Origin of the sequence: Micromonospora trifolii (assembly GCF_050516465.1) — a bacterium.
GTDB classification, from domain to species: Bacteria; Actinomycetota; Actinomycetes; order Mycobacteriales; family Micromonosporaceae; genus Micromonospora; species Micromonospora trifolii.
Genome location: NZ_CP191526.1, coordinates 4,259,719 through 4,316,820, shown reverse-complemented (window position 1 = coordinate 4,316,820; position 57,102 = coordinate 4,259,719). Strand labels below are relative to the sequence as shown.

Sequence of the window (57,102 nt, the reverse complement as noted above, 5' to 3'; positions counted from 1 at the left end):
TCGACGATCTCGCGGGAGGTGGGTCGGTTCGAGCGTTATGGGCAGCGGTATCAGCCGTTGATGGCGCAGTGGGCGTCGTTTCTGCGGCATAACCGGTCCGGGCGGGTGCCGCGGTTGGCTGACGGCGGGCCGTTGCGTCAGGTGGTGCTGGATATGCTGCGGCGACGCCGTTCGCCGCAGCAGGTCAGTGCTCGGCTGCGGGTGCAGTTCCCGGACACGCCGGAGATGTGGGTGTCGCACGAGACGATTTACCAGGCGATCTACCTGCAGGCGCGGGGCAACCTCCGCGCGGAGTTGACGCGGCAGGTGGCGTTGCGATCAGGGCGGGCCGCTCGTCGCCGTCGGGCCGCGCCGGGCGGGGCGGTGCGCTCGGCTCGGCCGTGGGTCGACCTGCGTATCGCTGACCGGCCGGCTGAGGTCGCTGACCGGGCGGTGCCCGGTCATTGGGAGGGTGATCTCCTCGAGGGCGTCCGTCGGGGTGGGCGCGGTGGTTCCGCGATCGCCACGCTGGTCGAACGCGCTACCCGGTTCGTGATCCTGGTCGGACTGCCCGAGGGCAAGGTCTCCGACCACGTCGTGTCCCAGTTGGCCGCGGCGATGAGCTGGCTCCCGCAGCGGTTACGAGCCTCGCTGACCTGGGACCAGGGCGTCGAGATGGCCCGGCACCGTGACTTCACCATCGCCACCGACTGCCCGGTCTACTTCTGCGACCCACACAGCCCCTGGCAGCGTGGCAGCAACGAGAACACCAACGGGCTGTACTTCCCCAAAGGCCAATTCGACTTCACCACCATCGACCAAACCGGCCTCGACCACGTCGCCGACGAACTCAACGACCGCCCCCGCATGACCCTGGGCTGGGCCACCCCAGGTGAGAAGATGACCCAACTTCTAGGTGTTGCAACCACCGGTTGAGCCCGCCGAGATAACGGAAACTGTCCAAGATCTGCGTGTGACCGTCGGCGCCAGGCCACGACACGACGACCGGTGCTTGCCCACCCGACCGATGCGGGCATCGGATGTCGGGTGGGCGACCGACCCCGCGACCTAGCGTCAGTGCTCGAAAGGGAAGGAGGCCCGGGTGCTGGATCGGCTCAACGAGGCCATGGCGTACATCGAGCGTCACCTCGACCAGAAGATCGAGGTCGCCGAGCTGGCGCGGATCGCGCTGACGTCGGAGTACCACTTCCGGCGGCTGTTCTCCGCACTGGCCGGGATGCCGCTGTCGGAGTACATCCGTCGGCGTCGGCTCACCGTCGCCGGTGCGGACGTGCTGGCGGGGGAGCGGACGTTGCTCGACGTCGCGGTGCACTACGGCTACGGCTCGGCGGAGGCGTTCGCCCGGGCGTTCCACGCCGTGCACGGCGTGGGCCCCGGAGAAGCCCGGCGTACGGGGGCAGCGTTGCGCGCCCAGCCCCGGATGTCCTTCCGACTCACCGTCGAAGGGAGCGGCAGCATGGAGTACCGAATCGTCGACAAGGACGCGTTCGCGCTGGTGGGGCGCAAGGCCCGGGTCCCGCTGGTGCACGAGGGGATGAACCCGGCGATCGTCGCGTTCATCCGGAGCATCGACAAGGAGACGACCGAGCGGATCGAGGCGCTCTCCGATCAGGAGCCGAAGGGGATCGTCAACGTCAGCGACAACCTCGCCGACAGCCGGCAGGAGGGCACCGAACTGGACTACTGGCACGGGGTGGTGACCAGCGCCGTGCCGCCGGAGGACCTGGACGCGCTGCCGGTGCAGGCGGGGTCGTGGGCGGTGTTCACCACGTCCGGTGCGTTCCCGCAGGCGGTGCAGTTCCTGTGGCGTGACGTGTTCACCCAGTGGTTTCCGTCCAACCCGTACCGCAGCCGACCCGGACCGGAGATCTCCCGGGTCCGGGTGTCGGCGGACGGCACCCAGGCGGACGCCGAGCTGTGGATTCCCGTCGAACGGGTACCCACCCCTATGTAGAGTTCCGATACAGTGGCCGGATGCGGATGACGATTCCGGTCGCGAAGGTGCTCGCAGCGCTGCTCGCCGAGCCCGACGAGCAGCGCTACGGGCTCGACCTGATGCGATTGACCGGCCTGCCCAGCGGCACCCTCTACCCGGTGCTGCACCGGTTGCAGGGGGCCGGCTGGCTGGCCGCCGACTGGGAGGCGATCGATCCCGTCACGGCCGGCCGGCCGGCCCGCCGCTACTACCGGCTCACCGCCGAGGGCGTGACGCAGGCCCGCCAGGCGCTCGCCGACCTGCGGGCCGCGATCCCCGACGGTCGTCGCTCGTGGGGCGGCACCGAGCCCACCGGAGCGCCGGCGTGGTGACCCGCCGGGCCGCCGAGCTGCTGTTGGGGTTGGCCGCGCGCCGCTGGCCGGCCGAGGTTCGCGACGACCTGCGCCGCGAATGGGCCGCCGAGCTGCACGTGCTCGCCGAGAGCGGCCGCCGGACGAAGATGGTCGGCTTCGCGGTGAGCCTGGCCGTCAGCCGCGCCGGCGCACCAATCGTCGACCGCACCCTGATGCGTGGTCGGGCCAGCCGGACCGCGGCGGCGTTGCTGCTGTCCCCGATCGCCTGCGTAGGGATCGTGGCCCTCGGTGGGTTCGCGATGTACCCCTTCTACGAATGGTTGATGTTCCGGGAGAGTTGGGGGGAGCGGGCGCAAAGGCCGATCTGGGCGGCGATCACCATCCTGCTGGCGGTCGTGCTGGCGGTGTTCGCTGCCCGCTGGGCCCGACACAACGCACTCGACGGCCCACTGCGCATCGCGCTCGGCGTGGTGCTCCCGGTCGGTGCGGCCGTCATCCTGTTCATGTACGTCACCGACGCCGAGGGCCTGGCCGGCGCCGTACCCGGTCTGCTGCTCTGGTTGGCCGGCCTGACCCTCGCGCTCTGGGCCGCGGCGCGCCTCGCCGCCCGGGGTCGCCTCCGCGCCGCCTGGTGGGTGGGCGTCCTCGGCGCACTCGTCGCCGCGGACCTCGCGGTGATCCTCGTCGTCGTCGACGCGTACCCCGCCGGATTCGGCGCTGGGCCGACGATCGACGCACGGGAGCGCGTCGACCCGATCTCCGCGCCGCTGTGGCTCCTCGCCTGTTGGACGGACTGGAACTTCGGCCTGCCCCGGCCGATCGGGTGGGAGATCTTCCTGATCACCAACCGGGTGTTCCTGGAGCCCATGCTCTACCTGGCGTGCATGCCGTACGCGCTCGCGTACACCATCCGGGCGGCCCGGTCGGCCCCCGTCGCGCCGGTCGCCCTCGCGCCGACCCCGGCGTGAACCTCAGTCGGGTACGTCGTCCCACGTCGTACCCGGCTCCAGGTACCCGGCCAGCTGGTTCTCGCGCAGCGCGTACGCGATGACCAGCAGGGCGTGCTTGTCCAGCTCGGGCAGCCGGTCCAGCGGGAACCACCGCACGGCCAGCGACTCGTCGTCGTTGACCCGGGCGGTGCCGGCCACCAGCCGGCACAGGAACCCCAGGTTCAGGTATTCGCAGCGGTCCCCATTCGGGTACGTGTGCGGGTGCGACACCGCGCTGGACATCCGCACCGGGGCAACGTCCAGGCCCGTCTCCTCGCGTACCTCGCGGACCAGCGCGGTGGCCGGCTGCTCGCCCGGCTCGACGAAACCGCTGATCACCGACCAGCGCCCGTCGTCGGCGCGCTGGCCGAGCAGCAGCTCACCGGCGTCGTTGCGGACCACCGCGCTGACGCTCGGCAGCCAGAGCAGGTCGTGGCCGACGTGCTTGCGCAACCCCACGATGTAGTCCGGTATCGCCATCCGGCGATCATAGATGTGCCCTACAGCGAGGCTCACCTGCGCATCTTCTGGTTTTCCCGTCCCACGCGTTTCGCCATTTCGGCCCGACGAACGCAATGCATATCTACTGTGGAGATCGTCGGCGACTTGTGCGATCCGGTGGCGGCCGGCCGGTTCGCGGTGCACAGTGATTCCCATGAGCGACAGCGAACGTGGTGGGCAGTTCTACTGGTGCACCCGGCATCACCGGGTCGAGACGGACTCCAACGTGTGTCCGGCGAAGCACGTTCTCGGCCCGTACGACTCGGCGGCCGACGCGGAGAACGCCCTGCAACGAGTGCAGGAGCGGAACGAGGCGTGGGATGCCGAGGACGCTCGTTGGGCCGGGGAGGACAGATAGGCGGCGCGGGACGGCTCGCGCCGAGGTATTTCGTGCTCCGCGAGGACGCACGCGAGAGCACGTCCCCCGAGGAGGGAACCACGATGGCCGAAGCACAGCAGGCCACCAAGCGCCCGGCCGCCCGACGCACCACCGCGAAGAAGACCGCTGCGGCGGAGCGGAACACGGCGGCGAGCCGGACCACCCCCGTGCGCAAGTCCACCACGGGTGCCGCGAAAGCACCGGCCCGCAAGGCCGCCGGCGGGGCGGGCCGCGCCCCGGCCAAGAAGACCACCACGGCGGCCACGAAGGCCCCCGCGAAGAAGGCCACGACCAAGACCACCGCCGCGGCCAAGAAGGCCCCCGCGAAGGCCTCGACCACCACCCGCAAGACGACCACCGCCGCGAAGCGGGCCCCGGCGTCCACCGCGCGCAAGACCACCACCGCCGCGAAGAAGACCACCGGTACGTCGAAGAAGACGGTGAGCGCGGCGAAGAAGACCACCGCCTCGGCGGCGAAGAAGACCACTACCGCGGCGAAGGCCCCGGCGCGCAAGACCACTACCGCCGCCAAGGCCTCGGCGCGCAAGACCACCACCGCGGCGAAGGCCCCGGCGCGGAAGGTGGCGACCAAGGCGTCCGCCGCCAAGAAGACAGCGACGAAGAAGACGGCCGCGGCGAAGAAAACCGCGTCAACCCGCCCCAGCGGCGGCGCGCGCAAGGCTCCGGCCAAGAAGGCTCCGGCCGCGAAGGTGACGGGTACCTCGTCGACCACCGCCCGCAAGGCAGCGGCGAAGAAGGCCCCGGCGAAGAAGACCGTCGCGGCCAAGGCGCCGGCCCGCAAGGTGACCGCCCGCAAGTCTCCGGCCCGCTCGGTCGCCGCCCGAGCCACCGCCCCCAGGGGGGCCCGCAGCGCCGCCCGCAAGGCGACCGGCTGAGCGCGGACCACCCCCTCACCGGGCGGATTTCCGGCCGGTCACCGGAAGCGGATCACCCGTGGCGCTGTCAGGATTGACCCGTGGTCATCCGACGCGTACTCGCGCCCCGCATCGACTTCGGCGCGTTGCGCCGCGAGCTCGGCCTGCCCGAGGAGTTTCCGGCCGACGCCCAGCGTGAAGCCGACGAGGCGGCTGCGGCACCGCCGCAGCCGCCCGTCGACCGCACCGACATACCGTTCGTCACGGTCGACCCCGCCAGCTCGCGGGACCTGGACCAGGCGATGCACCTCAGCCGCCGCCCGGGTGGGGGCTACCGGGTGCGGTACGCGATCGCCGATGTCGCCGCGCACGTCACCCCCGGTGGGGCGTTGGAGGCGGAGACGTGGCGGCGCGGGCAGACCATCTACCTGCCCGACGGGAACGTGCCACTGCACCCGCACACCCTCAGCGAGGGTGCCGCCAGCCTGCTGCCCGACGACGACCGGGCGGCGGTGGTCTGGACCATCGACCTGGACGCCGACGGCGGCACCGTGGCCGTCGAGCTGGAACGCGCCCTGGTCCGCAGCCGCGCCAAGCTCGACTACACCGGGGTGCAGGCGGCAGCCGGGGCCGGGCGGCTACCCGACCCGATCGCGCTGCTGCCGGAGATCGGCGACCGGTTGACCGCGCGTGGGTTGCGGCGCGGCGCCATCAACCTGCCGCTGCCCGAGCAGGATCTGGAGCCCGACGGTGAGGGCTGGAGGCTGGTGCTGCGCGCGCCGGTGCCGATGGAAGAGCACAACGCGCAGATCTCCCTGCTGACCGGGATGGCCGCCGCCGACATCATGCTGGCCGGCCGGGTGGGCCTGCTGCGGACGATGCCGGCGCCCAAGCCGGAGGCGGTGCAGCGACTGCGGGCCGCCGCCGCGCCGCTGGGGGTGCACTGGCCGGACGACGTGGGCCCGGGGCAGGTCATCGCCGGTCTGGACGCCGCCCAGCCGCGCGCCGCCGCGTTCATCGACCAGGCGGCCGAGCTGATGCGCGGTGCCGCGTACACCGCCTTCGACGGGGAGCTGCCGGAGCAGCCGGAACATGGTGGCGTGGCGGCCGCGTACGCCCACGTGACGGCGCCGTTGCGGCGGCTGGCCGACCGGTACGCCACCGAGGTCTGCCTGGCCCTGCACGCGGGCCAGCCGGTGCCCGACTGGGCCCGCGCCGCGTTGCCCCGGCTGCCCGAGGTGATGGCGAGCACCGACCGGGTCGCCTCGGCGGCCGCTCGTGGCGCCGTCGAGTTGGCCGAGGCGGCGGTCCTGGAGCACCGGGTGGGCGAGACCTTCGACGCGGCCGTCCTCGACGTCGACGCCCCGCCCAACGGCAAGGCCCGGCCCCGGCCGCCCGGTGGCACCGTCGCGCTGGACGCCCCACCGGTACGCGCCCGCTGCCTCGGCCAACTGCCGCTCGGCGAACGGGTCCGGGTCCGCCTGGTCACCGCCGACCCGGCGGCCCGTACCGTCCTGTTCGAGCTGGCCTGACCGGCCGCCAGCCCTGGCCCTGTTCTCGCCCGCCGGCGCTGTCGTCCACCGCAGCGGGGATTCTCACAGCGCTCGGCGCTGCTGACGGACCGAGCGGTTTGCGAGGATGAGGCCATGGCATACGACGCGAGCACGCTGCCCGACGTGTCCGGGCTGACGGTCGGCATCATCGGCGGCACCGGCGACCAGGGGCGGGGCCTCGCCTACCGATTCGCGCGGGCCGGTCAGACGGTGCTGATCGGATCCCGGTCGGCTGAGCGCGCCGCCGAGTCCGCGGCCGAGATCGCCGCCCTGCCCGGGGTGCCAACCGGCGGCAGCGTCACCGGCGCGGCCAACGACGAGGTGGCCCGACGCAGCGACGTGGTGATCATCGCGGTGCCGTGGGACGGGCACGCTGCCACCGTCGCCGCCCTCGCCGAGCCGCTCGCCGGCCGGATCGTCGTCGACTGCGTCAACCCGCTCGGCTTCGACAAGCAGGGCCCGTACGCGCTGACCGTCGCCGAGGGCAGCGCCGTGCAGCAGGCCGCCGCGCTGCTGCCCGACTCCCGGGTCTGCGCCGCGTTCAACCACGTCAGCGCTCCGCTGCTGGCCGACCCCGAGGTCGACCGGATCGACCTGGACGTGCTGATCTGCACCGAGGACCGCGAACTGGTCGACATCGTCGGCGCGCTCGCCGCCCGGATCCCCGGCATGCGGGGCATCTACGCCGGCCGGTTGCGCAACGCCCACCAGATCGAGGCGTTCACCGCCAACCTGATCGCCATCAACAAGCGCTACAAGGCGCACGCCGGCATCCGCGTCACCGACCTCTGACCCGAGCGGCGTGATCCACTCCGGTTTCGTGAAAACGCGGTGTCCCGGGCACCGGGACACCGCGATTTCGGCACAGCCGAGTGGATCAAGCCGTGCTCGGTACTAGAAGGTGTGTTCGGCGGCGGGGAACTCGCCGTCGCGGACCTCGTCGGCGAAACGGCGGGTGGCGTCGGTGAGAGCGCCGGCCAGATCGGCGTACCGCTTGACGAAACGGGGCGCCTTGCCGGTCCGCAGCCCGGCCATGTCCTGCCAGACCAGCACCTGTGCGTCGGTGTCCGGGCCCGCGCCGATGCCCACCGTGGGGATCGGCAGCTCGTGGGTGATCCGCTTGGCCACCTCGCCGGGCACCATCTCCAACACCACAGCGAACGCGCCCGCCTCCGCCACCGCCCGCGCGTCGGCCAGCACCTCGTCGGCGGCGTCGCCGCGACCCTGCACGCGGTAGCCGCCCAGGGTGTGCTCGCTCTGCGGGGTGAAGCCGATGTGCGCCATCACCGGAATGCCGGCGCCGACGATCGCGGCGATCTGCGCGGCGTTGCGGCGGCCACCCTCCAGCTTCACCGCGTGACAGCCACCCTCCTTCATGAACCGCACGGCGGTGCGCAGCGCCTGGGCCGGGCCCTCCTCGTACGAGCCGAACGGCAGGTCACCGACGATCAGCGCCTGCCGGGTCGCCCGCACCACGGCCCGGACCAGCGGAAGCAGCTCGTCGGCGGTGATCGGCAGGGTGGTCTCGTAGCCGAACACGTTGTTCGCGGCCGAGTCGCCGACCAGCAGCACCGGAACACCGGCCTGGTCGAAGATCGACGCCGTGTACTGGTCGTACGAGGTGAGCATCGGCCAGCGCTCGCCGCGCTCCTTGGCAGCCATCAGGTCGCGGGTGCGGACCCGTCGGGTGGCCGGGCCGCCGTACAACGCGGTCACCTCGTTCGGAGTGGACTCCACCATCTCTGTCTCCCTTCCTCGAGGCCGCCTGCGCGGTCCCCGGGTTCCGTCGCGATCGTCGCACCGCGAGACGGGCTGACGGCAGGGCCCAGTGCAAGATGTCACTCCACCAGCGCGGAGCCGCCCCGCGAGGCCACCCGGGACCGCGCCGCGAGGTCACCGCCCGGCGGCGCCGGGCCGCGCCACCGACCCGGCACCCCCAGGGGTACGGCTCAGCCGTGCTCGCGCCACCGGCTGGTGATCGGCAGACGGCGGTCCCGGCCGAACGCCTTCATGGAAATCTTCGTGCCCGGCGCCGACTGCCGTCGCTTGTACTCGGCGGTATCCACCAGCCGCAGCACCTTGTCCACGATCGCCGGGTCGTGACCCGACTCGACCAGCCCGTCGCGGCCGAGGTCGCCGTCGACGTAGCCGATCAGGATCGGGTCCAGGACGTCGTAGTCGGGCAGGCTGTCGCTGTCGAGCTGGCCCGGGCTCAGCTCGGCGCTCGGCGGCTTGCCGATCGAGTTCTCCGGGATCGGGGCGGTCTCGCCGCGCCGCGCCGCGTCCCTGTTGCGCCACTTCGCGAGCCGCCAGATCAGCGTCTTCCAGACGTCCTTGACCGGGTTGAAGCCCCCCACCGAGTCGCCGTACAGGGTGGAGTAGCCGACGGCCAGCTCGCTCTTGTTGCCGGTGGTCAGCACCAGGTGGCCCTCCTGGTTCGACAGCGCCATCAGGATCACGCCACGGACCCGGGCCTGTAGGTTCTCCACGGCCACCCCGGACAGCGACAGGTTGGCCAGGAAGCCGTCGACCATCGGCTGGATCGGCTCGACGCGGTAGTCCAGGCCGGTGCGCTTGGCCATGTCGGCGGCGTCCTCCCGGGAGTGCTCCGACGAGTGCTGGCTGGGCAGCGACACCCCGACCACCCGGTCCGGCCCGAGCGCGTCGACGGCGAGCGCGGCCACCACCGCCGAGTCGATGCCGCCGGAGAGACCGAGCACCACCGACGGGAACCGGTTCTTGTTGACGTAGTCGCGCAGACCCAGCACCAGCGCCTGCCACACCTCGGCCTCGTCGGCCACCGGCTCGATCAGCCCGCCGGTGGCGGCCGGTCCGGACGGCGTGGGCGGAATGCCGTCCAGCGTGCTGTGCACGATCCGCATCCCGTCGGCCAGCGTCTCGGTGGTCGGCGGGGTGGCGGCGGCCGGCAACTCGATGTCGTGCACGAGCAGGTGCTCGACGAACTGCGGGGCCCGGGTCAGCAGCTCACCGTCGGCGCTCACGATCATCGAGTCACCCTCGAAGACCAGCTCGTCCTGGCCGCCGGTCATGTTGACGTACGCGATGGCGGCGCCCGCCTCGGCGGCCCGGCGGCGGACCAGCGGCAGCCGGATGTCGTCCTTGTTCAGCTCGTACGGCGAGCCGTTGATGTTGACGACCAGGCCGACGCCGGCCCTCCGGGCGGCGGCGAACGGACCGCCGGCCTGCCACAGGTCCTCGCAGATCGTCAGCGCGACGTCCACGCCGCCGATCCGCACCACTGTCAGCGCGTCACCGGAGACGAAGTACCGGTCTTCGTCGAAGACCCCGTAGTTGGGCAGGTGGTGCTTGAAGTAGCGGGCGGCCACGACCCCCCGGTGCAGCAGCGCGGCGGCGTTGCGGGCACCTCGGCCCGGCTCGGCGTCCCCGCTGACCTGCGGTGGGCCGTCGGCGTCCAGGTAGCCGACCACGACCGGCAACTCGCCGAGACCGTCGGCGGCCAGGTCGGCGGCCAGCCGCTCCACGGCGGCCCGGGACGCGGCGACGAAGGAGCGCCGGAAGACCAGGTCCTCGACCGGGTACCCGGTCAGCATCATCTCCGGGAAGAGCACCAGCTGGGCACCGGCATCGGCGGCCTGGCGAGTCCAGCTGCGGACCAGGTCGGCGTTTCCGGCGAGGTCGCCGACGCTCGGGTTGACCTGGGAAAGGGCGAGACGCAGGGTGGGCATGCCATCATCTTGCCCCAGCCTCCGCGCGACAATCCGTACCCTCGGACGAGATTGCCGCCACCTGCCGCGACGGGCGCCCGCGACGCCGCGGCGGCGTGAGCTCGGCCGTCGTGGCGGCGGACGTGGCAGCGCGGCGGGGGCCCACGCTCGCCGGGCGGGACACGAGGGGACGGCCGGCGGCAGTTCGCGTAACGTCTGCGTAACCAGGCCCGGGAACACTGGGCGATCAGGTCGGGTACAGCCCGGCCAAGGCGGACAAAAGAGTGTCGCGAGGGGTTGGGGAAGTGGACCGTCAGCAGGAGTTCGTCCTCCGCACGCTGGAAGAGCGGGACATCCGGTTCGTCCGGCTGTGGTTCACCGACGTTCTGGGCACGCTCAAGAGCGTTTCGGTGGCACCCGCCGAGCTCGAGGCGGCCTTCGAGGAAGGCATCGGCTTCGACGGCTCGGCGATCGAGGGCTTCGCCCGGGTCTTCGAATCGGACATGGTGGCCATGCCCGACCCGACCACCTTCCAGGTCTTCCCCTTCGAGGGTGGGGTCAGCGGCGAGAGCGCCCGGATGTTCTGCGACATCCTGCTGCCCGACGGCGGCCCGTCCTGGGCCGACCCCCGGCACGTGCTGCGCCGCGCGCTGTCCAAGGCGGCCGAGAAGGGCTTTACCTTCTACACCCACCCCGAGATCGAGTTCTTCCTGCTGGAAAACGGTCCGCAGGACGGCTCGGTGCCCACCCCGGTCGACACCGGCGGCTACTTCGAGCACACCACCCACGCCGTCGCCCGGGACTTCCGCCGTCAGGGCGTACTGGCGCTGGAACGGATCGGCATCTCGGTGGAGTTCAGCCACCACGAGGTCGCGCCCGGTCAGCAGGAGATCGACCTGCGCTACGCCGACGCGCTGACCACCGCCGACAACATCATGACCTTCCGGCACGTGGTCAAGGAGGTCGCGCTCTCCACCGGTGTGCAGGCCAGCTTCATGCCGAAGCCGTTCACCGACCAGCCGGGCAGCGGGATGCACACCCACCTGTCGCTGTTCGAGGGGGAGCGCAACGCCTTCCACGACAGCGGCGACCCGATGAAGTTGTCCAAGGTGGCGAAGTCGTTCATCGCCGGTCTGCTGGTGCACGCCCGGGAGTACACGGCGGTCACCAACCAGTGGGTCAACTCGTACAAGCGGCTCTTCCCGCAGCACCTACCGGACCGGATCACCGAGAGCCCGGCGTACGTCTGCTGGGGTCACCTCAACCGGTCCGCGCTGGTCCGGGTTCCCGCGTACGGCAAGCCCAACTCGGCCCGGGTCGAGGTCCGCTCGCTGGACTCGGCGGCCAACCCGTACCTCGCCTTCGCGGTGCTGCTCGGCGCCGGCCTGAAGGGCATCGAGGAGGGGTACGAGCTGCCGCCGGGCGCCGAGGACGACGTCTGGTCGCTGACCAGCGCGGAGCGGCGCGCCATGGGCTACGAGGCGCTGCCGGAGAACCTCGCCGAGGCGATCGATGTGATGGCCGGCTCCGAACTGGTCGCCGAGGTGCTCGGTGAGCACGTCTTCGACTTCTTCCTGCGCAACAAGCGGGCCGAGTGGGAGCAGTACCGCCGCGAGGTCACCCCGTACGAGCGGCAGCGCTACCTGGCGCTGTAGACGCAGGGGCTGACGCCGTTGCGCGCTGCCGCTATCGTCTCGATCACCGCGCCGGTACCCCTCCGGGCGGAGAGTCGGGAGGCAAGTCGGTGCTGGAGGATCTGTTCAGCGGTGCCTGGCAGAGCGTCGTGTTCGGAATCGTCGGCGTCGGCCTCATGGCCGCCGGCTTCGGGCTCGTCGACCTGCTCACCCCGGGCCGGCTGCGAGACCTGATCTGGGTCGAGCGCAACGCCAACGCGGGGTTGCTGCTCGCCGCCAACCAGCTCGGCATCGCCGGGATCGTCTTCACCGCGATCCTGACCAGCTACAGCGACTTCGGGAAGGGGATCGCCTCCACCGTGGTCTTCGGACTGGTCGGGTTGGCGATCATGGCGTTGGCCTTCGTGGTGCTGGACCTGCTCACCCCCGGCAAGCTCGGCGAGGTCATCTGCTCGCCCGAGCCGCACCCGGCGGCCCGGGTCAGCGCCGCCACCCACTTCGGAGCCGCGCTGATCGTCTGCGCCTGCATCGCCTGAGGCGGCTGCCCGCGTCGCCGTGCGGAGCGGCTGCCGCGTCGGCTGTGGTTGGTTGCCGCGTTGCCGTGCGGGGCGGTTGCCGCGTCGGCTGTGGTGGTTGGCCGCGTTGCCGTGCGGGCGGTCGTCTGCGTCTCTGTGGCGGTGGTCCGCGTCGTCGTGCGGGCGGTCGGCGGAGGGCGTCGTACCCCGGCCGTAGCGTGCCGGGCATGAACCGCACGGATCGCCTCTACGCGCTGGTCGAGGAGCTGCGGGCGGTGTCACCACGGCCGCGCAGCGCCCGCTGGTTGGCCGCGCGCTTCGAGGTGAGCAGCCGGACCATCGAACGGGACCTCGGCGCGTTGCAGGAGGCCGGGGTGCCGATCTGGGCCGAGCCCGGGCGCACCGGCGGCTACGTCCTGGACCGCGCCCGCACCCTGCCGCCGGTCAACCTGACGCCCGCCGAGGCGGTGGCGATGGCCGTGGCGCTGCACCGGCTCGCCGGCTCGCCGTTCGCCGGGCCGGCCACCACCGCGCTGCGCAAGCTGGTGGCGGTGCTGCCGGCCGCCGACGCCGCCGAGGCGCACCGCCTCGCCGGCCGGGTGCACCTGATCGGCGACGGGCCGGCCACGCCCGTCCCGGCCACCGTCGCCGACGCGGTCGCCGCGCGGCGCGTGCTGCGCATCCGGTACGCCGACCGCGCCGGCGCCGACTCGACCCGTGACGTCGAACCGCTCGGATACCTCGGCAACGCCCGACACTGGTACCTGGTCGCCTGGTGCCGTCTGCGCGACGAGTTGCGGTGCTTCCGCACCGACCGGATCCGGAGCGTCTGGGCGCTGCCCGATGTGGTGCTCCGGGAGCTACGCCTGACGGACCTCGACATCCCGCACGAGCGGGTCCGCCCGCTGAGCCTGGTCTGAAACGCGTCCGCAGCGCGGCCGTCCTGGTCTGAGACCCGTCGGCGGCGCGGCCGGCCCGGGTGGGTCTCGTCGTGCGAAACCCCGCCGGGTGATCCGGAAACACCGACAGGACGCTGTCGCCAACGGCCCCGAGACTGCTTCAGACGACGGCCGAACGGCCGGCACGGAAATTCTGGAGGCAGTAGATGTCCAGGTCCACGACGCCCATCACCTGGTTCGAGATCGGCACCGACCGGCCCGAGGACGCGGAGCGGTTCTACGGAGAGCTGTTCGGCTGGACCTTCGAGGAGCAGGGCTCGACCAACGGCGGGTCCTACCGCGTGACCGGGGCCGGTGGCGACACCGGGATCGGCGGAGCCATCCGGGCGACCGACGGGACGTCGCCGAACTACGCGGTGTTCTACGCCGAAGTCGCCGACGTGGCAGAGACCTGCCGACGGGCCGAAGCGGCCGGCGGCCGGGTGCTGGTGCCAGTGCGTACGGCACCGAGCGGTCTCACGCTGGCCCACCTACTCGACCCGGCCGGCAACCACCTGGGCGTGTTCACGCCCCCGCCCCCGCAGCCCTGACCCTCGCCAGCGCTGATGGCCCGGGCAGGAGTTCTGCCCGGGCCGACGCGCCCCCAAGCCGATGATCGACTCGGTTTTCATGATGTCGGGGTGTCCGAGTGCGTCGGATACCGCGACATCACGGAAACCGAGTGGATCAAACCGCGACCGCGGCACCGGCCCGACAGGACGGCCCGGGCCGGCCGGTCCTATCAAGGCGGCCCGGGCCGGCCGGGGCGTACCGAGACCGGCCCCGGCCGGCCAGTGCCTGCCGGGCCCGGACCTCGTCGGACTACTTGCCGGGCGTCCCTGCGCCGTGGTGGCCGCTCGGGCCGCGGTGGCCGCCGGGGCCGGGGAAGACGCCGGCCTCGACGGCCTTGGTGATGGCGTCGGCCTGCTCCTGGGTGAGCTTGCCGTCCTTGACCGCCTGGTCCAGGCGCTGCTTGAGCGCGGCCTGCCGATCCTCGGCGGACGGGCGCTGCGGTCGGTCGGCCGGTCGGTGCTGCTCGCGGACCTTCTCCAGTGCGGCGGTCACCCTGTCGGTGGGCACGCCCAGCTCCTTGGCGAGCGCCTCGGCGAACTCGCCCTGCCGGTCGGCCTTCGCGCCCGGAGCCGCGTCGGGAGCCGGGGCGGTGCTGGCGCTCGGTGTCGGCGTGGGAGTGTCGGCGGCGAACGCGATCGTCGGGGCCGCGATCCCGACGCCGAGGACGCCGGCGGTGGCCAGGCCGGCCAGCAGATGCTTCCTGCGGATGGTGCGGGACATGCTGTCCTCCAGAGGTTCGGTCATCCTGCGCTGTCGTCACCGACAGTGACCGGGCAGTCTGGGCGGAAGCCGTGGCGACCCTGTCAGCGAGCTGACAATCAAGGCCGGCGCTGGGCGAAATCGGGTTGTGTCGGCGCTGGCCGAGCGGTCAGGGTGGACGATCCACCGACGGAAGGACACCGCGGAATGACCGTCGAGATTCGGGAGATTCCACTCGTCGAGCCGGACGCGGGGCCGTACGGCATCACGCCTGGCCCGGACGGCGCGCTCTGGCTGACGTTGGCCCATGCCGGCGGCATCGCCCGGCTGTCGCCCGACGGCGAGGTCCGGACCTACCCGCTGGATCCGGCCGGTGGTCGCCCGTTGATCATCACGGCCGGGCCGGACGGGGCGCTCTGGTTCACCCGCTCCGGGGACGACCGGATCGGTCGGATCACCGTCGAGGGCGAGCAGCGCGCCATCGCCCTGCCGGCCGGCACCGGGCCGGGCGGCATCGCGGCTGGACCTGATGGCGCGCTCTGGTACGCCGGGATGACCTCCGACACGATCGGCCGGGTGGAGACCGACGGCACCCACAGCGCATTCCCGCTGCCGGTGAGCGGCGGATTCGCCTCGATGATCACTGCTGGCGCGGATCAGGCTCTCTGGTTCACCCTCAACCAGGCGAACGCGATCGGCCGGATCGACCTCGACGGCCGGGTGACGCTCCATCCGTTACCCACCGTGCAGGCAGGTCCGGTCGGCATCACCCTGGGCGTCGACGGCGTCATCTGGTTCGTGGAGATCGCCGCCGGTCAGCTCGGTCGGATCGACCCGGATGGCGAGATCGTCGAGTTCCCGCTGCCGGACCGGGCGGCCCGCCCGCACGCGATCGTGGCCGACCCGGACGGCGGCGTGTGGTTCACCGAGTGGGGTGCCAACCGGATCGGTCACCTCGACTCCACCGGACGGATCGAGGGCTACGCCCTGTCCACCCCCAACGCCGAACCGCACGGCATCACCCGCACGCCCACCGGCATCTGGGCCGCCCTGGAAATCGGCGCGGTCGCCCACCTAACCCCAAGCACCATCCCGCCCGCCCCCTGAACCGCCCTGGTTGATCAAGAGATTTCCGTCAGGATCCGCCCCGAAGATGACGCAAACCTCTTGATCACCGGACCGGGGCGGGGGGCGGGGTGGGGGGAGAGATGGGAGCGGGGGCTAGTGGACCGCGGGGGTTGCGGTGAGGGTGGCGGTGGTGGTGTCGAGGGTGGCGGTTGTGCCCACCGGGACCGTGAGCTGGTTGGGGCCGTGGCCGATGGGGAGGCCGCCGAGGACCGGTACGCCCAGGTCGCCCAGGCGTTCGGTGAGCACGTCGACGATGGCGGTGTCCCAGCCGTCGCCGCAGTCGGTGAACTGCCCGACCGCCACCCCGGCCAGTCCGTCCAGCACGCCGGCCCGGCGCAGGTGGGTGAGCATCCGATCGACCTTGTACGGGGGCTCCTGCACGTCCTCGATCAACAGCACCGCGCCGGTCAGGTCGGGTAGGTCCGGGGTGCCGATCGACGCCGCGATCATGCACAGGTTGCCGCCGAGCAGGGTGCCGGTGGCGCGACCCGGGACGCGTACGCCGAAGGTCTCCTCGGTGGGGACCGCGGTGATCGACACCGGTTCGGTCGTCATCAGCGCCGCGTGCAGGGACTCGGCGGAGCGCAGCGGCGTCCGTTCGTCGCGCCAGGCCGCCCCGGGGCCGTGCACCCCGGCCAGGCGGGCGCCCCGCCACAGCGCGAACTGCAACGCGGTGATGTCCGAGAAGCCGGCCACCACCTTCGGGTCACGGCGGACGGCGGCCATGTCGATGGCGTCCACGATCCGTTGGGCGCCGTAGCCGCCCCGGGTGCAGATCACCCCGCGCACCTCAGGGTCGGCGAAGGCGGCGTTCAGGTCGGCGGCGCGCAGGTCGTCGGTGCCGGCGAGGTAGCCGTGGCGGGCGTATGCGTTCGGCGCCGGCACCGGGCGCAGGCCCCAGCCGGTGAGCAGCTCCATGCCCCGGGCCACCCGCTCCGGCGAGGTCGGCCCGGACGGCGACACCAGCAGCACCGTGTCGCCCGGGCGCAGCGCGGGCGGGCGTACGGCGGTGGTGTCCTCGCTGATCACAACCGCAGAGCCTAACGACCCCGACCATGGCCAGGCCGCCACCCAGCGGGCGGACCTGTGCCGGGGCGTGGTGCCGTGCGGCGTACCGGCTAGCCTCGACGGGTGGCAACCGCGCTGGTGATCGAGAACGACCCGACGGACGACGCGCGCCGGCTGGGTGAGTGGCTGACCGAGGCTGGGCTGGAGCTGTGGGTGGTGCGCCCGCACGCCGGCGACGAACTCCCCGCCGACCTGGAGGGGTACGCGGCGCTGGTGGTGCTCGGCGGCGACCAACAGGCGTACCCGTTGCCGGACGGTTCGCCCGGCGCACAGTGGTTTCCCGCCGTGGAGGGCCTGCTGCGCAAGGCGGTCCGGTACCGGGTGCCGACCCTGGCGGTCTGCCTGGGCGCGCAGCTGCTCGCCACCGCGCACGCCGGGTTGGTGGAGCGCAGCCCGTCCGGGCCGGAGATCGGCCCCGGCGTGGTCGGCCGGCGTGACGCCGCCGAGAACGACCCGTTGTTCCGTTACGTGCCGTTGATCCCGGACGTGCTCCAGTGGCACTCCGACGAGATCACCGAGCTGCCTCGGGGCGCGACCCTGCTGGCCGCCTCCACCCGCTATCCGCATCAGGCGTTCCGCCTCGGTGACCGGGCATGGGGTTTGCAGTTCCACATCGAGTGCGACGCCGCGATGATCGCCGACTGGGCCACCGACTCGACCCAACTCGCCGAGCTGGGCTACGACCCGGAGCTGGTGGTCGCGGCCTGCGCCTCGGTGCTGCCCGACGTCGAGGAGGTCTGGCAACCGTTCGCCGCCCGGTTCGCCGCGCTGGCCCTCGGCGAGTTGGACGACAGCACGACGCGGCGCGGCCTGCCGCTGCTCGGGCACTGATGAGCCGGCCGACCAGGGCACCGGGCCGGCTCGCCCGGTACGGCTTCGGCACCGCCGAAGGCGACGGCGGCGCGCGCGCCGCGGACCTGCTCGGCCCGGAGGGGCTACGGCTGTGGCAGCCGGCCGAGCAGGAGCCGGTCGACGAGGCCGCCGCGGAGTTGCTCGCCGCGCTGTCCCGGGCCGCCGACCCGGACCTGGCGCTGCGCCAACTGCACCGCATCGTGGAGGCCGAGGGCCGGACCACCGAAGGCAACGCTGAGGGCCGCGTGGCGTCGCCGCTGCTCGCGGACGTGCGCGACGACCCCGGGCTGCGGCGGCGACTGATCGCGGTGCTCGGCGCGTCGGCGGCGCTGGGCGATCACCTGGTGGCCCACCCCGAGCACTACCAGGCGCTGCGGACCGCCCCGGACGGGCTCGCCCCGATCGCCGAGGGGCGGCTGGAGCCGGCCGACGGCGGCAACGCGGTGGCGGCGCTGCGGACCGCGTACCGCCTGGCGTTGCTGCGGATCGCGGCGGCCGACCTGACCGGCGGTCGCGGCCTGGAGCAGACGATGGCCGCGCTCTCCGCGCTGGCCGACGCGACGCTCTCCGCGGCGTACGAGATCGCGGTCGCGGAGCTGGCGGAGGGGACCGAGCGGCCCCGGCTCGCGGTCGTGGCGATGGGCAAGTGCGGCGGCGGCGAGCTGAACTACGTCTCCGACGTGGACGTCATCTTCGTCGCGGCCGAGGACGCCGACCTGTCCGCCGCGACCCTGGTGGCGACCCGGTTGATCTACATCTGCGGGCTGGTCGCCTGGCCGGTGGATGCCGCGCTGCGCCCCGAGGGCAGCCGGGGCCCGCTGGTGCGGACCCTCGCCAGCCACCTCGCCTACTACCGGCGGTGGGCGCGCACCTGGGAGTTTCAGGCGCTGCTCAAGGCCCGCCCGGCCGCCGGGGACCTGCCGCTGGCCCAGGAGTGGATCGACCAGCTCGCGCCGCTGGTCTGGCGGGCGGCCGAGCGGCCCGAGGCGGTCGAGGACGTTCGCGCCATGCGCCGCCGGATCATCGATCACATTCCGCCGAAGGAGCTGGAACGCGAGATCAAGCGCGGTCCGGGCGGGCTGCGCGACATCGAGTTCGCCGTCCAGTTGCTGCAACTCGTGCACGGTCGCGGCGACGAGACGCTGCGCCCGCCCGGCACCATCCCGGCGTTGCGCGCGCTCGTCGCCGGCGGCTACGTCGGTCGGGCCGACGGCGAGGCCCTGTTGCGCGGCTACCGCTTCCTGCGCAGCGTCGAGCACCGGCTGCAACTCCAGGGCCTGCGTCGTACGCACACAGTGCCCGCCGAGCCGGGCGCGCTGCGCTGGCTCGCCGCCGCGCTGGGTTTCACGGCCGCGCCGGGGCGCAGCGCCGTGGAGAGCTTCCGGGCCGAGTGGGTCACCCACGCCACCGAGGTACGCCGACTGCACGCCAAACTGCTCTACCGGCCGCTGTTGGAGTCGGTGGCCCGGGTGCCGGCCGACGGGTTGCGGCTCACCCCGGAGGCGGCCAGGAACCGCCTGGAGATTCTCGGCTTCGCCGACCCGGCCGGGGCATTGCGCCACCTCCAGGCGCTCACCGGCGGGGTGAGCCGCACGGCGGCCATCCAGCGCACCTTGCTGCCGGTGCTGCTCAGCGAGTTCGCCGACGCGCCGGAGCCGGACCGGGGGCTGCTCAACTACCGCAAGGTCTCCGACAAGCTGGGCAGCACGCCCTGGTATCTGCGGCTGCTGCGCGACGGCGGCCCGGTGGCCCGTCGGCTGGCCCGGGTCCTCGCGCTGTCCCGGTACGTCGCCGACCTGCTCGCCCGCGACCCGGAGGCGCTGCGGCTGCTGGCCGAGGAGAACGAGCTGGCGCCACGCGCGCCCGAGGTGCTGCGGGAGGGGTTCCTGGCGGCGGCGGCCCGGCACACCGAGCCGGTCGAGGCCACCAGCGCGGTGCGCGCGCTGCGACGTCGGGAACTGGTCCGGGTGGCCTGCGCCGACGTGCTCTGCCGGGCGGGCGCGCTCGCGCCCAGCCCCACCCGGGCGGACGGCGCGAACCGGCCGGCCCGCGGGCTGTCCGACATCACCGAGGTCGGTACGGCGCTCGCCGACGTCACCGACGCCACCCTGGCCGCCGCGCTGCGGGCCGCTCAGGCCAGTCAGCCGGCACCAGCAGGGCTGCGGTTCGCGGTGATCGGCATGGGCCGGCTCGGCGGGTACGAGTCGAACTACCTCTCCGACGCCGACGTGCTCTTCGTCTACGACCCGCCGCCGGGCACCAGCGAGAGCGCCGCCAGCGCCGCCGCGCACGCCGTCGCCGAGGAGCTGCGCCGACTGCTCGGTGTGCCCGCCCCCGACCCGCCGCTGGGCGTCGACGCCGACCTGCGACCGGAGGGCCGCCAGGGTCCGCTGGTACGCAGCCTCGCCGCGTACGCGCAGTACTACGCCCGCTGGTCGAAGGTGTGGGAGGCACAGGCACTGCTGCGCGCCCGGTTCGTCTGCGGCGACGCCGAGCTGGGCGCCGAGTTCGAGGCGATGATCGAGCCGGTGCGCTACCCGGCCGACGGGCTGACCCGCGAGCAGGTCGTCGAGATCCGGCGGATCAAGGCCCGGGTGGAGACCGAGCGGCTGCCCCGTGGCGCCGACCCGGCCACCCACACCAAGCTGGGTCGCGGTGGGCTCGCCGACGTGGAGTGGGCGGTGCAACTCGTCCAGCTCCGGCACGCCGGCGCGAATCCGGCGCTGCGCGGCACGCGTACCCTCGACGCCCTCGCGGCGGCCGAGCGGGCCGGCCTGATCGACCCCACGGACGCCGCGGAGATGGCCGCCGGTTGGGCCCTGGCCGCGCAGGTCCGCAACGCGTTGATGCTGGTCCGGGGCCGGGCCGGCGACCAGTTGCCTCGGCACGGGGTGGAGTTGGCCGGGGTGGCCCGGCTGCTCGGCCGCGACGACCCGGGGGAGTTCCTCGACGAGTACCTGCGCACCGGCCGCCGCTCCCGCGCCGCGGCCGAACGGGTCCTCGATGCCTGACGCGTCGCCGCGCCCAACCGGGTTGCGCATCCCGGGCACCGGCTGGGCGGCGGCGACCGGGGCCGCGGTGGTGCTCGCCGTCGTGTTCCTTCTCGCGCCGCCGATGGGCACCGACCTCGCCGCCCAGGTGGCCCGTGCCGGGTTCACCGAGCGGTACGGGGCCGCGCCGGTCGACTTCGGCTGGTACGGCGGCGTCAACCAGTACGGCTACAGCCTCTTCACCGCCCGGTTGGGCGCGCTGATCGGGGTGCGTCCGCTGGGGGCGGTCGCCGCCGTGGTCGGCGCGGCCGCGCTGGGTTGGCTGTTCACCCGCAACCGGGCCCGCCGACCGCTGCTGGCCGGCGTCCTCGGCGCTGTGGTGCTGGTCGGCAACCTGGCGAGCGGTCGGATCACCTTCGCGGTCGGGTTGGCGTTCGGGCTGCTGGCGCTCTGCGCGGTCAGCGCGGAACGCCCACCACGCTGGCTCCGGTTGACGCTCGCCGCAGGCTGCGCCGCCCTGGCGACGGCGGCGAGCCCGGTCGCCGGCCTGTTCACCGGGCTGGCCGGCGCGGCGCTGCTGCTGGGCGCCCTGCGAACCGGTGACGGGCCGGGCCGACCGCTGCCCGGAGGCTGGCGAGCCGAGCGACCACTGGCCGAGGGGCTCGTCCTGGCCGTGGCGCCCGCCGTCACGCTCGCCCCGATGGCGTTCGTCTTCGGCAACGGCGGCACCCAGCCGTACTCGGCCGAGTCGATGCGCATCAACGTCGCGCTCGCGGTGCTGGTGGCGGTCGTGCTGCCGCGTCGCCGCCGGGTGCTGCGCGTCGGCGCGGTGCTCACCGTGCTGCTCCTGATCGGGGCGTACTACCTGCCCAGCCCGATCGGTTCGAATGCGCTACGACTGCCGATGCTGTTCGCCCTGCCCGTGCTGGCCGGGTACGCCGCCTTGCCGGGGCCGTGGCTGGCCGCGCTGCTCGCCGCGACCGTGTGGTGGCAGTCCCCGGTGATGACGAGCGACGTGACCCGGGCCGGCGCCCCGGAAAGCGCCGAAAGCTTCTACCAACCGCTCGTCGCCGAACTCGACCGGCGGCAGCCGGCCGGGCGGGTCGAGGTGGTGCCGCTACGCGACCACTGGGAGTCCGCGTACCTGCCGCCGACCGTGCCACTGGCCCGGGGCTGGGAACGCCAGGTCGACAGCGACCGCAACGCGCTGTTCTACGACGGCAACCTGAGCGCGCAGACGTACGAGCAGTGGCTACGGCACGAGGCGGTGGCCTACGTGGTGCTCGCCCCGGACGCACCCGCCGACCGGTGGGGCCGCGACGAGGCCGCGCTGATCCGCGCCGGCCTGCCGTACCTGCGGGAGGTCTGGCGAGACTCCACCTGGCAGGTGTACGCAGTGGTCGATCCGACCCCGCTGGTCGGTGCCCCGGGTCAACTCGTCGCCGCCGACCGCGGCGCGGTCCGGCTGACCGCCACGCCCGGGGACGTGCCGGTCCGGGTGCGCTGGTCGCGCTGGCTCACGTTGACCGGCCCGGACGGCTGCCTGCGACCGGGCGCGGACGGGTGGACCGAGGTGCGGGTACGCGCCGCCGGTGACTACTCGATCTCCAGTGGGTTGGCACCGGCGCGGCACTGCTGACCCGTGCCTGCCGTCGGCCTCCCACCGACGGGCTGGCAGCATGTCCGGCGTGCCCTCCCACCTCGCGCGCTGGACCGGCCTGGCCGGCTCGATGCTGCTCGCGCTCTCCGCTTTCCTAGGCGGTGCGTTTCCCAGCGGCCCCCTGCGCAGCACGCCGGTCAGCATCTGGCAGGGGCCCAACGGCCCGCTGATCCTCGCCGCCTGGGTGGTCGGCACCGGCCTGATGGCGTACGCCTGGTGGGCGTTGCGCGACGGGGGACCCTCGACGCGGTGGGCCCTGGTCACCGTCGGGCTCTGGCTACTGCCGTTGCTGATCGCGCCGCCCTTCGGCAGCCGGGACGTGTACGCGTACACCTGCCAGGGCGCCAGCTTCGTCGGCGGCATCAGCCCGTACGAGCAGGGCGTCTCCGCGCTGCCCTGCCCCTGGCTGGACACGGTCTCGGTCATCTGGCGCGACACCCCGGCGCCGTACGGGCCGCTGTTCGTGCTGATCGCGGGCGCCGTGGTGAAGGCCACCGGATCGCTGACCGCCAGCATCGTGCTGTTCCGTGCGCTGTCGCTGGTCGGCGTGCTTCTCACCGCGTGGGCCCTGCCGGCGCTGGCGCGTCGGGCCGGCGTGCCGGCGAAGCGGGCGGTGTGGCTGGCGTTGGGTTCCCCTCTGGTCGCCGCGCACCTGATCGGTGGACCCCACAACGACGTGCTGATGCTCGCCGCCCTGGTCGGTGGGCTGGCCGTGGTGGCGGCGCACCCGGGCCGGCGCGGAATGCTGCTGGTCGGCGGGCTGCTCCTCGGAGTCGCGGTGGCGATCAAGGTGACCGCCGTGGTGGTGGTGCCGTTCGCCGCACTGGCGGCCACCGCCGGGCCGTACCGGATCCGCACTCTGATCCGCGACGGCGGCTGGGTCGTCGGCGGCGCGGTCGCCAGCGTGGTCGGAGTGACCCTCGCCGGCGGGCTGGACTTCGGCTGGGTCGGCGGGCTGTCCCAGGGTGGAGCCGCCATCGCCTGGACGTCCCCGTCGACGGCGGTAGGGCAGACGGTCGGATACGTCGCGGCGCTCTTCGGTGGTCACATCGACGCGCTGCCGGTCACCCGCGGGATCGCCGTGGTCCTCCTGGCCGTGCTGCTCGTCTGGCTCTGGTGGCGGGCCCGCACCCGCGACCCGCTGTACCACGCCGGTCTCGCGCTCGCCCTCACCGTCGCGCTCGCCCCCGTCGTGCACCCCTGGTACTGGACCTGGCCGCTGTTCGTGCTGGCGGCCACCGCCCAGCGGACCAGATGGTTCACAGTGGTCGCCCTGGTCGCGTCCTTCCTGGTGCTGCCCGACGGCACCGGGCTGCCCCGGTACACCAAGACGGTCGGGGCGCCGCTGATGACGCTGTTGGTGATCGTGCTGGTCATCCGGTTGGTACGGTCGGCTCGGGCGGCCCGTCAGCCGGTCGCCGCCGATTGAGGGAAGGTGCGCCGGTGACCGCTCCCGGCCCGCCCGTCTCGCCGCTCTCCGTGTCGTTGGCGGCCTCGGGTGCCCGGTACGCCGGTCTGGCCGGCGCGGTCCTGCTCGCCGTGGCCGGATACCTCGGCGGGGCGCTGCCCGACGCCCCGCTGGGCGTGACACCCGCGTCGATCTGGCGGGCCCCGGACGGCCCGGCGACGCTGACCTGCTGGCTGATCGGCACCGTGCTGCTGGTCGGGGCGTGGTGGTCGCTGCGCGAGGGTGCGCCGTCGACCCGTTGGGCGTACGCCACCGCCGGGCTGTGGGCACTGCCGCTGCTGCTCGCGCCGCCGCTGGGCAGCCGGGACGTCTACTCGTACGCCTGCCAGGGCTGGACGTACGCGCACGGCGTCGACCCGTACACGGTGGGGGTGGCGGCGGCGGGCTGCCCCTGGCTGGACACGGTGGCGCCGATCTGGCGGGACACCCCGACACCGTACGGGCCGGTGTTCGTCCTGCTCGCGGCGCTCGCCGTCGGCCTCGGCGGCGGGCTCACCGGCACCATCGTGGCGCTGCGCCTGATCGCCGTGGCGGGGCTGCTGCTGGCCGCGCTCTGCCTGCCCGCCCTGGCGCGGGCGGCCGGGGTGCCGGCTCGGCGGGCCGCCTGGTTGGCGCTGGCCGGTCCGCTGGTCGGCGTACACCTGGTGGCCGGCGTGCACAACGACGCCGTGATGCTGGGCCTGCTGCTGTGTGGGCTGCTGGTCGTGGTCCGTCGACCGGGTCGGCCGGCGGCGCTGCTGCTGGCCGGAGCGCTGCTCGGGCTGGCGGTCACGGTGAAGGCCACCGCCGTGGTGGTGGTGCCGTTCGCCGTGCTGGCCGGGATGCCCGGCCGGTACACGGTGCGGACGTTGCTGCGCCACGGTGGTTGGCTGGCCGGAGGGCTGCTCGCCGCGCTGCTGGTCACCTCGGCGGTCTCCGGCCTCGGCTTCGGCTGGGTGGGCGGGCTGACCCACAGCGGCGACTCGGAGCAGTGGACGTCACCACCCACCGCCGTGGGCTTCGTGGTCGACTACGCCGGCGCGCTGGTCGGCCGGGACCCGCAGGCGGTGCCGGGAGTCCGGACGTTCGCGCTGCTGCTGCTCGTCGGAGTGCTGGTGGTGCTCTGGTGGCGGGCCTGGCAGACCCTCCGGGGGTCCAACGACGCCCGGCGGGTAGCGCCTGTCGAGACGACGCCGTCCCGGGTGGCGCTGCACGGGGCGGCGTTGGCGCTGGTCGCCACCGTCGTCCTGTCCCCGGTCTTCCACCCCTGGTACGCGACCTGGCCGCTGGCGCTGCTCGCGCTCACCGCCGCCCGCACGACGTGGTTCGTGCTCCCCGCCGCGGCGGCAGCCTTCCTCGCCCTGCCCGACGGCACCAACCTGGCCCGCGTCACCAAGGCACCCGGTGCCCTGGCGATGACCGCCCTGCTCCTGACCGTGCTCGTCCGCACCGCCCGCACCGCCCACCGCCGCCGCCGTTGATCATGAGGTTGACGGGGGCAATCTGGACGGAACGCCTCGCCAACCTCATGATCGTCATCGTTAGGCTCGCGCGCCGCAGGTGGGGCAGAGTTGGTTTGAGGGCTGGGGGGTGGAGGTCCGGCGGGAGCGCAACCGAACGGACAGGAACAGTGCGGCCGGGCCGGCGAGCGCGACGGCGACAGCGGTCACGGCGAGTTCGGCGAAGGTGACGCTGCCCTGTACCGGGCCGAGGCCGTCAGCCAGGCCGGGCACCGCCAGGAAGCCGGCGGGAGTGAGCAGTGTGACGAGCGCCCAACCGCCGCGGGTGTCCCCGCCCAGTGCCAGCCCCATGGCCAACAGGGCCCCGACGACCAGCAACAGTCCGCCGGCGGTGGGCAGGAAGATCTCCAGGGTGGCGCCGTAGTAGGTGCCGACCGCATCCAAGCCCACCAGGAATTCCGTCGCCACCACCGCCAACAGCGCGGACAGCGCCGGCGCGAGGCGGATCGCCCGGTAGGGTCGGTCGGGCAGGGCGAGCCCCAGCAGGCCCAGGACCACCTGCGGCAGCAGCACCATCAGCGGCGGTCGGGGTGCGTCGAGCGCAGCGGCCACAGGTGGCAGCGCAATCGTGAGCAGGAGCGCGAGGGTGATGGCCCAGCGGGCGACCCGGCTCGGCGCGACGGCGATCACCACCGCCGCCAGCAGCCATGCCGCCCACGTGACGACACCGAGCGAGACGAACGGGCCGACGTGGGGGACGCCCCACTCCACGGGCGGCGGATGCAGCTCTGCCGTACCCCAGACGCCAGCGAGAGCGCTCGCGGTGACCAGGGCCAGCAGCGCCGCGAGGCGTACCCCGGGGATCAGGTCGGTGACGCCCGCGGCCCGCAGCCGCTGGCGGAGGCCGCCGCGCACCAGGTCCGCGGCGTCCGCCGGCGCCGGCCAGCGTTGGTCAGGGGCGGCCAGGTCGAGGTAGGTACCGACGATTTCGGCGCCGCGGGCGCGCCGGTAGTCGGCGGGGTACGCGCGCAGCAGCCGGAGGTAACGGCGTTCCAGGTCGTTCATGCCAAGCCTCCGGCCGTGCGCGGGATGGTCGGGAGGGCGGCGCGAGTCCGCTTGGACAGCCGGGTGGTGGCGGCTTCGACGTTGCGGCGCAGCCGCTCGGTCTCGGCGCTCAACGTGGTCTCGCCGCCCGGGGAGAGGCGGTAGTAGCGGCGCAGTCGGCCGTCCACCACCTCTTCCCGGTCGACCTCGACGAGGCCGGCGTCGACCAGTCGGTCGAGCGCCCCGTAGAGCGTCCCAGGGCGTAGCGACACGCGGTTGTCGGAGAGTGCGGCGACCTCACCGATCAGCCCGTAGCCGTGCATCGGCTGGGCGGCCAGCGCGGTGAGGATCAGGAACGTCGGTTCGCGTAGTGGTGTGTCCACGCGAGCAATATATCGGACGCGAAGGTATGCCGGGGTGGCGCACGAGCGAGCCGGGCCGGCTCCGCGGTGAGCGGAGCCGGCCCGGCCGGTGTTCGAGCGACTGCTCAGCAGTCGTCAAGCATCTGACTGCTCAGCAGTCGTAGTACATGGCGAACTAACCGCGCGTGGCGGCTGACCTGGGGGAGTGGCGTCGATCAGGGCGCTGAGCAGGTCGTACGCCGTATATCAACTTCCATCGTTGTCCACTGTTTCCAGGCGGCATCTGTACCCCTCGTGTACCTAATGATCATGGGGTGGTGTTGTGTGCGAGCGGTTCGGAAGGGGGCCGGTGCGGCATCCCGTCGCGCAGGCTCCGCCCTGCCGGGCCGCGCCGACCTGGTCCAGGTGGAGCGCCCTGCTGGACGAACGACCTGGACCAGGTCGGCGCGGTCTGGTGGCTTCTGGTGGGCGACGGGTCCCCGGTCGCGGCCGAGGCATCCCAGAGTCGCCGAGGGTCCGGGGCGAGTAGCCCCGGCCGCCGGAGGCCATCCCCGGGTCGTAGGGCCGGAGGCCCTACCCGCCGGAGGCGATCCGCCTGACCGCCGCCGGACCGCGCCCCCTTCAATTCTCTTGACTTGCGCTTCGGTCTGCTTTAGCTTCTTTGGCAAGCGGAACAAGGGAGGTCGGCATGGCGACAATCGAGGTCGATGACGGAACCAAGCAGACGTTGGCGTTCGCAGCCAGGATGGCCAGCGCCACAGAGGGCGAGATAGTCCGTCGGCTGATTGCTGCGAGCTCGCTGGGGCAGGTGCAAGAGGAACCCAGGCAGGAGGCAGAAAGCGCCCAGCCTATCTACGCCGACTATGAGGGGCACCGGACGCGGGGGCTGTATTACCCACCCGGGCGCGTCGAGATCATCGACGGACCGCTAAGGGGCCAGTCGTTCAAGACGCCTACAGGGGCAGCGCGCGCGGTCGTCCGTCACTACAACCCGAGCGTGAACGACAACCGAAACGGCTGGGGCTTCTGGCAGATCGACAATGGTGGCGGGCCGCGAGTGTGGCTCCAAGCGATTCGGCCGAAAGACCACTGATCTGGCTAAGCGGCATTAACCCCGGAAGCGTCTCCGTGACACTTCCGGGGCTTCCGCGTTCGCACTGTCACGACGTGCGACGCCGGGGTCGCCGCGCCGGGAGCGAAGCGGCAAGGCGCGGCGTGCCCCGAGCGGCGCACTGCGGGCCGCTTGCGGCCCGCCTTGAAGACGTATGGAAAGTTCTCACCGTGCCGGTCACCCGACACTGTCGTGCTCCGCTTGATGCGTTACACGGTGACTTCAGTTGTTGGGTTACACGGGGCCTTGAGCATGCCGGATACGGACCGTGACGCCGACTGTCCACGACGGCCGGTGTGCCAGGCATCCGCTTCTGCCGATGAGCGTGCATTCGCTCATCGTCCACGAGCCGTTCGGCGTGATGAAAGCGCCTCGACGTGCGTCGATGAAGTCCGGGTTGGGAAAGTGTTGGTGTGTGTAGTGGCCGGCTATAGCCCTTTCGAAGGGTGGTCGGATTTCCCGTTACCATGAGTGGGTCACGGGGGATCACGTCAGTCGGTCGCTCGGGCCGTGCGGACGGTTTTGCTCAGTGTCGCGGCGAGGGCGAGGAGCGTGAGCCATCCGGCCAGGATGAGCGTCAGCGTTGTGGTTCCGAGGAGGGCGATCAATGTGCCGCTAGCCGTGGTTCCTATCGCTGCGCCTCCGGTGGTGAGAGTGTCGACCGCGCTGGTGACTCGGCCGCGCAGAGCATCGGGGGTGACGGCGAGCCGATAGGAGTCAAGGGCGACGTTGTAAACCGGCGAGACCGTCGACTCTGTGAAGGCCACCAGCGAGAGCAGCCACCATGTCGGCGCTACGGCGTAGAACGGAAAGGCCAACGCTTCCGCCCACAACATCGTGATCGAGAGTGCCCCGAGTGGGAATCGGCGGGCGAGCGCGGGCGCCAGGAGGCTGCCGAGCAGGGCGCCGATGCCAGCGCTGGCGAATACCGTGCCGACTTGGGTGGGGTTCGCGTGTAGCCCCTGGGCCAGCATGATGATCAGCAGATAGCCGGCGCCGTACCGCAGGCCGTCTGCTGCATCGAGCAGAGCCAGCGTCCGGATTACCGGTTTTTGCCACAGCCAGGCCAGGCCGCGACCGATGTCGGTCACCAGTACCCGTGGCGAGCGGGGCGTCGTGGCGCGTACCTGCTGGAAGTCGGTGCGGATGGCGCGGAGGGATGCTGCCGACGCCAGGAACGAGACGGCGTTGAACGCGAACGGGAACATCCGGCTTACGGCGTAGGCAGTGCCCGCCACAGCGGCGCCGACGATCCGGAGTGCGTTGGACATCGCTCCGACCGTCCCCAGCGCGGTGGGAAGGTTGCTGCTGGGAACGATGTTCGGTAACGCCGAGCTGTTCGCCGCCCCGAACAAGGTGCTGAGCACACCATTGAGCACCGCGACGGCATAAAGCTGCGGCATGCCCAGCGTTCCGAACATGGCAGCGATAGGGATGGTGGCGGTGAACGAACCGCGGCCGATTTCGCACCAGATCATCGTTGTCTTGCGATTCCATCGGTCGACCAGAGCGCCCGCGAGCAGTCCGAAGACGAGGTAGACCACAGCTTGCAGACCGAGCAGGATACCGGCCTGCGTCGAGGACCCAGTCAGGGCAATGACCAGAAGAGGCAAAGCGAGGAACTGAAGTGAGTCACCCAGCTGTGAAACTAGCCGTCCCCCGAGCAATAGTCGGAAGTCGTGCTGGCGCCACAGGGGCCCCGGCAGCGTTGACGTGAGGTTGTCCATAGCGAACTCCGGTCGATGAATGCGCCTACCCGGCGCGCCGTCACGGGCTGACCGACACGCAGGCACCGCGAGGCAGGGCCTCGCAGCGAGGGACGAGGAGCGCCAGAAACCGCCGAAGAGCGGACAGACTCCACCCGCGTGTCGTAGCGTGACCGCTAAACGTCACGGGGCGTGAACATGAGCCCAGACGGTAGTGGGCGAAGTGACCGTCAGCAACACAATTCCGTTCAACGCTGACGAGCGAGCACTCCGAGCGTGCATGGCGTAAGAGTCGTTACGTCAACTGCCCGAGACGCCGGTTTAACCGGACCGGCAGGGCTGGCGGATCACGCACCGGACCGTTCTTCCCCACCAGGGGCACGCGCCGGGACCCGTAAGTAACCTCTAGACCACGGAAGCTGCGACGGCATTTCAGCCCTGGCGAGTGTCCGGATCTGCCGCTGATCGCGCGTCTCGACCGGTGTCGAGGATCGCATGCCCCAGCGATAGGCGGCACGCCTATTACGCACCGTGACAGCCGAGCCCGAAGAGCCGGCCAACTGTCACCCTTCAAGTGAAGTTGATGTGTAACGGATCAAGTGGAGCCCGGCACCGGTCACCCGACACCGGTCACCTGTCCGAGTTGAGGCGGCGGATTACTCCTCCTGCGGAGGCAGGTGACCGCGCCGCAGCAACGCTCGGCCAGCGGCTAGCGTGTCAAGGACGTCCGCCCGAGCCACATCCAGGGATGGGTACGGGACCGGTCGACGGTCCTCGCTCCGACCACGCTGCGGGTGGTCTACACCTACCTCAGCTCGATGTTCGCCATGGCGGTGCGGGACCGGCTGATCTCGGCCAGCCCGTGCGACAAGGGCATTCGGCTTCCGCCGGTCAGCCGGGGGAGCCGGGTCCTTCCCACGGCGGAGCAGGTGCACGACCTGGCGCGTCTGCTGCCGGCCCGGTTGGCCGCGACGGTCTATCTCGCGGCCGGTTGCGGGCTGCGCCTGGGTGAAATCCTCGGCTTGGAGGTGGACGACATCGACTTCGACGTGCGGGAGGTGCACGTCCGACGCCAACTCAAGGTGCTCAAGGGCCGTCAGCCGTTCCTCGGACCGGTCAAGACCAGCACCAGCGCCCGCACCGTCGAGCTGCCTGATGTCGTGGCGGTGGCGCTGCGTCAGCACCTGGCCGACGGGTGCGACGCGGTCGAAGTCGACGACGACACGGACCGTCGCCGGCCGGTCCGCCGGGCCGCACGCCTGCTGTTCAAGGGTGTCGGCGGCGAGCCCGTCAACGCGGCGACCTTCTCGCGGACGTGGGCGAGCGCCCGGGAAGCGGTCGGCCTGCCGGCGCGGTGGGGAATTCACGGACTACGGCACTACTACGCGACGGTCCTGATCCACGCGGGCGCGTCGGTGAAGACGGTGCAGCTCGCGTTGGGGCACAGCACACCGACCATCACGCTCAACACCTACGTGCACGAGTGGCCGGACGTGCTCGACCGGACCCGGCTGCTCATCGACGGTGCGCTCGGCCAACACGAAACGGCGGCCACGCCGGCTGTGAGCCGGGCATGACCGCCGTCCGTGAGGTTGTACCCAACCTGTACCCAAGATCAGTAGTGATCCTGTTGGTGCAGGTCAGAGCCTTGATCAGGCTCAGCAGTCGTAGTACATGGCGAACTCGTGCGGGGTCGGGCGCAGACGCACCGGGTCGACCTCGTTGGCGCGCTTCCAGTCGACCCAGGTGGAGATCAGGTCGGGGGTGAAGACGCCGCCGTCGAGCAGGTAGTCGTGGTCGGCCTCCAGCGAGTCGAGCACGGCCGACAGCGAGCCCGGCACCTGCTTGACGTCGCCCCACTCCTCCGGCGGGAGGTCGTAGAGGTCCTTGTCGATCGGCGTCGGCGGCTCGATCTTGCTCTTGATGCCGTCGAGGCCGGCCATCATCATGGCCGAGAAGGCCAGGTAGACGTTGGCCGACGGGTCCGGGACGCGGAACTCGACGCGCTTGGCCTTCGGGTTCGCGCCGGTCACCGGGATACGGGTGCAGGCGGACCGGTTGCGCTGCGAGTAGACCAGGTTGACCGGCGCCTCGAAGCCCGGCACGAGGCGGCGGTACGAGTTGATCGTCGGGTTGGTGAAGGCCAGCAGCGACGGCGCGTGGTGCAGCAGACCGCCGATGTACCAGCGGGCCATGTCGGACAGGCCGGCGTAGCCGGTCTCGTCGTAGAACAGCGGCTCACCGTTGAGCCAGAGGCTCTGGTGGGTGTGCATGCCGGAGCCGTTGTCGCCGAAGAGCGGCTTGGGCATGAACGTCGCGGTCTTGCCGTTGGCCCAGGCCTCGTTCTTCACGATGTACTTGAAGAGCTGGAGCTGGTCACCGGCGTGCAGCAGGGTGGAGAACCGGTAGTTGATCTCGGACTGGCCGGCGGTGCCCACCTCGTGGTGCGAGCGCTCCACGTTGAAGCCGGTGTCGACCAGGCGGCGCACGATCGAGTCACGCAGGTCGGCGTAGTGGTCGACCGGCGGGACGGGGAAGTAGCCGCCCTTGTACGCGGTCTTGTAGCCGCGGTTGCCGCCCGGCTCTTCGCGGCCCGTGTTCCAGGCGCCCTCGATCGAGTCGATGTAGTAGAACGACTGGTGCGCCGAGGTCTCGTGGCGGATCGAGTCGAAGATGTAGAACTCCGCCTCGGCGCCGAAGTAGGCGGTGTCGGCGATGCCGCTCGCCGCCAGGTACGCCTCGGCCTTCTTCGCCACGTTGCGCGGGTCGCGGCTGTAGGCCTCGCGGGTGAACGGGTCGTGGATGAAGAAGTTGAGCGCGAGCGTCTTCTGCGCGCGGAACGGGTCGATGAACGCGGTGGCGACATCCGGGAGCAGGAGCATGTCCGACTCGTGGATCGCCTGGAAACCGCGGATCGACGAACCGTCGAACGCGAGGCCGTCGGTGAAGAGGTCGTCGTTGACGGACTCGACCGGCAGGTTGAAGTGCTGCATCACGCCGGGCAGGTCACAGAAACGAACGTCGACGAACTTCACGTCCTCGTTCTTGAGGTATCGCAGCAGTTCCTCGGGATTGGCGAACACACATCCTCCTGGCACGTCCACGGGGTGGCTAGGCTTCTGGCGACGCTAGGGCCGGGGGGTTGCCCGGCCGTGTCTCCGTTGTTTCTGCCGTGTTACGTCCCTCGCGGAGCGTCAGCGACGCCCCGGTCCGCGCCTCCGGCCCGCCAGGAACGCCGTACCGACTGTGCCAGTGTAATGACATCTGATGCCTTTGGCCTGAATCGGCACACAGCGGCGGCGGCACCCGGCAAGCCCTCATCCCGGCGCGGATACCCTTGACCGCTGTGACCAATCCGCACCTTCCGGCAGCGCCGGCCACCGACCCCACCTTCACCGCGCCGAGCCTCGGTCGGCGGTTCGGGGCGCTGATCATCGACTGGGTGCTCTGCCTGCTGGTGTCCAACTTCTTCGCCGACCCGGTACGCGACGGCTGGGCGCCGGTGCTGGTGCTGGTGCTGGAGTACGGCATCTTCCTCGGCCTGTTCGCCCAGACTCCGGGCATGTACATCACCAAGATCCGCTGTGTGAACTGGAACGACGGTGGCCGGATCGGCGTACTCCGGGGGCTGATCCGTGGCCTGCTGCTGGCCCTGGTCGTCCCCGCACTGATCATGAACGAGCACCGGCGCGGCCTGCACGACCGAGTCGCCGGCTCGGTCATCGTCGACGCCCCCCGAGGCTGAGGCCGACCCCTCCCTGGGCCGGTCCGGGGCCTCCCGAACCGCAAGATCGCACACGATCCAGGAAGTAGTGGCATCCGCCGCGCCCGAGGCCACTACATCCAGGATCGAGCACGATCATGGCGAGGGTGACCCGAGGCGGGCGGCGCGTCGGGGGTGGGCACATGAGGGTGTACGTGAAGGAGCCGGACCCGTGTGGGTCCGGCTCCTTCGCGTACACCTGTGGGGGTCAGCGGCCCCGCGACTGGCGGAAGGCGCCTGGCGGCCGCATGTTCTTCGGGATCGCGCCCTTGGGCATCTGCGGCCGAGCGGTGAGCGCCTTGAGTCGCTTGTCCAGCGAGTTGACGTCCTTGCCGGAGAGGGCGCGGGGCAGGCGCAGCAGCGTCGTCCGGAGCTTGCGGATCGGCAGTTCGCCCTCCTCCTGCCCGATCACGTAGTCGTGCAGGGGAGCGGAGCCGATCACCTTGGACAGCCGCCGCTTCTCCTGGCCGAGCAGGCCGCGCACCCGCTGCGGGTTGCCCTCGGCCAGCAGGATCACGCCCGGGCGGCCGATCACCAGGTGGACCATGTCCATCTGGGTGGTCGAGCTGACCGCCGGGGTCACCCGCCAGTCGCCGCGCATGTTTTCCATGATCTGCGCCGCCGCGCCGGGTTGCCCCTCGGCGGCGTTCATCATCGCCTTGTTGGACCGCAGGTTGAGCACGATCAGCACCGCGAGCAGGATGAACAGGATGCCCAGCGGCAGCCAGATCCAGCCCCAGAGGATGACCGCGACCACGGTGAGCGCGAGCGGGAGCAGCACCGCTGCGGCGACCAACGGCGCGAACCACCGGTCCTGCTTGGCGGTGAACTGGAACACCATCCCGATCTGCTTCAGCCGCTGGCCGAACGAGACCTTCTCCTGGGGCTTTGCCATGCCGCAGAGTCTAGTGGTCGCCGCCGGCCCGGTTGATCCGCGTCCGGGTGCCGGGGCAGCTGAGTACCTTACGTCGCCGTACGCGCCCGGAGCGGCCGGGTAAGGAGGCTGCGGGCGGGGAAGATGAGGCGCCATGCCCATGCCCGGGTGGGGCCTTCGCGCGAAGAGTCGTCAGCAGAAGACGACGACGCCACGAAGGAGCCCGACATGTTCGGCAACGACGCAGATTTCCTGCTCACCCTGCACCGTACCCACGCCGCCGAGTTGCGCGCCGACGCGGCCGCCGACCGGCTCGCCCGGTCGCTGTCCCGTCCGGTCAGCCGCGGGTGGTTGGGCCGGCGCAGGCAGGCCGGTCGCACCGGCGACGCCCGCCGGTGACCGCGCCCAGCACGGCCGCCACGTCCAGCGCGGCCAGCACGGCCGCCACGTCCACCGCGCCCGTCGGGCTGGCGGATCGACCCGGTCCGACCTCGCCGCCCGGCCGCCGGCCGATCGGCGGGGCCGGTGGGGCGGGCAGCCATGGCATGCTCGAACACGTGACCGTACGCGCCGCCAGCTCCGTCCTCGTCGGACGCCACCGTGAGACCGTGGCGCTGCGGGACGCGCTGGGCCGGGCGCGGGCCGGGGAGCCGACCACCGTGCTGGTCGGCGGCGAGGCGGGCGTGGGTAAGACCCGGCTGCTGGAGGAGTTCGCCGGCTGGGCCACCGACGGCGCGGCGCGGGTGCTCGTCGGCCAGTGCCTGGAGCTGGGCGAGGCGGGTCTGCCGTTCGCGCCGTTCGCCGCCGCGTTGCGCGCGGTGCTCCGCGCCGACGGCCCCGAGGTCTTCGCCGGCTACGAGGCGGAGTTCGCCCCGCTCCTGCCGGAGCTGGGCCGCGCCTCCGCGACGCTGGCCACCCCGCGTGCCGTCCCGCTCAGCGACGCCCCGCGCGGCTACCTGTTCGACCTGGTCGCCGAGCTGTTCCAGCGGCTGGCCGATGCTCGCCCAATGGTCCTGATCATCGAGGACCTGCACTGGGCCGACCGTTCCACCCGCGACCTCATCGGCTTCCTCGTCCGGGCGGCGAGGCCGGGCCGGCTGCTGCTGGTCTGCACCTACCGCACCGACGAGTTGCAGCGCGGGCACCCGCTGCGCCCGTTCCTCGCCGAGCTGGATCGGGCCCGGGGTGTGGAGCGGGTCGAGCTGGGTCGCCTGGACCGCGACGGCACCGCCGCTATCCTCGCCGACCTGCTCGGCGCCGAGCCGCTCGCCCGCGCCGTCGACGATGTCCACGACCGCACCCAGGGCAACCCCTTCTTCATCGAGGAGTTGGCCGTCGCCGGTGACCCGATCGGCTGCGCGGCGCTCCCCGAGACGCTGCGTGACCTGCTGCTGGCCCGCGTGGACCGGCTCCCCGAACCGGCCCAGCGGGTGTTGCGGATCGCCGCCGCCGGCGGCACCCGTTTCGCCCATGACCTGCTCGCCGAGGTCGCCGGGCTGCCCGAGGCCGAGCTGGAGGACGCGTTGCGCGCCGCCGTCGCCGCCCAGTTGGTGGTGGCCGACCGGGACGGTGACTACGAGTTCCGCCATGCGCTGGTCCGCGAGGCCGTGCACGACGAGTTGTTGCCCGGTGAACACGCCCGGCTGCACGCCCGCTTCGCCGCCGCCATCGAGGCCCAGCCGCACCTGGTCGCCGCCGGCCGGGCCCCGGCCGAGATCGCCCACCACTGGTACGCCGCGCACAACCACCCGAGGGCCCTCGTCGCCGCACGAGCCGCCGCGTGCGCCGCCGCCGACCGGTACGCGTACGCCGAGCAGCGCCGACTGCTGGAACGGGCGCTGGAGCTGTGGGAGCTGGTGCCGGACGCCGCCGACCTGCTCGGCATGGACCACCTGGCGTTGCTGGAGCAGACGCTGGCCGCGGCGGTCACGGCCGGCGACTTCAGCCGGGCCATCACCCTGACCCGGGCCGGCCTGGCCGAGGTGGACGCCGACGCCGCACCGCTGCGCGCCGCCCGCCTGCTCAACCAGCGGGGTCGACTGATGGCCCTGCTCGGCAAGAGTGACGGTCGCCGGGAGCTGGATGAGGCGTACCGACTGGCCGCTGGCGGCCCCCGTGACGTGGCGCGGGTTCGGCTGCTCGCCGACATCGCCGCGCACATGGTCAAGATCGATCCCAAGCAGGCGGCCCGGGTGGCTGCCGAGGCTGCCGTGGACGGCGAGGCACTCGGCGAGGACCTGGCGCTGCTGCACACGCGGATCGCCCTGCTCTGCCACGGCGAGCGGGACCTGGAGCGGGGGTTGGCCGAGCTGAGCCAGGCCGAGGCCGTCGTCCGTGCGTCCGGGGACTCCACGGCTCTGGTGCTCGCCCGGGTGTACCAGTCGGACGTGCTCTGCGAGCTGGGCCGCTACGCCGAGTCCGCGCAGGCCGCCGAGGCCGGCGTGGCCGAGGCGCGACGGGTGGGGATCAGCCGCTCCACCGGGGCGTACCTGCTCTCCAACCGGGCCGAGGCGCTCATCGCGCTGGGTCGGTGGGACGAGGCCGAGGCGGTCTGCGCGGAGGCCGCCCGGATCGACCTTTCCGGTGTCACCGGGCTGCACTGGCTCCAGCTGGGCGCCGGGCTGCGGCTGGCCCGCGCCCATCCGGGCGCCGATGAGCTGGTGGACCGGGCACTCACCTTCCTCAACCGGCCGTACCTGTGGCCGAACCACCGCCTGCCCCTGCACGAGCTGGCAATCGAGGCGGCGCTGGCCGCGGACGATAAGGTCGAGGCGGTACGGGCGGCCCACGTCGCGGTGGCCGACGAGAGCCTGCCGCAGCTTCCCCGGGAGGGGTGGCCGGTGCTCAGCGCCGCCGCGCGTACCGCGGCCCGGGTGGGTGACCGGGAGTTGGCCGCCGCCGTGGCGGCGCTCGCCACCGACCTGCCAGCGCGGCACCCGGCGGCCCGTGCGCACGCCGCCCAGGTCACCGCGCTGCTCGCGGTCGGCGACCAGGCACTGCCGGCGTGGCGTGCGGCCGTCGACGCGTGGCGGGCCGACGGGCAGCCCTACCCGTTGGGCAGGGCGCTGCTGGCGCTGGCCGAGGCGACCGCCGCAGCCGGGGAACGCGACGAGACGGCGGCGGCGGTCACCGAGGCCACCGAGATCGGCCGGCGGCTGGGTGCGACCCCGCTGGTCGAGGCGGCCGCCACCCTGGCGCGGCGGGTCGGCCTGCGCGGTGCCGGGGGCGGGGCCGGCGCGGACCTGCTGACCGCTCGGGAGCGGGAGGTGCTGCGCCTGGTCGCCGAGGGGCACAGCAACAGCCGGATCGCCGAGCAGCTGTTCATCTCACCGAAGACGGCAAGCGTGCACGTCTCCCGGATCATCGCGAAGCTGGGTGTGACCAACCGGGTGGAGGCCGCCGCGCTGGCCCACCGCCTCGGCCTGCTAACCGAGGCCGCCGCGCCGCGCTGACGCGCGCACAGGGGCCGCCCGGCCGCACACCGAGGCCGCCGGGCCGCGCACCGCCGAGGTCAGCGCGGCAGGTAGATGCGCCAACCCTCGATGGTGACCAGGTCGAGGCTGCCCGGCGTAACTCGCTGCCGCTCGTCGAGCACCTCCGCCAGGGGCGACCCAGCCGGCGCGACCCAGGCCGGTGCCGCCGCGCTGTCCACCTCCCGCCGGTACGCGGGGTAGCGGTCGAACCCGGGCCGCAGGGTGTCGTCGACGACGGCGCAGACCACCTGTTCCGCGCTGGCGAAGGTGAGCCGGTTGCAGGTCCAGTAGCCGGCGCGCACGTGCCGTACGCCGAGCTGACGCAGGGTGCTCACCAACTCGGTGTGCCGGGCCTCGGTGGCCCGGGTCGCCGGGACGGTCTGCGCTGCCCGCCAGGTGGCGTGGGCGGCGGTGCCCAGCGTGGCCGCGAGCAACACCACAGCTACCGACCGGGCCAGCGTCGACCCGACGCCGAGCCGGCCGGTCGCCGCCGGACGCAACCCGTGCCGGGCCGCCGCCCACACCGGCCAGAGCAACGCCGGAAGGGAGATGAGCAGGCAGGACAGGTAGCGGGAACTCTCCACCGGGGTGAGCCCGGCGGAACTGCTCACTGTGTACGCGCCGAGGGTGGCCACCGCGGCCAGCACGAGTGCCAGCCGGACCGCCGCCGCCACCCGGGGCGACACCGCCTCGGGGCCGACAGCGGCAGGGTCAGCAGGGTCGGGGCCGGGGGCGCGCAGGGCCCGCCAGGCGGTGACGGCGGCGATGGCCAGCAGCAGCGGCAGGGCGAGCGCCCACCACAGTTGCCAGGTGGCGCACTGACCGGGAGCGCAGAAGCCCATGCCCAGCGGCGGGCCGAGCACCAGGCCGCCGTGCAGCCGGTCCGGCAAGCCCGCTGTTGCGTTCGCACCGCCGGCCGCGAGCACGGCGTGCAGCGGGTTGCGTCCGGTCAGCAGGCTGTGCAGCAGCAGTGGGGCTGCCCCCAGCACGGCCGCCACCCCGAGCAGCGCCCCGGCGGCACCCCACAGCTCCCGGCGGCAGAACCCGACGAGGACCGCGCCGGTCGCCGCGACGTACGGCAGCACGAGCGGGTCGACCCAGAGCATCAGCCCGGCCAGGAACCCCCACGCGGCCCAGCGCGCCAGCCGCCAGCCGGGTCGCCCGGTGCCGGCTGTCGGCCCGTCGGGTCGCCCGGCGTCGGCCGATCGCCGCCCCGGTCGACCGCCGGCCAGATCCACGGCGAGCAGGGCCAGCGCCGCCCCGGCCGCGTTCATCTCGGGGTAGCCGCCGCCGGCGATCAGCTGGTTCTTGACGATCCGGTCGGAACCGAGGGCCAGCAGCACCACCATCAGCAGCCCGAACCACCGGTCCCCGGTCAGCCGCAGCGTCAACCGCCAGGCCAGCAGCAGGAACAGCGCGTACAGGGCCAGCGTGGGCAACCGCAGGCCGAGCAGCGACGGCCCACCCGCGAGGGCGAACACCGGCGCGGCCAGGTACGCCTCCAGCGTGCCCATGTACTGCTGGCCGTAGAACCACACCGGGAAGTCCTCGCCCCGGGCGATGTGCAGCGCGGCCAGCCCCATGGTGGCCTCGTCGCTGTTCGTCGGCGGGGCGGCGTGCAGCAGCAGCCACAGCCGGTAACCCACCCCGGCGAGCGCTGCCAACCCGGTGAGCCAACCGACCAGGCCGGGGCGTGCGCCGGGTCGCGGGCGGGGCGAGTCCGCGCCGCGTGGCTGCTCGCGTACGCCGACGGTCATCACAGGATCATGACACCCGGGCGCCGAACGGCCGCGCGGCGTTGCCGGCGGTATCAGCCCGCGGTGGCGACCGGGGTAGCGGCGCGGGCGTCGAGCGCCTGCTTGTAGAGCCGACCGGCTCGGTACGACGAACGCACCAGCGGCCCGCTCATCACCCCGGCGAAGCCGATCTCCTCGGCCTCCTCGCGCAGCTCCACGAACTCCTCCGGCTTGACCCAGCGGGTCACCGGGTGGTGCCGGGGGGAGGGGCGCAGGTACTGGGTGATGGTGATCAGCTCGCAGCCGGCCTCGTGCAGGTCGCGCAGCGCCTGCGAGACCTCGGCCCGCTCCTCGCCCATGCCCAGGATGAGGTTGCTCTTGGTGACCAGGCCGTCGGCGCGGGCCTGCCGGATCACGTCCAACGAGCGGTCGTAGCGGAACGCCGGCCGGATGCGCTTGAAGATGCGCGGCACGGTCTCCACGTTGTGGGCCAGCACCTCGGGGCGGGAGCCGAAGACCTCGGCCAACTGCTCGGGGACGGCGTTGAAGTCCGGGATCAGCAGCTCGACGCCGCAGCCGGGCTGGAGGGCGTGGATCTGTCGGACGGTCTCGGCGTACAGCCAGGCGCCGCCGTCGGGCAGGTCGTCACGGGCGACACCGGTGATGGTGGCGTAACGCAGCCCCATCGAGACCACCGACTCGGCGACCCGACGCGGCTCGTCGGCGTCGAACTCGGCCGGCTTGCCGGTGTCGATCTGGCAGAAGTCGCAGCGCCGGGTGCACTGGTCACCGCCGATGAGGAAGGTGGCCTCCCGGTCTTCCCAACACTCGTAGATGTTGGGGCAGCCGGCCTCCTGGCAGACGGTGTGCAGCCCTTCGCGCGAGACGAGCCCGCGCAGCTGGGTGTACTCCGGGCCCATCTTGGCCTTGACCTTGATCCACGGCGGTTTGCGCTCGATCGGCGTCTCGGCGTTGCGCGCCTCGATCCGCAGCAGGCGTCGCCCCTCGGGGGCCGCCGTTGCGGTGCGCGCTGCCTGGCCGGTCGTCGGCGCGGAGTGCTCGATCGTCACGAAAATGAGCCTACGCCGGACGGCGGGTGTCTATGTGCGTCAGGCGACCGGCGTCACGCCCGGAACGTTGTGACGCCGGACACCGACCGGTCGGAAAAGGGCGTCACAGACCGGGGATTCGGATGCTACGGTCCCCGGCAACAGCGACGACGGAGCCGAGTAGTGCCCCGACCCGCCAGTGCAGAGAGCCGCCGGTGCTGAGAGGCGGTCTGGCGCCGGGGCGCGAAGACCCTCCCGAGCTGCGGGAAGAACGGCCGCGGGTCATCCGCGCCCAGTAGAGCCCGCCCGGCTGGCCCCGGTCATCAGGCGACGAACGAGGCCCCCGCTTCGGCGGGGGTGAAGGTGTGGTGGCACCGCGAGGTTCCCGCTCGCCCACACCTCCCTGGGGCTGATGCGACGCTTTCGCCACCCCAGGGCGGCGACGGCGTGGCGATCGACCGAGGAGCAGCCCGCCATGCAACGAACCCTGTCCCAGCAACTACCCGCCAGGATCGGCACGACCGTGCGGATCGCCGGCTGGGTGCACCGCCGCCGACTGCTCAAGTCGGTGGCCTTCCTGATCGTGCGTGACGCCACCGGTCTGGCCCAGGTGGTCGTCACCGACCCGGCCGTCCGCGCCGAGCTGGAGAAACTCACCGAGGAGACGGTCGTCGAGGTCACCGCGACGGCCACCGCGAACGGCACGGCGCCCGCCGGGGTCGAGCTGACCGACCCGACGGTACGTCCACTCGGGCCGCCCGCCGCACCGCCACCGTTCGACCTGTACCGGCCGGCACTCACCGCGAGCCTGCCCACCCAGCTGGACAACGCGCCCACCGCGCTGCGGCACCCCACCCGGTCGGCCGCGCTGCGAATCTCGGCGGCCGCGGTGGCCGGGTTCCGGGCCGCACTCGACGCCCAGGACTTCGTGGAGGTCCACACGCCGAAGGTGGTCAGCTCCAGCACCGAGAGCGGGGCGAACGTCTTCGCGCTGGACTGGTTCGGCCGACCCGCGTACCTGGCCCAGTCGCCGCAGTTCTACAAGCAGCTGATGGTCGGCGTCTTCGAACGTGTCTACGAGGTGGGGCCGGTCTTCCGGGCCGAACCGCACGACACCGTCCGGCACCTCGCCCAGTACACGTCGCTCGACGCGGAGCTGGGCTTCGTCACCGACCACCGGGACGTGATGCGCGTGCTGCGCGACACCGTGGCCGGGATGCTGGACGCGGTGAGCGGGCGGGCCGGCAGCGCTCTGGCGACGCTCGACGTCACGCCGCCGCAGGTGCCGGTGGAGATCCCGGCGGTGCACTTCACCGAGGCGCTGACGATCGCCGGCGCGCCCGCCGACGAGCCGGACCTCGCGCCTGCCCATGAGCGGGCGCTGGGCGAGTGGGCCCTGCGCGAACACGGGTCGGACTTCCTCTTCGTCACCGGCTACCCGATGGCGAAGCGGCCCTTCTACACCCACCCGGACCCGGCGCGGCCCGCGTACTCGAACGGGTTTGACCTGCTCTTTCGTGGTCTGGAGCTGGTCACCGGCGGGCAGCGGCTGCACCGGCACGCCGACTACCTGGCGGCGTTGGCGGCCCGGGGTGAGCCGGTCGAGCCGTACGTCGGCTACCTGGACGCGTTCCGGCACGGCATGCCACCGCACGGTGGCTTCGCCATCGGCCTGGAACGGTTCGTGGCCAGGCTGGTCGGCGCGGCCAACATTCGGGAGGTCACCGCGTTCCCGCGTGACCTGCACCGACTGACGCCGTGAGCGAGGCGGCCCCCGGCGGCGACGTCGGGGGCCGCCGCTCAGACCTCGATGAGGGTGGAGAGTCGGCGCTCGACCACCGGCAACACGTCGGCGACGCTGATCGGGCGGCCCAGTTCGGCGGTGAGCGAGGTGACGCCCGCGTCCCGGATGCCGCACGGCACGATCCGGTCGAAGTACGTCAGGTCGCAGTCGCAGTTGATCGAGAAGCCGTGCAGGGTGACGCCTCGGGCCACCCGGATGCCGATGGCCGCCACCTTGCGGGCCGGCCCCCGGTCGTCCTCGGGCACCCAGACCCCGCTGCGCCCCTCGACCCGGCCGGCGGTCAGCCCGAACTCGGCGCACACGTCGATGAGCAGCTCTTCGGTCCGGCGCACGTAGGCGACCACGTCCACCGGGTCGGGCAGGCGCAGGATCGGGTAACCGACGAGCTGCCCCGGCCCGTGCCAGGTGATCTTGCCGCCGCGGTCCACGTCGACGACCGGAGTGCCGTCCATGGGTCGGTCCCACGGTTCGGTGCGCTTGCCCGCGGTGTAGACGCTCGGGTGCTCCAGCAGCAGCACGGTGTCGCCGCGCTCGCCAGCCACCACCGACTCGTGCAGGCGCCGCTGCTCGTCCCAGGCGGCCTGGTAGTCGAGCAGGCCGGCACGGACGGCCGTCAGGCCGGGGGTCGTCGTTGTCACGGCATCCAGCCTAGTCCCGCTACCGGCGATCATCCCTGGTGAGCCGCCTCACGAGGACCTCGTCGTGTCGGTCGCGGCACCGCTCGGCGGCTCGTTGTCACGCGGAGCCGGGCCCGTCACAGCGCGGCGGCGGCGGATCCGGCGGATGACGAGGGCGATTGCGAGCAGCATCGGCACGGCCAGCGTCAGGTAGACCCAGAGCGGGGCGGCGAACGGCGACGGCCGGGGCTCCGGCCCACCGAACGCGGCCCGGGTCAGCAGGTCGCCCGGCACCATCAGGTTGGTCGACCCGATCGGCGTGGTCACCAGCACCTCGCGACCGCCGTCGGGCGACAGCGCGGCGAGAAGGGCCTGCCGGTCCGTGTCCGCCTCCGTTTCGCTGACATACCGCAGGAGCGGGTCATCGCCGCGCCAGCCGATGATCCCGCTGACCGAGGTGCCAGCCGGCAGGGCCTGGCCGACCGCGCGACCGGTGGCCGTGTCCACGAACTCGATCCGCCAGGTGCGCGCCGCCGCCTGCTCGGACGTGCACCTCGGCCCGGCGCAGCCATCGAAGGCGAGCAGCGCGAGCCGCCGGCCGTCGGGATGCCAGGCGGCCGGGCCGGCCAGCATCCGCCGGTCGCCCAGGTCGACCTGCCAACGAGGGCCGCCGCCGGCCGGGTCGACGACCACCAGCCGCTGCCGCTCGGCGAGTTGGGCCGGCACGTCCGGCCAGCCGGTGACCGCCACCAGGTCGCCTCCGGATGACCAGGCCGCTGCGGTGTGCGCGGCGAAGGTGCCGATGTCGATGACCCGTTCGGTGCCCCGGTACGGGTCGACGACGAGCAGGTCGTCGGGCTTCTCCGGGTCGTTGAGCTGCTGATTGTCCGGCCCGTAGCTGATCACTTGATCGTCGTTGTTGCGGGTGCCGAGCACGCTCCGCCCATCGGGTGACCACGCGAAAGGGTCCAGCCCGGGTTTCACTGTGCGGCGCTGCCGGCCGGTGGTGAGGTCCAGCAACTCGCCGGACTGCGGCCGTAGGTAGTGGCGCCCGTCGGGGGAGAGCAGCCCGTGCCCCTCGGCGATGCGGATCGGGATGAGCCGGTAGGCGCCGTCCCGGGCGACCAGCACGCCGGTCGACTCGAAGTAGCGGGTGCGGTCGGTGAAGAACAGCAGCGCTGCCGGACCGGCCGGGCGTTGCCCCACTGTGGCCTGCCACAGCCACGGATCGCGCACCCGGGTCGGCACCACCCCGGCCGTGCTGTCGGCGACAGCGCTCCCGCCGGCCGTGCTGTCGGCGACAGTGCTCCCGCCGGCCGTGCTGCCGGTGACAGTGCTGGTCGCGGCCGTGGCGGGTGGCGCGCCGAGCGCGACGAGCCCCAGCGCGAGCCCGGCCACGGCGGCACGCCGCAATCGCCCGCCGGTCAATCTCATCGGCCCATTAGACGCGATGGCGGCCGGTCGTGATGCCCCGGCTGGCCGCGTCGCTGTCTACCGATCGGCAGGGGGAATGCGCCAGAGCCAGACGTCGTCGACCCGTTGCGGCTCGCCGAACAGGGCGGTGCCGGTACGCAGCAGCGCCCCCTCGTCGACCTCGAACTTCGCGCCGTGCACCTCGTCGGCGAGCACCACCGTCTCGATTCGCCAGTGCCGCAGGTCCGACTGGATTTCGCGGATCGTCCCGTCAGTGACGATGGGGACCAGCCCGGTGCGGCCGGCCTGGTCCATCAGCGCGCTCAGCGTGCGCGGCACCGGGCCGATCCGGCCCCGCCCGTCCGGCCCGCCGGGGCCGAGGAAGAAGCCGCCCGGGATGGCGAACTCGCCCTGCCGGTGCGACAACGCGTACGCCTGCCAGCGCTGGCCGTCCGGGTAGATGTCCACTGTCAGCGGCACCGGGGTCAGCACTCCGTCGGGTGAGACGTAGTCCCGCCACGTGCCGGAGGTGATGAAGCGTGGGATGGGCTCCCGCTCGTCGGTCAGCAGCGGGGTGGGCAGCAGCGGCACCAGGGCCACCGCGAAACCGAGCAGCCAGGCCAACTCCGTGGAGCGGTGCCGTGGTGGCGCGGCGCGCAGCTGGTCGACGACGTACGCCAGCAACAGCCCGATCACCGGCGCGACCACCAGCGCCAGCCGGGCCGGTAGCGCGGCGTTCACCACCGGCAGTTGTCCGACCAGGTCGAACGGCATGGGCAGATCGGTGCGTCGGCCGTCGACCTTGGCGACCGGCCCGAAGGAGAGCACCGTGAAGATCAGAGCGAGGGCGCCCAGCGCCCAGAGGGTGGCCCGGCGGTGCGGGTCGGCCCGCCGCCAGAGCACGACGAAACAGACCACTGTGAGCACCAGCAGCGGGATGCCGAAGAACGAGTTCTCCTCGGTCGGGTTCGGCGCCAGCGAGGTGCCCAACCCGGCCTCGCCGGCCAGCGAGCGGCGCGGGAAGGCGGCGAACGCCGCGATGTCCTCGGAGTGGATCACCGGGTCGAAGCCGGTGCCGTGGAACCGTTGCGGCCCGGCGAAGTGCAACCACAAGGGGTACGACAGCAGCACGCCGGCGACCACTGCGGTCACCCCAAGTCCGCGCAGGAAGGTGGGCAGCGCGGCGCGGGCCTCCACCCGGTTGGCCGGGTGCAGCGCCCAGATGGCGACGAACACCCCCAACGCCAGCGCGGTGAAGAAGAGCCCCTCGGCGGCGATCGAGAAGGCCACCGCGACCAGCACGCCGAGGATCACCCCGTCGCGAAGCCAGTGCCCGGCGCGGCGTAGCGCGAACAGCCGCCAGATCAGCAGTGGCACCAGCCAACCGGCGGTCCAGTTCAGGTGCGCGTTGGCGTGCGACACCATGCCGGGGGAGTAGGCGATGAACAGGGCGCCGACCCCGGCGGCCAGCCGGCTGCGGACCAGGTGCCGGGAGAGCAGCCAGTACCAGACCAGCGCGGTGGCGAGCAGATTCAGGGTGAGGATCACCAGGAACGTCGCAGGCGGCCCGATCAGGTACGTGAGCGGGGCGAAGACCACCGCGTACACCGTGATCGTCGTGTTGACCGCGAGGTTCACGCCGTCCGGGACGTTGATCAGATAGGTGAAGAGCGGGTTGTCCCCGTGAGTGACCGCGTGCCCGCCGAAGGCCAGCAGCCATTCGAACAGCGCCTGGTCGCTGGAGTTGACGGTGATGGTGCGGACGTTCGGGTCCCGCCACAGCCCACTGGTCACCCAGACGGCGAGCGCGAGCGCCACCAGCACGACGATCAGGTCGGCCCGGCGGTCCCGGACGGTGCGCGGCGGTGACACGGGTGCGGGCCCGGTGGCCAGCGACGGGGAGGACGGCACGCAGCGGACGTTACCAACCGGACCTGGACGGGCCGGTCAGACCTGCAAGGACGGGACCGTTGGGGACGGATTCGGGCCGCCACGTCGACGGTCTGGCGTACACAGCGTCCGTCGTGAATGTGTGACTGTGCCCCATGTCATAGCGGCGACACATCGTCGTAACGTCACGGCAATTCGACCGTGACCCAGTTCACAGTCCGCCCCTCCAGGAGGCCGCCGTGCGCCGCTCCTCGTCCACCCTCACCCGGCTGCTCGGTGCGGTCGCCGGGCTCGCCCTCGCCGTAGCGGGCGCGGTCGCCATCGCCGCACCCGCCCAGGCCGCCACCCTCACCCAGGTCACCGGGTTCGGCTCCAACCCCGGCAACCTCGCCATGTACGCCTACCGGCCGGACGGCCTGCCGGCCAACTCCCCGGCCGTCGTCCTGCTGCACGGGTGTACGCAGAACGCCTCCGGCTACTTCGCCAACTCCGGCTGGCAGAAGTACGCCGACCAGTGGAAGTTCGCTCTGATCGTCGCCCAGCAGCCCTCCGGCAACAACGCCAACTCCTGCTTCAACTTCTTCGAGGCGGGGGACACCACCCGGGGTCAGGGTGAGGCGCTGTCGATCAAGCAGATGGTCGACCACGCCAAGGCGAACTTCGCGGTGAACGGCTCCCGGGTCTACGTCAGCGGGCTCTCCGCCGGCGGCGCGATGAGCGCGGTCATGCTGGCCACCTACCCGGACGTCTTCGCCGCCGGATCGATCATCGCGGGGATCCCGTACCGCTGCGCCACCAGCATGGTCAACGCGTTCAGCTGCATGAACCCGGGTGCGGACAAGACCCCGGCCGCGTGGGGCGACCTGGTCCGTGGCGCGTACTCCGGCTACGCCGGCCCGCGCCCCCGGGTGGCGATCTGGCACGGCACCTCGGACACCACTGTCACCCCGCTCAACGGCACCGAGTCCCGCGACCAGTGGACCAACGTGCGGGGCGTGTCGCAGACCCCGACCAGCACCTCGTCGCTGCCCGGCAACACCAGCCTCGAGGTGTACGGCACCGACGACGTGCGGCTCTACCGGATCTCCGGGATGGGCCACGGCACCCCGGTCGACCCGGGCTCGGCGGCCGAGCAGTGCGGCACCGCGGGCGCGTACTTCCTGGACACCATCTGCTCGACGTACCGTGACGCGCTCTTCTTCGGTCTGAACGGCGGCGGGACCAACCCGACCCCGACCCCGACGGCCACCCCCACCCCCACGCCGACCCCGACGGCCACCCCGACCACGCCGCCGACCTGCGTGACGGCCAGCAACTACGCGCACGTGGCGGCCGGTCGGGCGTACCAGTCCGGCGGCTACGCCTACGCCAACGGCTCCAACCAGCGCATGGGCCTGTACAACACCTTCTACACCAGCGCCCTCAAGCAAACCGCCCCCAACCACTGGGTGATCGGCTGCTGAAACCCGTCTCCAACCCCTGTTGATCAAGAGGTTTGCGTCAGATTCCGGCCTCCGGATGACGCAAACCTCTTGATCAACAGGGGTTGGGGCGTCGACGTCGGCGGTTCGGGGCCGGCACCCATCGGTGGCGTGCACTCCTCGATCAGTGGCCAGGCGTTGAAGAACTTCGGCTGGGGACCGAACAGCTCGGTTAGACCCCGTGTTGAAGGCGCGTGGCGGTCGTCGTCGGGCAGCCAGATCGAGTCGCACTCCGGGCACAGCAGGAAGACGCGGCCGTCCTCACGAACCCGCTACCAGGTCTGCCAATCCTGCCCGCAACCTGTGCAGGCGACCTTTACGGAGTCCATGATCCACTCCTGTTCACGGAAGTCGGGGTATCCGGGACGCCGGGATACCCCGACTTCAAGGAATCCGAGTCGATCATGCCGCCCCCGCCACGCGGGCGGGGGTGGGGTCAGGGGGTTAGTGCTGCTTGGAGGGCTTGGGCGAGGGTGGGGTGCTGGTAGGGGTAGGCGGCTCTCGTCAGGACTCCGGGGAGGACTCGGGTGCTGGTGAGGGCCTCGTGGGCGAAGCCGCCGAGGACCACCTTGAGCGCCAGGGCGGGGATCGGGATGATCGCCGGGCGGTGCAGCTGCCGGGCCAGCTCGCTGGTGAACTCGATGTTCGTCACCGGGTTCGGCCCCACCACGTTGACCGGGCCGGCGACCTCGTCGTGGTCCAGCAGGAAGCGGGTCGCGTCCAGCCAATCGGCCATCGAGATCCACGGCAACCACTGCCGGCCGCTGCCCAGCCGGCCGGCGATGCCCAGCTTGAACGGCAGCAGCTGCGGCTTGAGCATCCCGCCGTCGCGGTCCAGCGGCAGACCGGTACGCAGCCGGACCACGCGTACCCCGGCGTCCTCGGCCGGCCGGGTCGCGGCCTCCCACACCCGGCAGACGTCGGCCAGGAATCCCTCGCCGGCCGGCGCGTCCTCCTCGACCGCCCGGTCACCCGTGTTGCCGTACCAGCCGACGGCCGACGAGTTGAGCAGCACCCGGGGTCGGTCCGCGGCGGGCAGCCCGGCGATGGTGGTCGCCAGCGTGGTGGTGCTGTCCACCCGGCTGGTGCGGATCAACCGGCGGTAGTCGTCGTTCCAGCGTTTGTCGCCGACGCCCGCGCCGGCCAGGTTGACGACGGCGTCGGCCTCGGCGACCACGGCCGGGTCGAGCTGCCCGGCGGCCGGGTCCCACAGTCGCTCCTGCGGCCCGCCCGGCGCCCGACGGACCAGCCGGGTGACCTCGTGCCCGTCCCGGACGAGCAGGTCGGCCAGCCGGGTGCCAAGGAAGCCGGACGCGCCGGCCAGAAGGATCCGCATACCCCCATCTTCGTCCAGAACACCACCGGTGGATGCACGGAGCCGCCGACATCCTCGGCACCGGGGCACTCCGGCGAAGAAAGTTGCGCGGATCGGCGAGCAGCACAGAAAACGCAGGTCAGCGGCTGTTCCGGGTACCGAAAAACGCTGCCGCGCGCATTCGGCGCCGGTCGCGTTTCCGCAGGTCAGAGCGAACGTGAATGCAATGTTCGCGATTGCTTCCGGCACCGATCTGACTGACCATGAGCCATCCGAGAGCGCCCCCGAATGGCGGGGTCGACTCACCGTGCCCACCGTCGGGTGACAGCTGAGGAGAAACCATGCCGATCCTGGTGACCGGAGCGACCGGAACCGTCGGAGGCAGCCTGGTCCGGCAACTGGTGGCCGCCGGCCACGACGTACGCGCACTGACCCGCGATCCCGCGTCGCCGGCGGCCGTCGCGCTGCCCAGCGGGGTGGAGGTGCTGGCGGGCGACTTCGCCAGGCCCTACACGCTGGCGCCAGCGCTGCGCGGCGTGACGCGCATGCACCTGGTCGCAATGAACGGGTACGGACCGCTGACCACCGGTGCGGAGATCCTGGAGCTGGCCCGGAAGGCCGGGGTCCGTCGGGTCACCCACCTCGGTCACAACGATCCGAGCCGGGCCGACGACGACCCGCTCGAGGCCCCGCACCGGCCCCTGCACCGGGCGATCGAGAACTCGGGTCTGGAGTGGACACACGTGTTTCCCGGCGAGTTCATGGCGAACACCCGGGACTGGGCGCCCGCCATCCGGGCCGAGGGGGTGGTCCGGGCGCCGTTCGGTGACTGGAACAGCGCCCTGGTCCACGAGGCGGACATCGCCGCGGTCATCCTGGCGGCGCTCACCGACGACGGCCATGCCGGCCAGGTCTACCAGCCGACCGGTCCGGAGCCGGTCCGGCGCCGGGACGCGGTCGAGATGATCGGTGCGGCGATCGGCCGCCCGGTGCGGTTCGAGGAATTGACCCCGGAGCAGGCCCGGGAGTACTGGAAGGACGACTATCCTGCCGAGGTGATCGAGTGGTTCCTGGAGATGGGCCGGTATCTCGACGGCAACGCCTGGGTCGCCCCGGACGTCGAGCAGGTGACCGGCCGCCCCGGGCGCACGTTCCGGCAGTGGGCCGTCGAGCACGCTGACGACTTCCGCTGACGACGCCCGGGGCGTGGACCGGCCCGGTGGTCAGGCCGCGGGGTCCGGACGAAGGTCGGCGAGGAGACGCTCCACCTCGGCGTAGGACTCGGGGCTCAGCGGGCCACGCTCCAGGGTGGCCAGGTTTTCGTCGGCCTGGGCCACCGTGCGCAGGCCGGGGATCGGCACGGTACGAGGGCTGCGCGCCAGCAGCCACCCGAGCGCGCCCTGCGCCAGGGTGCGCCCGTCGGCGGTGAGCGCCGCGCGGACCTGGTCGACCCGGGCCGCCCAGCGTGGCGTCGGCCGGCCGTCGGTGAACCATTCCAGCCACTCCGGCGCCCGTCCGCGCACATCGTCCGCCCCGACCGCCCGGGTCGACCCGGTGAGCAGCCCCATCGCCAACGGCCCACGGTTGAGGCTGGCCAGGTCGTGCTTGTCGCAGACCGCCAGCACCGCCGCGTTGTCGCGCAGCACCGACTCGTCGTGCTGAATCGCCGCGCAGTGCGGGCCGGCAGCCGCGAACGCCTCCGCCGAGGTCGGGTCGTCGGTGCTCCAGCCGTACGCCCGGATCTTGCCCTGGTCGACCAGGGCCTCCAGGGTGTCGACCAGATCGAGCGCGGCGGGCACCGGCAGTGCGTTGATGTGCAGTTGATAGAGGTCGACGTAGTCGGTGCCGAGCCGGCGGAGCGAGTCGTCCAGGCTGCGCACCGCGAAGGCCGGGCTGGCGTCGGTGCCGAGCGCCCGCCGGGTGCCCTCCTCGCTGACGTTGCCGAACTTGGTGGCGATCACCACGCTGTCCCGCCGCCCGGCCAAGGCTTGACCGAGGATCCGCTCGCTGTGCCCGGCGCCGTAGTTGCTGGCGGTGTCGAACAGGGTCACCCCGAGGTCGAGCGCCCGGTGGATGGTGCGGATCGACTCGTCGTCGTCCACCTCACCCCAGCCGAACGGCTGCCCGTCGTCACCCCAGAGCGGGCCGCCGACGGCCCAGCACCCCATTCCGATCGCGCTCACCGTGATGCCGCTGCGTCCCAGCGTCCGTGTCGTCGTCATGGTCAACAGCCTCCAACCTGGAGCGCGCTCCAGGTCAAGCACTACCATCTCGCGACATGAGCGGTTACGCCCCCTCGGAGGCCGCCCGCCGCAGCGGCTTCAGTCTGGACACTCTGCGGTACTACGAGAAAATCGGCCTCCTCGCTGACGTGGAGCGGACGACAGGCGGGCAGCGGGTCTTCACCGACGACGACCTCGGCTGGCTGGTGCTGTTCCGCTGCCTGCGCGACACCGGGATGCCGATCGCGCAGATGCGCCGCTACGCGCAACTGGCCCGCGACGGCGAGCACACCGCCGACGAGCGGCACGAGCTGCTGCGCCACCACGCGGCGCGGGTCGAGGAGCAGATGCGCCTGCTCCAGCGCCAGTACGACCACCTTCGGGAGAAGATCCGCTTCTACGAGCGACTGCCCGCAGTCGCCGCGGGCCCGGAGGCCAAGCACGGCACCTAGAGGGGGTCGGGCGCGGTCAGGCCGAGTAGTTCCTCGGTCGTTCCGGTTCGACCGGTGAGCGCGTTCAGGGCGGTGACCAGCCGCTTCTCCTCGTAGCGGAAGTGCGACTCCAGCAGGGCCGCCAACCCGCCCAGCTCGGCGCGCACCTGGGTGACCGGCACCCCCGCGTCGCCGCCCAGCAGTGCCTCGACCCGTTCCAGGATCCCCGCCACCACCTCGTGATCGGTGATCAGGTTGTCGATGACCGGGCGCAGCTCGGGGGCCTCCTCGGCCAGCAACCGGAACGCGCCCGCGTCCTCACCGGTGTGGTGTCGGCCGAGCGCGGCGCAGAAGGTCAGGCAGTGCGCCCGCAGGTCCCGGGACGGGTTGTCGAGGCTTGCCTGGAGCCGGGCCAGTTCCGCGCTGAGCCAGAGGTGGATCTCGATCATCTGATTGCCGACGGCGGCGAGCCGGCCGGCCGGTGAACCGGTTGGGTGCACGTTCGTCCCATGCTGTCCCCGCGCCTCCATGCCCACGGCGGCCTTCGGGCCGGGTGCACTGCGACGCTGCGTCGAAGTCTAGGGCCGGCCGGTCACGCCCTCAACCCGGGAACGCCGCAGTCACGGCGTGGTCGGCTCGTCGGTCTCCCGGACGTCGTGCCAGCGCGCACGCCAGGCGGCCTCGTGGGCCTCGTGGGAGGTCCGCTCCTCAAAGACGGCGGCCCGCAGGGCGTGCCGGGATTGCGCCATCACCATCACCTCCACGGCCACCAGCGCCACGCAGATCACTGTCGCGAGGGTGAGCGCGCCCAGCGCTGGCAGGTGCTGGCCGATCGGAAGGGCCGCCGTGAGGACCACTATGACGCCGACGCGGGTCCAGCTGACGGTGTGCAGGGTGCGTAACTGGAAGAGCAGGTTGACGGCGAAATAGCAGATCAGCCCGCCGAAGAGCATCGGCACCGCCGGTCCCTCGACCTTCTCGGCGATCCCGCCGGCCGGGTCGGTGATCTTGTGCAGGACCTCCTCGTTGCCGATCGAGAAGAGGATCACCCCGGCGATCATCGGCAGGTAGAGATACGCGTACGCGTCACGGGCCATCGCCACCCGAGGGGCGCCCTCCGCCGCGTGCAGGGCGATCCGGGCGGCCGGTCCGATGAAGTCGAAGTGCGCCCACCAGAGGGCGGCGGTGACCACGATGCCGAGCGCGGCGGCGGCCACCGCCGGCCAGGTGACCGGCTTGCCGAGCAGGTTGCCGCCGACGCCCGTCGAGATGATCGACTCGCCCAGCGCGATGATCAGGATGAGGTCGTAGCGCTCCGTCCAGTGCTCGGCGCTGGTCACCCCCCAGCCCCAGGTCCCGACGATGAAGCCGGTGGCGTACTGCACCACCACCACTGTGATCCACAGCCCGTCGCGGACCAGGGCGGCCCGGTCGGGGTCGGTGATCTGCGGCGGGATGAGCGCGGCGGCCAGCAGCAGCACGATGCTCACCGCCAGCTCCGGGGCGAACCGCCGCAGTTGCCGCCGTTCCTGCGGGCTGTCCCGCACCACGTGTTGATAGAGGATCATGTGTACGGCCCGGACCACGACGTAGCTGATGGCCACCAGCATCGGGCCGGCGGCGCTCCCCTTCGGGTCGTTGAACGCCTGCGGAAGCGCCAGCGCGAACGCGAACAGGGCGACCATCGCGATCACCATGAGCACCGGGACGTAGCCCTCGCCGAGCCGGACCCGGGTGGCGACCAGGCTGTGCACCACCCAGATCCACCAGAGGACGGCGAGCACCAGACCGGCGTGCACCAGTTGCCGGCCGGAGATGTTCGCGGCGGTAGCCCGGGTGATGATGAAGAACGAGAAGACGAAGACCAGGTCGAAGAAGACCTCGAACTTGTCCACCCGGGCGCCCGGGGCGATCGGGACGGCCGGGCCCAGCTGTCCACCCCGCCGGTAGCCGCCCACGATCCCACTCTGGCAGCGTCCGAGCTGGTCGGAGGGCCGAACGGCGATGGCGACGGGGTCCGGCGTTACCTCCGGCCCGGGTCGGGGAAACACCGGGGCCGCGGCCTCCCGCAGCGGGCCGGTCGGTCCGCCCACCCCGGACAAGGATGGACAATGACGACCAACAACCCGATCACCACTTCGTTCGCCCATCACTCCACGGCCATGGACGTGATCCGGGGCGTGGACCTCGTCGGGCGGCGGGCGATCGTCACCGGCGGGTCCTCCGGGATCGGCGTGGAGACCGCCCGCGCCCTGGCCAGCGCCGGCGCGGAGGTCACCCTGGCCGTCCGCAATCCTGACGCGGGTCAGCAGGCCGCCAACGACATCACCGGCACCACCGGCAACGACAGCGTCCTGGTCGCCCCGCTCGACCTCGCCGACCAGGGTTCGATCGCCGACTTCGTGGCCAACTGGGACGGCCCGCTGCACATCCTGGTCAACAACGCCGGCATCATGGCCGCACCCCTGTCCCGCACCCCGCAGGGCTGGGAGATGCAGTTCGCGACCAACCACCTGGGGCACTTCGCGCTCGCCTCCGGGCTGCGCCCGGCACTCGCCGCCAGCGACGGGGCCAGGATCGTCTCGGTCAGCTCCGCCGCCCACCTGCGCTCACCGGTGGTCTTCGAGGACATCCAGTACGACAAGCGGGAGTACGAGCCGTGGCAGGCGTACGGGCAGTCCAAGACGGCCAACGTGCTGTTCGCCGTGGAGGCGACCCGGCGCTGGGCCGACGACGGCATCCTCACCAACTCGCTGATGCCCGGCGCGATCCGGACCAACCTCCAGCGCTACGTGAGCGATGAGGAGCTGGATCGGCTGCGCGCGGGCAACGCGGCAACCTGGAAGACCGTCGAGCAGGGCGCCGCCACCTCGGTGCTGGTCGCCGCCTCACCGCTGCTCCACGGGGTGGGCGGGCGCTACTTCGAGGACTGTCAGGAGGCCGCCCCCAACCAGCCCGGTGGGCGGACGGGAGTGGCGGCGTACGCGCTGGAGCCGGAGGCCGCCGAGCGGCTCTGGCAGGTCTCGACCGCCCTGCTCAAGGGCTGAGGACCGTAAACGGAAGGGCACCCCGGTCGACGACCGGGGTGCCCTCGCGGCGTTGCGGGTGGATCAGGCCAGGCCCAGCTCCGACTCGAAGTTGCCGGCCTCCAGCCGCTCCTTGACCGCGGTCAGGAAGCGGGCCGCGTCGGCGCCGTCGATCAGCCGGTGGTCGTAGGACATGGCCAGGTAGACCATCGACCGGATCGCGACGACCTCGCCCAGCTCCGGGTCGTTGACCACGACCGGCCGCTTGACCACGGCACCGGTGCCGAGCATCGCCGACTGCGGCGACGGCACGATCGGGGTGTCGAAGAGAGCGCCCCGGCTGCCCGTGTTGGTCAGCGTGAAGGTCGCCCCGGCCATCTCGTCCGGGGTGATCTTGTTGGCCCGGGTGCGCTCGGCCAGGTCGGCGATCCGCTTGGCGATGCCGCCCATGTTGAGCTCACCGGCGTTGTGGATGACCGGCACGAGCAGCCCGCGCTCGGTGTCCACGGCGATGCCCAGGTGCTCTGCGGCCGGGTAGGTGATCGTGCCGCCGTCCAGGTCCATGCTGGCCTGGATGATCGGGTGGGTCTGGAGCGCCTCGATGGCGGCGAGCGCGAAGAACGGCAGGAAGGACAGCTTCACGCCGTGCTTGGCCTGGAAAGACTCCTTCGCCCGCGTCCGCAACTTGGCGACCCGGGTGACGTCCACCTCGACCACCGTGGTGAGCTGGGCCGTCTCGTGCAGCGACTGCTGCATCCGCTTGGCGATGGTCGCCCGGATGCGCGGCAGCTTCTCGGTGGTGCCCCGCTTGCTGCTCGGCTGCGGCTTCTCGGCCGGCTTGGCCGCAGCCGCTGACGGCGCGGCGGCGGGGGCCGGTGCGGCGGCAGGAGCGGCCTTGGCGGCCTTCGCCTTCTCGGCGGCCTCCAGCACGTCCTGCTTGCGGATCCGACCACCCACGCCGGTGCCGTTGAGCGCGGCCAGGTCGACGCCGTGCTCACTGGCCAGCTTGCGCACCAGCGGGGTCACGTACCCGGCGGCCTCCTCGCCGGCACCCGGTGCCGGGGCGGACGGGCGCGGCGGCGTCGAGGTCGACGCGGCCGGCTGCGCGGCCTGCTCGGTCTTCGCCGGCTGCGCCGAGCTCTCGGTCTCCGCGGCGGGCTCGTTGTACGACATGCCGGGGGTCGGCTCCTCGACCTTCGGCTCCGGCTTCGGCTCGGCCTTCGGCTCCGGCTTGGCCTCCGCCTTCGGCTCGGGCTTCGGCTCGGGCTGCGCCTGGGCCGGGGCCCCGCCGGCAGCGCCGATGATCGCGAGGTCGGCGCCGACCGCGGCGGTCTCGTCCTCGGCGACCTTGATCTCCAGCACCGTGCCGGCGACCGGCGACGGGATCTCGGTGTCCACCTTGTCGGTGGAGACCTCCAGCAGCGGCTCGTCGACCTCGATGGTCTCGCCGACCTGCTTCAGCCAGCGGGTGACAGTACCCTCGGTGACGCTCTCGCCCAGGGCGGGCATCTTCACCGCGGTGCCCTCGCCCGACGAGGCGGCGGCCGGAGCCGGCGTCTCGGCCGGGGCCTCGTCCTGGGCCACCTCGTCCGCGGTGCCCTCGGCGGCGGCCGTCGGCTCGGCGGCCGGCTCGACCGACTCGGCCGGGGCCTGCTCCTGCGGGGCGGCCTCGCCACCGCCGGTCGACTCGCCCTCACCGGCGATGACGGCCAGCTCGCTGCCGACCTCGGCGGTCTCGTCCTCGCCGACCACGATCCGGCTCAGCACGCCCGCAGCGGGCGACGGGATCTCGGTGTCGACCTTGTCGGTCGAAACCTCGAGCAGGGGCTCGTCAACCTCGACCGTGTCGCCCTCCTGCTTGAGCCAGCGAGTGACGGTGCCCTCGGTGACGCTCTCGCCGAGCCGGGGCATGGTGACCGATACCGGCATTTTCTGAGACTCCTTCATTCCCCTGGTGGGATCTTCGCCCGTCGCCGGACGCCGCGGTTTGGATGATCAGGCGTGCGCGTGCAGCGGCTTGCCGGCGAGGGCCAGGTGCGCCTCGCCCAGGGCCTCGTTCTGGGTCGGGTGGGCGTGCACGAGCTGGGCGACCTCGGCCGGGTACGCCTCCCAGTTGTAGATGAGCTGAGCCTCACCGATCAGCTCACCGACCCGGGCGCCGATCATGTGCACGCCGACCACCGGGCCGTCCTCGACCCGGACCAGCTTCACGAAGCCGGTGGTCTTGAGGATCTGGCTCTTGCCGTTGCCACCCAGGTTGTAGTTGTACGTCTTGACCTTGTCGGCGCCGTACTGCTCCTTGGCCTTGGCCTCGGTGAGACCCACCGACGCCAGCTCCGGGTCGCAGTAGGTGACGCGCGGGATGCCGACCTCGTCGATCACGGCGGGGGTCTGCCCGGCGATCTCCTCGGCCACGAAGATGCCCTGCTGGAAGCCCCGGTGCGCGAGCTGGAGGCCCGGGACGATGTCGCCGACCGCGTAGACGTTCGGCACGCTGGTGCGCAGCCGCTCGTCGGTCAGCACGTAGCCGCGGTCCATCTTGACGCCCT

Annotated in this window: 49 protein-coding genes (2 of these 49 cut by a window edge); 28 read left to right on the top strand and 21 right to left on the bottom strand. The window is 72.2% G+C overall.

Translation table 11 applies throughout. The features are described from left to right. The 4 genes from ACQRWP_RS19895 to ACQRWP_RS19880 all read left to right on the top strand — a co-directional run. On the top strand, positions 1-915 hold the 3' portion of the coding sequence (locus tag ACQRWP_RS19895; RefSeq protein ID WP_430496802.1) for an IS30 family transposase. 102 nt of this gene lie to the left of the window's left edge; the window shows 915 of its 1,017 coding nt (coding positions 103-1,017); its start codon lies beyond the left edge, outside the window; it ends in the stop codon at positions 913-915. Positions 916-1,081: 166 nt separating this feature from the next. Next, a complete protein-coding gene (locus ACQRWP_RS19890) occupies positions 1,082-1,954 on the top strand; it encodes a GyrI-like domain-containing protein (RefSeq protein ID WP_430496800.1) in 873 nt (290 codons plus the stop codon). Between the two features lie 20 nt (positions 1,955-1,974). Then, positions 1,975-2,307: a PadR family transcriptional regulator gene (locus tag ACQRWP_RS19885; protein ID WP_430496798.1), complete on the top strand. Its 333-nt coding sequence runs from the start codon at positions 1,975-1,977 to the stop codon at positions 2,305-2,307. After that, positions 2,301-3,257 carry a hypothetical protein gene (locus ACQRWP_RS19880; protein WP_430496796.1) on the top strand — a complete coding sequence of 319 codons (957 nt, stop codon included), beginning with the start codon at positions 2,301-2,303 and terminating at the stop codon, positions 3,255-3,257. Before ACQRWP_RS19885 ends, ACQRWP_RS19880 begins: the two co-directional genes overlap by 7 nt. Before the next feature lie 3 nt (positions 3,258-3,260). Here the strand turns inward: ACQRWP_RS19880 and ACQRWP_RS19875 are convergent, their stop codons facing one another. Next, positions 3,261-3,758, bottom strand: a complete 498-nt coding sequence (locus ACQRWP_RS19875) for an NUDIX hydrolase (protein WP_430496794.1) — start codon at positions 3,756-3,758, stop codon at positions 3,261-3,263. 175 nt (positions 3,759-3,933) lie between these two features. Here ACQRWP_RS19875 and ACQRWP_RS19870 point away from each other — a divergent pair, with 175 nt between their 5' ends. The 4 genes from ACQRWP_RS19870 (at position 3,934) to npdG (ending at position 7,378) form a co-directional block, all read left to right on the top strand. Beyond that, positions 3,934-4,137 (top strand): hypothetical protein, encoded by a 204-nt coding sequence (locus ACQRWP_RS19870; RefSeq protein ID WP_430496792.1) that lies wholly within the window; start codon positions 3,934-3,936, stop codon positions 4,135-4,137. 83 nt (positions 4,138-4,220) lie between these two features. Next, the gene (locus ACQRWP_RS19865) at positions 4,221-5,054 is read left to right on the top strand and encodes a histone (protein WP_430496790.1); all 834 of its coding nucleotides are present in this window, start codon (positions 4,221-4,223) and stop codon (positions 5,052-5,054) included. An 80-nt stretch (positions 5,055-5,134) separates the two neighbouring features. Next, complete coding sequence (locus ACQRWP_RS19860) at positions 5,135-6,565, top strand: RNB domain-containing ribonuclease (RefSeq protein ID WP_430496788.1); 1,431 nt, start codon at positions 5,135-5,137, stop codon at positions 6,563-6,565. Positions 6,566-6,679: 114 nt separating this feature from the next. Beyond that, entirely contained in the window at positions 6,680-7,378 is a 699-nt protein-coding gene (npdG, locus tag ACQRWP_RS19855; RefSeq protein WP_357234475.1) for an NADPH-dependent F420 reductase, read from the top strand. Between the two features lie 102 nt (positions 7,379-7,480). Here npdG and panB read toward each other — a convergent pair whose 3' ends face one another. Together panB and ACQRWP_RS19845 are read right to left on the bottom strand one after the other, a co-directional pair. Further along, positions 7,481-8,326 (bottom strand): 3-methyl-2-oxobutanoate hydroxymethyltransferase, encoded by an 846-nt coding sequence (gene panB / locus ACQRWP_RS19850; RefSeq protein WP_430496785.1) that lies wholly within the window; start codon positions 8,324-8,326, stop codon positions 7,481-7,483. Between the two features lie 209 nt (positions 8,327-8,535). Continuing rightward, positions 8,536-10,293, bottom strand: coding sequence for an NAD+ synthase (locus ACQRWP_RS19845; protein WP_430496783.1), 1,758 nt, complete (start codon positions 10,291-10,293; stop codon positions 8,536-8,538). A gap of 284 nt (positions 10,294-10,577) precedes the next feature. On the opposite strand from ACQRWP_RS19845, the gene glnA (ACQRWP_RS19840) reads away from it, so the two are divergent. The 4 genes from glnA (ACQRWP_RS19840) (at position 10,578) to ACQRWP_RS19825 (ending at position 13,910) form a co-directional block, all read left to right on the top strand. Next, on the top strand, positions 10,578-11,927 hold the full coding sequence (gene glnA / locus ACQRWP_RS19840; protein ID WP_091409557.1) for a type I glutamate--ammonia ligase: 1,350 nt from the start codon (positions 10,578-10,580) through the stop codon (positions 11,925-11,927). An 89-nt stretch (positions 11,928-12,016) separates the two neighbouring features. Further along, on the top strand, positions 12,017-12,442 hold the full coding sequence (locus ACQRWP_RS19835) for a DUF350 domain-containing protein (protein WP_355008888.1): 426 nt from the start codon (positions 12,017-12,019) through the stop codon (positions 12,440-12,442). Positions 12,443-12,648: 206 nt separating this feature from the next. After that, positions 12,649-13,341: a helix-turn-helix transcriptional regulator gene (locus ACQRWP_RS19830; RefSeq protein WP_430496780.1), complete on the top strand. Its 693-nt coding sequence runs from the start codon at positions 12,649-12,651 to the stop codon at positions 13,339-13,341. 185 nt (positions 13,342-13,526) lie between these two features. Then, a complete protein-coding gene (locus ACQRWP_RS19825; RefSeq protein ID WP_430496775.1) occupies positions 13,527-13,910 on the top strand; it encodes a VOC family protein in 384 nt (127 codons plus the stop codon). A 271-nt stretch (positions 13,911-14,181) separates the two neighbouring features. Here the strand turns inward: ACQRWP_RS19825 and ACQRWP_RS19820 are convergent, their stop codons facing one another. Beyond that, positions 14,182-14,652, bottom strand: coding sequence for a hypothetical protein (locus tag ACQRWP_RS19820; protein WP_430503232.1), 471 nt, complete (start codon positions 14,650-14,652; stop codon positions 14,182-14,184). Positions 14,653-14,838: 186 nt separating this feature from the next. On the opposite strand from ACQRWP_RS19820, the gene ACQRWP_RS19815 reads away from it, so the two are divergent. After that, entirely contained in the window at positions 14,839-15,738 is a 900-nt protein-coding gene (locus tag ACQRWP_RS19815) for a virginiamycin B lyase family protein (protein WP_430496773.1), read from the top strand. A gap of 114 nt (positions 15,739-15,852) precedes the next feature. On the opposite strand, the gene ACQRWP_RS19810 is transcribed toward ACQRWP_RS19815, so the two are convergent. Continuing rightward, positions 15,853-16,788 (bottom strand): S66 peptidase family protein, encoded by a 936-nt coding sequence (locus tag ACQRWP_RS19810; RefSeq protein ID WP_430496771.1) that lies wholly within the window; start codon positions 16,786-16,788, stop codon positions 15,853-15,855. 102 nt (positions 16,789-16,890) lie between these two features. Here ACQRWP_RS19810 and ACQRWP_RS19805 point away from each other — a divergent pair, with 102 nt between their 5' ends. The 5 genes from ACQRWP_RS19805 to mptB (ACQRWP_RS19785) are packed head-to-tail and all read left to right on the top strand — an operon-like array spanning position 16,891 to position 25,257. Then, positions 16,891-17,658, top strand: coding sequence for a type 1 glutamine amidotransferase (locus tag ACQRWP_RS19805; protein ID WP_430496769.1), 768 nt, complete (start codon positions 16,891-16,893; stop codon positions 17,656-17,658). Beyond that, a complete protein-coding gene (locus tag ACQRWP_RS19800; protein ID WP_430496767.1) occupies positions 17,658-20,690 on the top strand; it encodes a bifunctional [glutamine synthetase] adenylyltransferase/[glutamine synthetase]-adenylyl-L-tyrosine phosphorylase in 3,033 nt (1,010 codons plus the stop codon). Before ACQRWP_RS19805 ends, ACQRWP_RS19800 begins: the two co-directional genes overlap by 1 nt. Next, positions 20,683-22,308 carry a hypothetical protein gene (locus ACQRWP_RS19795; protein WP_430496765.1) on the top strand — a complete coding sequence of 542 codons (1,626 nt, stop codon included), beginning with the start codon at positions 20,683-20,685 and terminating at the stop codon, positions 22,306-22,308. The genes ACQRWP_RS19800 and ACQRWP_RS19795 overlap by 8 nt, the downstream gene beginning before the upstream one ends. A 49-nt stretch (positions 22,309-22,357) precedes the next feature. Continuing rightward, positions 22,358-23,758, top strand: a complete 1,401-nt coding sequence (gene mptB, locus ACQRWP_RS19790; protein ID WP_430496763.1) for a polyprenol phosphomannose-dependent alpha 1,6 mannosyltransferase MptB — start codon at positions 22,358-22,360, stop codon at positions 23,756-23,758. Positions 23,759-23,772: 14 nt separating this feature from the next. Continuing rightward, a complete protein-coding gene (mptB, locus tag ACQRWP_RS19785; protein ID WP_430496761.1) occupies positions 23,773-25,257 on the top strand; it encodes a polyprenol phosphomannose-dependent alpha 1,6 mannosyltransferase MptB in 1,485 nt (494 codons plus the stop codon). A gap of 60 nt (positions 25,258-25,317) precedes the next feature. Here the strand turns inward: mptB (ACQRWP_RS19785) and ACQRWP_RS19780 are convergent, their stop codons facing one another. Both ACQRWP_RS19780 and ACQRWP_RS19775 read right to left on the bottom strand, forming a co-directional pair. Beyond that, on the bottom strand, positions 25,318-26,301 hold the full coding sequence (locus ACQRWP_RS19780; protein WP_430496759.1) for a hypothetical protein: 984 nt from the start codon (positions 26,299-26,301) through the stop codon (positions 25,318-25,320). After that, positions 26,298-26,663 carry a PadR family transcriptional regulator gene (locus ACQRWP_RS19775; protein WP_430496757.1) on the bottom strand — a complete coding sequence of 122 codons (366 nt, stop codon included), beginning with the start codon at positions 26,661-26,663 and terminating at the stop codon, positions 26,298-26,300. The genes ACQRWP_RS19780 and ACQRWP_RS19775 overlap by 4 nt, the downstream gene beginning before the upstream one ends. A 667-nt stretch (positions 26,664-27,330) precedes the next feature. On the opposite strand from ACQRWP_RS19775, the gene ACQRWP_RS19770 reads away from it, so the two are divergent. After that, complete coding sequence (locus ACQRWP_RS19770) at positions 27,331-27,735, top strand: hypothetical protein (RefSeq protein WP_430496755.1); 405 nt, start codon at positions 27,331-27,333, stop codon at positions 27,733-27,735. Positions 27,736-28,244: 509 nt separating this feature from the next. Here ACQRWP_RS19770 and ACQRWP_RS19765 read toward each other — a convergent pair. Further along, complete coding sequence (locus ACQRWP_RS19765) at positions 28,245-29,480, bottom strand: MFS transporter (RefSeq protein WP_430496752.1); 1,236 nt, start codon at positions 29,478-29,480, stop codon at positions 28,245-28,247. A 773-nt stretch (positions 29,481-30,253) separates the two neighbouring features. On the opposite strand from ACQRWP_RS19765, the gene ACQRWP_RS19760 reads away from it, so the two are divergent. Beyond that, a complete protein-coding gene (locus tag ACQRWP_RS19760; RefSeq protein WP_430496750.1) occupies positions 30,254-31,036 on the top strand; it encodes a tyrosine-type recombinase/integrase in 783 nt (260 codons plus the stop codon). A gap of 81 nt (positions 31,037-31,117) precedes the next feature. On the opposite strand, the gene glnA (ACQRWP_RS19755) is transcribed toward ACQRWP_RS19760, so the two are convergent. After that, positions 31,118-32,542, bottom strand: coding sequence for a type I glutamate--ammonia ligase (glnA, locus tag ACQRWP_RS19755; RefSeq protein ID WP_112671701.1), 1,425 nt, complete (start codon positions 32,540-32,542; stop codon positions 31,118-31,120). A 263-nt stretch (positions 32,543-32,805) separates the two neighbouring features. Here glnA (ACQRWP_RS19755) and ACQRWP_RS19750 point away from each other — a divergent pair, with 263 nt between their 5' ends. Beyond that, positions 32,806-33,204 (top strand): RDD family protein, encoded by a 399-nt coding sequence (locus ACQRWP_RS19750; RefSeq protein ID WP_430496748.1) that lies wholly within the window; start codon positions 32,806-32,808, stop codon positions 33,202-33,204. 226 nt (positions 33,205-33,430) lie between these two features. Here ACQRWP_RS19750 and ACQRWP_RS19745 read toward each other — a convergent pair whose 3' ends face one another. Then, on the bottom strand, positions 33,431-34,117 hold the full coding sequence (locus tag ACQRWP_RS19745) for a DUF4191 domain-containing protein (protein WP_145779624.1): 687 nt from the start codon (positions 34,115-34,117) through the stop codon (positions 33,431-33,433). A 207-nt stretch (positions 34,118-34,324) separates the two neighbouring features. Here ACQRWP_RS19745 and ACQRWP_RS19740 point away from each other — a divergent pair, with 207 nt between their 5' ends. Then, complete coding sequence (locus tag ACQRWP_RS19740) at positions 34,325-34,495, top strand: hypothetical protein (RefSeq protein WP_167362519.1); 171 nt, start codon at positions 34,325-34,327, stop codon at positions 34,493-34,495. Then, on the top strand, positions 34,492-37,548 hold the full coding sequence (locus ACQRWP_RS19735) for a helix-turn-helix transcriptional regulator (RefSeq protein WP_430496745.1): 3,057 nt from the start codon (positions 34,492-34,494) through the stop codon (positions 37,546-37,548). The genes ACQRWP_RS19740 and ACQRWP_RS19735 overlap by 4 nt, the downstream gene beginning before the upstream one ends. Positions 37,549-37,607: 59 nt before the next feature. Here the strand turns inward: ACQRWP_RS19735 and ACQRWP_RS19730 are convergent, their stop codons facing one another. Together ACQRWP_RS19730 and lipA are read right to left on the bottom strand one after the other, a co-directional pair. Further along, positions 37,608-39,326, bottom strand: coding sequence for a hypothetical protein (locus ACQRWP_RS19730; RefSeq protein WP_430496742.1), 1,719 nt, complete (start codon positions 39,324-39,326; stop codon positions 37,608-37,610). Positions 39,327-39,379: 53 nt separating this feature from the next. Continuing rightward, complete coding sequence (gene lipA, locus ACQRWP_RS19725; protein WP_347659387.1) at positions 39,380-40,375, bottom strand: lipoyl synthase; 996 nt, start codon at positions 40,373-40,375, stop codon at positions 39,380-39,382. 454 nt (positions 40,376-40,829) lie between these two features. Here lipA and aspS point away from each other — a divergent pair, with 454 nt between their 5' ends. Beyond that, positions 40,830-42,116: an aspartate--tRNA(Asn) ligase gene (gene aspS, locus ACQRWP_RS19720; protein WP_430496740.1), complete on the top strand. Its 1,287-nt coding sequence runs from the start codon at positions 40,830-40,832 to the stop codon at positions 42,114-42,116. Positions 42,117-42,154: 38 nt separating this feature from the next. Here aspS and lipB read toward each other — a convergent pair whose 3' ends face one another. Genes lipB through ACQRWP_RS19705 form a run of 3 tightly spaced genes read right to left on the bottom strand, consistent with a single transcriptional unit; the run spans position 42,155 to position 46,099 of the window. After that, positions 42,155-42,796 carry a lipoyl(octanoyl) transferase LipB gene (gene lipB, locus ACQRWP_RS19715; protein ID WP_210787391.1) on the bottom strand — a complete coding sequence of 214 codons (642 nt, stop codon included), beginning with the start codon at positions 42,794-42,796 and terminating at the stop codon, positions 42,155-42,157. Between the two features lie 48 nt (positions 42,797-42,844). Beyond that, positions 42,845-44,209: a hypothetical protein gene (locus ACQRWP_RS19710; protein ID WP_430496738.1), complete on the bottom strand. Its 1,365-nt coding sequence runs from the start codon at positions 44,207-44,209 to the stop codon at positions 42,845-42,847. 57 nt (positions 44,210-44,266) lie between these two features. Beyond that, positions 44,267-46,099: a DUF2079 domain-containing protein gene (locus ACQRWP_RS19705; RefSeq protein WP_430496737.1), complete on the bottom strand. Its 1,833-nt coding sequence runs from the start codon at positions 46,097-46,099 to the stop codon at positions 44,267-44,269. Between the two features lie 218 nt (positions 46,100-46,317). Here ACQRWP_RS19705 and ACQRWP_RS19700 point away from each other — a divergent pair, with 218 nt between their 5' ends. Next, positions 46,318-47,541, top strand: a complete 1,224-nt coding sequence (locus ACQRWP_RS19700) for an extracellular catalytic domain type 1 short-chain-length polyhydroxyalkanoate depolymerase (RefSeq protein WP_430496735.1) — start codon at positions 46,318-46,320, stop codon at positions 47,539-47,541. Between the two features lie 454 nt (positions 47,542-47,995). On the opposite strand, the gene ACQRWP_RS19695 is transcribed toward ACQRWP_RS19700, so the two are convergent. Further along, the gene (locus ACQRWP_RS19695; RefSeq protein ID WP_430496733.1) at positions 47,996-48,895 is read right to left on the bottom strand and encodes a TIGR01777 family oxidoreductase; all 900 of its coding nucleotides are present in this window, start codon (positions 48,893-48,895) and stop codon (positions 47,996-47,998) included. 320 nt (positions 48,896-49,215) lie between these two features. Here ACQRWP_RS19695 and ACQRWP_RS19690 point away from each other — a divergent pair, with 320 nt between their 5' ends. Next, the gene (locus ACQRWP_RS19690) at positions 49,216-50,067 is read left to right on the top strand and encodes an NmrA family NAD(P)-binding protein (RefSeq protein WP_430496732.1); all 852 of its coding nucleotides are present in this window, start codon (positions 49,216-49,218) and stop codon (positions 50,065-50,067) included. 30 nt (positions 50,068-50,097) lie between these two features. Here the strand turns inward: ACQRWP_RS19690 and ACQRWP_RS19685 are convergent, their stop codons facing one another. Beyond that, positions 50,098-51,096: an aldo/keto reductase gene (locus ACQRWP_RS19685; protein ID WP_430496730.1), complete on the bottom strand. Its 999-nt coding sequence runs from the start codon at positions 51,094-51,096 to the stop codon at positions 50,098-50,100. Positions 51,097-51,152: 56 nt separating this feature from the next. On the opposite strand from ACQRWP_RS19685, the gene ACQRWP_RS19680 reads away from it, so the two are divergent. After that, positions 51,153-51,548 (top strand): MerR family transcriptional regulator, encoded by a 396-nt coding sequence (locus ACQRWP_RS19680; protein ID WP_430496728.1) that lies wholly within the window; start codon positions 51,153-51,155, stop codon positions 51,546-51,548. Here the strand turns inward: ACQRWP_RS19680 and ACQRWP_RS19675 are convergent. Together ACQRWP_RS19675 and ACQRWP_RS19670 are read right to left on the bottom strand one after the other, a co-directional pair. Then, positions 51,545-52,027: a hemerythrin domain-containing protein gene (locus ACQRWP_RS19675; RefSeq protein ID WP_430496726.1), complete on the bottom strand. Its 483-nt coding sequence runs from the start codon at positions 52,025-52,027 to the stop codon at positions 51,545-51,547. The genes ACQRWP_RS19680 and ACQRWP_RS19675 overlap by 4 nt on opposite strands. Before the next feature lie 120 nt (positions 52,028-52,147). After that, entirely contained in the window at positions 52,148-53,485 is a 1,338-nt protein-coding gene (locus ACQRWP_RS19670; RefSeq protein ID WP_430503231.1) for a low temperature requirement protein A, read from the bottom strand. A gap of 153 nt (positions 53,486-53,638) precedes the next feature. On the opposite strand from ACQRWP_RS19670, the gene ACQRWP_RS19665 reads away from it, so the two are divergent. After that, positions 53,639-54,574: an SDR family NAD(P)-dependent oxidoreductase gene (locus tag ACQRWP_RS19665; RefSeq protein WP_430496725.1), complete on the top strand. Its 936-nt coding sequence runs from the start codon at positions 53,639-53,641 to the stop codon at positions 54,572-54,574. Positions 54,575-54,637: 63 nt separating this feature from the next. Here the strand turns inward: ACQRWP_RS19665 and sucB are convergent, their stop codons facing one another. Further along, the gene (sucB, locus tag ACQRWP_RS19660; protein WP_430496723.1) at positions 54,638-56,482 is read right to left on the bottom strand and encodes a 2-oxoglutarate dehydrogenase, E2 component, dihydrolipoamide succinyltransferase; all 1,845 of its coding nucleotides are present in this window, start codon (positions 56,480-56,482) and stop codon (positions 54,638-54,640) included. A 66-nt stretch (positions 56,483-56,548) separates the two neighbouring features. Next, positions 56,549-57,102, bottom strand: the end of a protein-coding gene (gene lpdA / locus ACQRWP_RS19655; RefSeq protein ID WP_410815730.1) for a dihydrolipoyl dehydrogenase. It continues 838 nt past the right edge of the window; the window shows 554 of its 1,392 coding nt (coding positions 839-1,392); its start codon lies off the right edge, out of view; its stop codon occupies positions 56,549-56,551.

What these genes read in the sequence shown, in the direction of transcription:
- ACQRWP_RS19825 (WP_430496775.1), top strand. Translation starts at nt 13,527, where the DNA reads ATGTCCAGGTCCACGACGCCCATCACCTGGTTCGAGATCGGCACCGAC.
- ACQRWP_RS19695 (WP_430496733.1), bottom strand. Translation starts at nt 48,895, where the DNA reads ATGCGGATCCTTCTGGCCGGCGCGTCCGGCTTCCTTGGCACCCGGCTG.
- aspS (WP_430496740.1), top strand. Translation starts at nt 40,830, where the DNA reads ATGCAACGAACCCTGTCCCAGCAACTACCCGCCAGGATCGGCACGACC.
- ACQRWP_RS19820 (WP_430503232.1), bottom strand. Translation starts at nt 14,652, where the DNA reads ATGTCCCGCACCATCCGCAGGAAGCATCTGCTGGCCGGCCTGGCCACC.
- ACQRWP_RS19800 (WP_430496767.1), top strand. Translation starts at nt 17,658, where the DNA reads ATGAGCCGGCCGACCAGGGCACCGGGCCGGCTCGCCCGGTACGGCTTC.
- ACQRWP_RS19665 (WP_430496725.1), top strand. Translation starts at nt 53,639, where the DNA reads ATGACGACCAACAACCCGATCACCACTTCGTTCGCCCATCACTCCACG.
- ACQRWP_RS19885 (WP_430496798.1), top strand. Translation starts at nt 1,975, where the DNA reads ATGCGGATGACGATTCCGGTCGCGAAGGTGCTCGCAGCGCTGCTCGCC.
- ACQRWP_RS19870 (WP_430496792.1), top strand. Translation starts at nt 3,934, where the DNA reads ATGAGCGACAGCGAACGTGGTGGGCAGTTCTACTGGTGCACCCGGCAT.
- ACQRWP_RS19740 (WP_167362519.1), top strand. Translation starts at nt 34,325, where the DNA reads ATGTTCGGCAACGACGCAGATTTCCTGCTCACCCTGCACCGTACCCAC.
- ACQRWP_RS19780 (WP_430496759.1), bottom strand. Translation starts at nt 26,301, where the DNA reads ATGAACGACCTGGAACGCCGTTACCTCCGGCTGCTGCGCGCGTACCCC.
- ACQRWP_RS19730 (WP_430496742.1), bottom strand. Translation starts at nt 39,326, where the DNA reads ATGACCGTCGGCGTACGCGAGCAGCCACGCGGCGCGGACTCGCCCCGC.
- npdG (WP_357234475.1), top strand. Translation starts at nt 6,680, where the DNA reads ATGGCATACGACGCGAGCACGCTGCCCGACGTGTCCGGGCTGACGGTC.
- ACQRWP_RS19690 (WP_430496732.1), top strand. Translation starts at nt 49,216, where the DNA reads ATGCCGATCCTGGTGACCGGAGCGACCGGAACCGTCGGAGGCAGCCTG.
- ACQRWP_RS19830 (WP_430496780.1), top strand. Translation starts at nt 12,649, where the DNA reads ATGAACCGCACGGATCGCCTCTACGCGCTGGTCGAGGAGCTGCGGGCG.
- ACQRWP_RS19770 (WP_430496755.1), top strand. Translation starts at nt 27,331, where the DNA reads ATGGCGACAATCGAGGTCGATGACGGAACCAAGCAGACGTTGGCGTTC.
- ACQRWP_RS19765 (WP_430496752.1), bottom strand. Translation starts at nt 29,480, where the DNA reads ATGGACAACCTCACGTCAACGCTGCCGGGGCCCCTGTGGCGCCAGCAC.
- ACQRWP_RS19680 (WP_430496728.1), top strand. Translation starts at nt 51,153, where the DNA reads ATGAGCGGTTACGCCCCCTCGGAGGCCGCCCGCCGCAGCGGCTTCAGT.
- ACQRWP_RS19875 (WP_430496794.1), bottom strand. Translation starts at nt 3,758, where the DNA reads ATGGCGATACCGGACTACATCGTGGGGTTGCGCAAGCACGTCGGCCAC.
- ACQRWP_RS19745 (WP_145779624.1), bottom strand. Translation starts at nt 34,117, where the DNA reads ATGGCAAAGCCCCAGGAGAAGGTCTCGTTCGGCCAGCGGCTGAAGCAG.
- ACQRWP_RS19795 (WP_430496765.1), top strand. Translation starts at nt 20,683, where the DNA reads ATGCCTGACGCGTCGCCGCGCCCAACCGGGTTGCGCATCCCGGGCACC.
- sucB (WP_430496723.1), bottom strand. Translation starts at nt 56,482, where the DNA reads ATGCCGGTATCGGTCACCATGCCCCGGCTCGGCGAGAGCGTCACCGAG.
- ACQRWP_RS19845 (WP_430496783.1), bottom strand. Translation starts at nt 10,293, where the DNA reads ATGCCCACCCTGCGTCTCGCCCTTTCCCAGGTCAACCCGAGCGTCGGC.
- ACQRWP_RS19685 (WP_430496730.1), bottom strand. Translation starts at nt 51,096, where the DNA reads ATGACGACGACACGGACGCTGGGACGCAGCGGCATCACGGTGAGCGCG.
- ACQRWP_RS19710 (WP_430496738.1), bottom strand. Translation starts at nt 44,209, where the DNA reads ATGAGATTGACCGGCGGGCGATTGCGGCGTGCCGCCGTGGCCGGGCTC.
- panB (WP_430496785.1), bottom strand. Translation starts at nt 8,326, where the DNA reads ATGGTGGAGTCCACTCCGAACGAGGTGACCGCGTTGTACGGCGGCCCG.
- ACQRWP_RS19815 (WP_430496773.1), top strand. Translation starts at nt 14,839, where the DNA reads ATGACCGTCGAGATTCGGGAGATTCCACTCGTCGAGCCGGACGCGGGG.
- ACQRWP_RS19865 (WP_430496790.1), top strand. Translation starts at nt 4,221, where the DNA reads ATGGCCGAAGCACAGCAGGCCACCAAGCGCCCGGCCGCCCGACGCACC.